At 66.3% G+C, this 55,156-nt stretch carries 57 protein-coding genes and 1 riboswitch (2 of these 58 running past the window's edge); of the genes, 20 read left to right on the top strand and 37 right to left on the bottom strand.

Annotation, left to right across the window (positions count from 1 at the left end):
• Window positions 1-449 carry the 5' portion of a class II glutamine amidotransferase gene (locus tag DNK34_RS09745; RefSeq protein WP_131173772.1) on the bottom strand. It extends 328 nt beyond the left edge of the window, so only the first 449 of its 777 coding nucleotides appear in the window; it begins with the start codon at window positions 447-449; its stop codon lies off the left edge, out of view.
• A gap of 15 nt (window positions 450-464) precedes the next feature.
• Window positions 465-932, bottom strand: a complete 468-nt coding sequence (locus DNK34_RS09740; RefSeq protein WP_131173773.1) for an MFS transporter — start codon at window positions 930-932, stop codon at window positions 465-467.
• A gap of 131 nt (window positions 933-1,063) precedes the next feature.
• Here DNK34_RS09740 and DNK34_RS09735 point away from each other — a divergent pair, with 131 nt between their 5' ends.
• The gene (locus DNK34_RS09735; protein WP_131173774.1) at window positions 1,064-3,094 is read left to right on the top strand and encodes a S9 family peptidase; all 2,031 of its coding nucleotides are present in this window, start codon (window positions 1,064-1,066) and stop codon (window positions 3,092-3,094) included.
• A 27-nt stretch (window positions 3,095-3,121) separates the two neighbouring features.
• On the opposite strand, the gene DNK34_RS09730 is transcribed toward DNK34_RS09735, so the two are convergent.
• The gene (locus DNK34_RS09730) at window positions 3,122-3,394 is read right to left on the bottom strand and encodes a hypothetical protein (RefSeq protein ID WP_131173775.1); all 273 of its coding nucleotides are present in this window, start codon (window positions 3,392-3,394) and stop codon (window positions 3,122-3,124) included.
• A 327-nt stretch (window positions 3,395-3,721) separates the two neighbouring features.
• Here DNK34_RS09730 and DNK34_RS09725 point away from each other — a divergent pair, with 327 nt between their 5' ends.
• Complete coding sequence (locus tag DNK34_RS09725; protein WP_131173776.1) at window positions 3,722-4,093, top strand: YajD family HNH nuclease; 372 nt, start codon at window positions 3,722-3,724, stop codon at window positions 4,091-4,093.
• A gap of 208 nt (window positions 4,094-4,301) precedes the next feature.
• A complete protein-coding gene (locus tag DNK34_RS09720; protein WP_131173777.1) occupies window positions 4,302-4,769 on the top strand; it encodes an RNA methyltransferase in 468 nt (155 codons plus the stop codon).
• A 157-nt stretch (window positions 4,770-4,926) separates the two neighbouring features.
• On the opposite strand, the gene DNK34_RS09715 is transcribed toward DNK34_RS09720, so the two are convergent.
• From DNK34_RS09715 to DNK34_RS09670, 10 genes are all read right to left on the bottom strand, one after another.
• Complete coding sequence (locus tag DNK34_RS09715) at window positions 4,927-5,559, bottom strand: LysE family translocator (protein WP_131173778.1); 633 nt, start codon at window positions 5,557-5,559, stop codon at window positions 4,927-4,929.
• A gap of 320 nt (window positions 5,560-5,879) precedes the next feature.
• A complete protein-coding gene (locus DNK34_RS09710) occupies window positions 5,880-8,378 on the bottom strand; it encodes a TonB-dependent receptor (protein WP_131173779.1) in 2,499 nt (832 codons plus the stop codon).
• Between the two features lie 125 nt (window positions 8,379-8,503).
• The gene (locus DNK34_RS09705) at window positions 8,504-9,463 is read right to left on the bottom strand and encodes a FecR family protein (RefSeq protein ID WP_131173780.1); all 960 of its coding nucleotides are present in this window, start codon (window positions 9,461-9,463) and stop codon (window positions 8,504-8,506) included.
• Entirely contained in the window at window positions 9,460-9,990 is a 531-nt protein-coding gene (locus DNK34_RS09700; protein ID WP_131173888.1) for an RNA polymerase sigma factor, read from the bottom strand. Before DNK34_RS09700 ends, DNK34_RS09705 begins: the two co-directional genes overlap by 4 nt.
• A gap of 174 nt (window positions 9,991-10,164) precedes the next feature.
• Window positions 10,165-11,391, bottom strand: a complete 1,227-nt coding sequence (locus tag DNK34_RS09695) for a hypothetical protein (protein WP_131173781.1) — start codon at window positions 11,389-11,391, stop codon at window positions 10,165-10,167.
• Between the two features lie 125 nt (window positions 11,392-11,516).
• A complete protein-coding gene (locus tag DNK34_RS09690) occupies window positions 11,517-11,966 on the bottom strand; it encodes a YcgN family cysteine cluster protein (RefSeq protein WP_131173782.1) in 450 nt (149 codons plus the stop codon).
• Window positions 11,967-12,038: 72 nt separating this feature from the next.
• Complete coding sequence (locus DNK34_RS09685; protein ID WP_131173783.1) at window positions 12,039-12,971, bottom strand: D-2-hydroxyacid dehydrogenase; 933 nt, start codon at window positions 12,969-12,971, stop codon at window positions 12,039-12,041.
• A gap of 20 nt (window positions 12,972-12,991) precedes the next feature.
• Window positions 12,992-13,285: a YcgL domain-containing protein gene (locus DNK34_RS09680; RefSeq protein WP_131173784.1), complete on the bottom strand. Its 294-nt coding sequence runs from the start codon at window positions 13,283-13,285 to the stop codon at window positions 12,992-12,994.
• Window positions 13,282-14,415, bottom strand: coding sequence for a ribonuclease D (rnd, locus tag DNK34_RS09675; protein WP_131173785.1), 1,134 nt, complete (start codon window positions 14,413-14,415; stop codon window positions 13,282-13,284). Before rnd ends, DNK34_RS09680 begins: the two co-directional genes overlap by 4 nt.
• A gap of 230 nt (window positions 14,416-14,645) precedes the next feature.
• The gene (locus DNK34_RS09670) at window positions 14,646-15,329 is read right to left on the bottom strand and encodes a spermidine synthase (RefSeq protein WP_131173786.1); all 684 of its coding nucleotides are present in this window, start codon (window positions 15,327-15,329) and stop codon (window positions 14,646-14,648) included.
• 310 nt (window positions 15,330-15,639) lie between these two features.
• On the opposite strand from DNK34_RS09670, the gene DNK34_RS09665 reads away from it, so the two are divergent.
• The 3 genes from DNK34_RS09665 (at window position 15,640) to DNK34_RS09655 (ending at window position 18,989) form a co-directional block, all read left to right on the top strand.
• Window positions 15,640-16,497: a sulfurtransferase gene (locus DNK34_RS09665; RefSeq protein WP_131173787.1), complete on the top strand. Its 858-nt coding sequence runs from the start codon at window positions 15,640-15,642 to the stop codon at window positions 16,495-16,497.
• Between the two features lie 572 nt (window positions 16,498-17,069).
• The gene (locus tag DNK34_RS09660) at window positions 17,070-17,549 is read left to right on the top strand and encodes a hypothetical protein (RefSeq protein ID WP_131173788.1); all 480 of its coding nucleotides are present in this window, start codon (window positions 17,070-17,072) and stop codon (window positions 17,547-17,549) included.
• Between the two features lie 150 nt (window positions 17,550-17,699).
• Window positions 17,700-18,989: an OmpP1/FadL family transporter gene (locus DNK34_RS09655; protein ID WP_131173789.1), complete on the top strand. Its 1,290-nt coding sequence runs from the start codon at window positions 17,700-17,702 to the stop codon at window positions 18,987-18,989.
• A gap of 629 nt (window positions 18,990-19,618) precedes the next feature.
• On the opposite strand, the gene DNK34_RS09650 is transcribed toward DNK34_RS09655, so the two are convergent.
• The 3 genes from DNK34_RS09650 to DNK34_RS09635 all read right to left on the bottom strand — a co-directional run bounded on the left by DNK34_RS09650 (window position 19,619) and on the right by DNK34_RS09635 (window position 22,253).
• Complete coding sequence (locus tag DNK34_RS09650; protein ID WP_131173790.1) at window positions 19,619-20,170, bottom strand: glutathione peroxidase; 552 nt, start codon at window positions 20,168-20,170, stop codon at window positions 19,619-19,621.
• 422 nt (window positions 20,171-20,592) lie between these two features.
• Complete coding sequence (locus tag DNK34_RS09640) at window positions 20,593-21,771, bottom strand: MFS transporter (protein ID WP_411269289.1); 1,179 nt, start codon at window positions 21,769-21,771, stop codon at window positions 20,593-20,595.
• Window positions 21,772-21,848: 77 nt separating this feature from the next.
• The gene (locus tag DNK34_RS09635) at window positions 21,849-22,253 is read right to left on the bottom strand and encodes a MarR family winged helix-turn-helix transcriptional regulator (protein ID WP_131173793.1); all 405 of its coding nucleotides are present in this window, start codon (window positions 22,251-22,253) and stop codon (window positions 21,849-21,851) included.
• A 114-nt stretch (window positions 22,254-22,367) separates the two neighbouring features.
• Between DNK34_RS09635 and DNK34_RS09630 the strand changes: the two genes are divergently transcribed.
• Entirely contained in the window at window positions 22,368-22,697 is a 330-nt protein-coding gene (locus DNK34_RS09630) for a four-helix bundle copper-binding protein (RefSeq protein WP_131173794.1), read from the top strand.
• Window positions 22,698-22,722: 25 nt separating this feature from the next.
• Here DNK34_RS09630 and DNK34_RS09625 read toward each other — a convergent pair whose 3' ends face one another.
• From DNK34_RS09625 to ttcA, 16 genes are all read right to left on the bottom strand, one after another.
• Complete coding sequence (locus DNK34_RS09625) at window positions 22,723-23,445, bottom strand: adenosylcobinamide-GDP ribazoletransferase (protein ID WP_131173795.1); 723 nt, start codon at window positions 23,443-23,445, stop codon at window positions 22,723-22,725.
• Window positions 23,442-24,017, bottom strand: coding sequence for an alpha-ribazole phosphatase family protein (gene cobC, locus DNK34_RS09620; RefSeq protein WP_131173796.1), 576 nt, complete (start codon window positions 24,015-24,017; stop codon window positions 23,442-23,444). Before cobC ends, DNK34_RS09625 begins: the two co-directional genes overlap by 4 nt.
• Window positions 24,014-25,069, bottom strand: coding sequence for a nicotinate-nucleotide--dimethylbenzimidazole phosphoribosyltransferase (gene cobT, locus DNK34_RS09615; protein ID WP_131173797.1), 1,056 nt, complete (start codon window positions 25,067-25,069; stop codon window positions 24,014-24,016). The genes cobC and cobT overlap by 4 nt, the downstream gene beginning before the upstream one ends.
• Window positions 25,066-25,587, bottom strand: a complete 522-nt coding sequence (gene cobU / locus DNK34_RS09610) for a bifunctional adenosylcobinamide kinase/adenosylcobinamide-phosphate guanylyltransferase (RefSeq protein WP_131173798.1) — start codon at window positions 25,585-25,587, stop codon at window positions 25,066-25,068. The genes cobT and cobU overlap by 4 nt, the downstream gene beginning before the upstream one ends.
• A 299-nt stretch (window positions 25,588-25,886) precedes the next feature.
• Window positions 25,887-27,353: a cobyric acid synthase gene (locus tag DNK34_RS09605; protein ID WP_131173799.1), complete on the bottom strand. Its 1,467-nt coding sequence runs from the start codon at window positions 27,351-27,353 to the stop codon at window positions 25,887-25,889.
• Window positions 27,350-28,342, bottom strand: coding sequence for a threonine-phosphate decarboxylase CobD (gene cobD, locus DNK34_RS09600; RefSeq protein ID WP_131173800.1), 993 nt, complete (start codon window positions 28,340-28,342; stop codon window positions 27,350-27,352). Before cobD ends, DNK34_RS09605 begins: the two co-directional genes overlap by 4 nt.
• Window positions 28,335-29,237 (bottom strand): adenosylcobinamide-phosphate synthase CbiB, encoded by a 903-nt coding sequence (gene cbiB / locus DNK34_RS09595; protein WP_411269290.1) that lies wholly within the window; start codon window positions 29,235-29,237, stop codon window positions 28,335-28,337. The genes cobD and cbiB overlap by 8 nt, the downstream gene beginning before the upstream one ends.
• A gap of 46 nt (window positions 29,238-29,283) precedes the next feature.
• Entirely contained in the window at window positions 29,284-29,931 is a 648-nt protein-coding gene (gene bluB, locus DNK34_RS09590) for a 5,6-dimethylbenzimidazole synthase (RefSeq protein WP_131173802.1), read from the bottom strand.
• Window positions 29,928-31,259, bottom strand: coding sequence for a cobyrinic acid a,c-diamide synthase CobB (locus DNK34_RS09585; RefSeq protein ID WP_131173803.1), 1,332 nt, complete (start codon window positions 31,257-31,259; stop codon window positions 29,928-29,930). Before DNK34_RS09585 ends, bluB begins: the two co-directional genes overlap by 4 nt.
• A complete protein-coding gene (gene cobO, locus DNK34_RS09580; protein WP_131173804.1) occupies window positions 31,259-31,882 on the bottom strand; it encodes a cob(I)yrinic acid a,c-diamide adenosyltransferase in 624 nt (207 codons plus the stop codon). The genes DNK34_RS09585 and cobO overlap by 1 nt, the downstream gene beginning before the upstream one ends.
• A gap of 196 nt (window positions 31,883-32,078) precedes the next feature.
• Window positions 32,079-32,299, bottom strand: a riboswitch (cobalamin riboswitch).
• A gap of 60 nt (window positions 32,300-32,359) precedes the next feature.
• Entirely contained in the window at window positions 32,360-32,887 is a 528-nt protein-coding gene (locus tag DNK34_RS09575) for a C40 family peptidase (protein ID WP_131173805.1), read from the bottom strand.
• Between the two features lie 329 nt (window positions 32,888-33,216).
• Complete coding sequence (locus tag DNK34_RS09570; RefSeq protein ID WP_131173806.1) at window positions 33,217-33,846, bottom strand: C40 family peptidase; 630 nt, start codon at window positions 33,844-33,846, stop codon at window positions 33,217-33,219.
• A gap of 44 nt (window positions 33,847-33,890) precedes the next feature.
• Window positions 33,891-34,679, bottom strand: a complete 789-nt coding sequence (locus tag DNK34_RS09565) for an NAD-dependent deacylase (protein ID WP_131173807.1) — start codon at window positions 34,677-34,679, stop codon at window positions 33,891-33,893.
• A 1-nt stretch (window position 34,680) separates the two neighbouring features.
• Window positions 34,681-35,421 carry a DNA-3-methyladenine glycosylase I gene (locus DNK34_RS09560; protein ID WP_131173808.1) on the bottom strand — a complete coding sequence of 247 codons (741 nt, stop codon included), beginning with the start codon at window positions 35,419-35,421 and terminating at the stop codon, window positions 34,681-34,683.
• Between the two features lie 16 nt (window positions 35,422-35,437).
• Window positions 35,438-35,917, bottom strand: a complete 480-nt coding sequence (locus DNK34_RS09555) for a hypothetical protein (protein WP_131173809.1) — start codon at window positions 35,915-35,917, stop codon at window positions 35,438-35,440.
• An 18-nt stretch (window positions 35,918-35,935) separates the two neighbouring features.
• A complete protein-coding gene (gene ttcA, locus DNK34_RS09550) occupies window positions 35,936-36,760 on the bottom strand; it encodes a tRNA 2-thiocytidine(32) synthetase TtcA (RefSeq protein WP_131173810.1) in 825 nt (274 codons plus the stop codon).
• Between the two features lie 162 nt (window positions 36,761-36,922).
• Here ttcA and DNK34_RS09545 point away from each other — a divergent pair, with 162 nt between their 5' ends.
• The 5 genes from DNK34_RS09545 (at window position 36,923) to DNK34_RS09525 (ending at window position 40,418) form a co-directional block, all read left to right on the top strand.
• On the top strand, window positions 36,923-37,516 hold the full coding sequence (locus tag DNK34_RS09545) for a DNA-J related domain-containing protein (RefSeq protein ID WP_131173811.1): 594 nt from the start codon (window positions 36,923-36,925) through the stop codon (window positions 37,514-37,516).
• Window positions 37,517-37,643: 127 nt separating this feature from the next.
• Entirely contained in the window at window positions 37,644-38,243 is a 600-nt protein-coding gene (locus DNK34_RS09540; RefSeq protein WP_131173812.1) for a Yip1 family protein, read from the top strand.
• A gap of 108 nt (window positions 38,244-38,351) precedes the next feature.
• Complete coding sequence (locus DNK34_RS09535; RefSeq protein WP_131173813.1) at window positions 38,352-39,014, top strand: Yip1 family protein; 663 nt, start codon at window positions 38,352-38,354, stop codon at window positions 39,012-39,014.
• 59 nt (window positions 39,015-39,073) lie between these two features.
• Window positions 39,074-39,568, top strand: coding sequence for a SprT family zinc-dependent metalloprotease (locus DNK34_RS09530; protein ID WP_131173814.1), 495 nt, complete (start codon window positions 39,074-39,076; stop codon window positions 39,566-39,568).
• A 127-nt stretch (window positions 39,569-39,695) separates the two neighbouring features.
• A complete protein-coding gene (locus DNK34_RS09525) occupies window positions 39,696-40,418 on the top strand; it encodes a trypsin-like peptidase domain-containing protein (RefSeq protein ID WP_131173815.1) in 723 nt (240 codons plus the stop codon).
• Between the two features lie 221 nt (window positions 40,419-40,639).
• On the opposite strand, the gene DNK34_RS09520 is transcribed toward DNK34_RS09525, so the two are convergent.
• Window positions 40,640-41,569 (bottom strand): AraC family transcriptional regulator, encoded by a 930-nt coding sequence (locus DNK34_RS09520; protein WP_131173816.1) that lies wholly within the window; start codon window positions 41,567-41,569, stop codon window positions 40,640-40,642.
• Between the two features lie 134 nt (window positions 41,570-41,703).
• Here DNK34_RS09520 and DNK34_RS09515 point away from each other — a divergent pair, with 134 nt between their 5' ends.
• Window positions 41,704-42,588, top strand: a complete 885-nt coding sequence (locus DNK34_RS09515) for an NmrA family NAD(P)-binding protein (RefSeq protein ID WP_131173817.1) — start codon at window positions 41,704-41,706, stop codon at window positions 42,586-42,588.
• Between the two features lie 437 nt (window positions 42,589-43,025).
• Complete coding sequence (locus DNK34_RS09505; RefSeq protein ID WP_131173819.1) at window positions 43,026-43,550, top strand: SRPBCC domain-containing protein; 525 nt, start codon at window positions 43,026-43,028, stop codon at window positions 43,548-43,550.
• Between the two features lie 189 nt (window positions 43,551-43,739).
• Here the strand turns inward: DNK34_RS09505 and DNK34_RS09500 are convergent, their stop codons facing one another.
• From DNK34_RS09500 to DNK34_RS09485, 4 genes are all read right to left on the bottom strand, one after another.
• Window positions 43,740-45,071 carry a dicarboxylate/amino acid:cation symporter gene (locus DNK34_RS09500; protein WP_131173820.1) on the bottom strand — a complete coding sequence of 444 codons (1,332 nt, stop codon included), beginning with the start codon at window positions 45,069-45,071 and terminating at the stop codon, window positions 43,740-43,742.
• Window positions 45,072-45,528: 457 nt separating this feature from the next.
• Entirely contained in the window at window positions 45,529-46,908 is a 1,380-nt protein-coding gene (locus tag DNK34_RS09495) for an ATP-binding protein (RefSeq protein ID WP_131173821.1), read from the bottom strand.
• Window positions 46,905-47,582: a response regulator gene (locus DNK34_RS09490; RefSeq protein WP_131173822.1), complete on the bottom strand. Its 678-nt coding sequence runs from the start codon at window positions 47,580-47,582 to the stop codon at window positions 46,905-46,907. Before DNK34_RS09490 ends, DNK34_RS09495 begins: the two co-directional genes overlap by 4 nt.
• A 272-nt stretch (window positions 47,583-47,854) precedes the next feature.
• Window positions 47,855-48,463 carry an outer membrane protein gene (locus tag DNK34_RS09485; RefSeq protein ID WP_131173823.1) on the bottom strand — a complete coding sequence of 203 codons (609 nt, stop codon included), beginning with the start codon at window positions 48,461-48,463 and terminating at the stop codon, window positions 47,855-47,857.
• Between the two features lie 160 nt (window positions 48,464-48,623).
• On the opposite strand from DNK34_RS09485, the gene DNK34_RS09480 reads away from it, so the two are divergent.
• The 6 genes from DNK34_RS09480 to DNK34_RS09455 form a co-directional block, all read left to right on the top strand.
• A complete protein-coding gene (locus DNK34_RS09480) occupies window positions 48,624-49,334 on the top strand; it encodes a 4'-phosphopantetheinyl transferase family protein (protein WP_131173824.1) in 711 nt (236 codons plus the stop codon).
• A gap of 73 nt (window positions 49,335-49,407) precedes the next feature.
• The gene (locus DNK34_RS09475) at window positions 49,408-50,697 is read left to right on the top strand and encodes a M18 family aminopeptidase (protein WP_131173825.1); all 1,290 of its coding nucleotides are present in this window, start codon (window positions 49,408-49,410) and stop codon (window positions 50,695-50,697) included.
• A gap of 7 nt (window positions 50,698-50,704) precedes the next feature.
• Entirely contained in the window at window positions 50,705-51,292 is a 588-nt protein-coding gene (gene lpcA / locus DNK34_RS09470; protein ID WP_131173826.1) for a D-sedoheptulose 7-phosphate isomerase, read from the top strand.
• A gap of 55 nt (window positions 51,293-51,347) precedes the next feature.
• Window positions 51,348-53,519, top strand: a complete 2,172-nt coding sequence (locus DNK34_RS09465; RefSeq protein WP_131173827.1) for a mechanosensitive ion channel family protein — start codon at window positions 51,348-51,350, stop codon at window positions 53,517-53,519.
• 155 nt (window positions 53,520-53,674) lie between these two features.
• Window positions 53,675-54,271: a LemA family protein gene (locus DNK34_RS09460; RefSeq protein ID WP_131173828.1), complete on the top strand. Its 597-nt coding sequence runs from the start codon at window positions 53,675-53,677 to the stop codon at window positions 54,269-54,271.
• A gap of 15 nt (window positions 54,272-54,286) precedes the next feature.
• Window positions 54,287-55,156, top strand: partial view of a M48 family metallopeptidase gene (locus DNK34_RS09455; protein WP_131173829.1) — the start only. It continues 1,032 nt past the right edge of the window; only the first 870 of its 1,902 coding nucleotides appear in the window; the start codon lies at window positions 54,287-54,289; its stop codon lies off the right edge, out of view.

The raw sequence follows: 55,156 nt of genomic DNA, 5'->3' as shown, positions 1-55,156 counted from the left end.
ACCGGCACCGCCTCGGGAAAGGCCGTGCGCAGGCGGTTGAGCAGGTCGCAGAAGGCCGCTTCGCTATCGGTATCGCCGATGGCCCGGTAGAAACCCAGCGGCGGGCGGAAGTCGGCGAGCTGGCCGTTATGGGCGAAACACCAGTTGCGCCCCCACATTTCCCGGACGAAGGGATGGGTGTTGGCCAGGCACACACGGCCGACGTTGGCCTGACGGATATGGCCGATCACCACTTCGCTCTTGATCGGGTAGCGCTGTACCAGCTGTGCCACTTCCGATTCGCTGCTCGCCCGCGGGTCCTGGAACAGGCGCAGGCCACGCCCCTCGTAGAAACCGATGCCCCAGCCGTCACGGTGCGGGCCGGTGCGCCCGCCGCGCTGCATCAGCCCGGTGAAGCTGAAGACGATGTCGGTGGGCACGTTGGCACTCATGCCGAGCAGTTCACACATGATCCGGCTCTCGCTTCACAGACGTGGCTCGACCCGCAGCCCAGGTGAGCGGCGCGGTTCCTGGCGCGTGTCGCGGTCGTCGTGCAGGCGCTCGCGCAGGGTCAGTTCACTGTCCGCGTCGCCCTCTTCCCGGGCCGCCTTGCGCGCCCTCGACGCACGCTCCAGCGGCCAGCGAATGGCCACGAACAGCAGATAGAGCGCGAAAGCGATCAGCCCGTACATGGCCAGATCCGCCACCGCGCGCCAGGCGTTGTTGCCGACATGGAAGATCAGGTCAAGGGCGACGATCGCCAGCGCCGGGGCGAACAGTTCCCTGGCCGGGTCGACGATGGTCGGGCAGAACAGCAGGATGGCCACCAGCAGGCGCAGCGGCTCGCGCAGGTAACGCCACATCCAGCGAGTCAGGCGCAGCCACACCAGCAGGCAGCCCAGCGCGGCGATGGCATAGGCGCCCCAGGCGAGAAGATAGTCGTTTTCGATCATGTGGAGGGTGGTTCCCTTGCTAAACGGGGCCAGCGCGCCGGCGCGGGGCCTGAATTTTCCGGCGGCCAGCTGGCGACAAGGGGCTTATGATAACGGCTTTTTAGCGACCCTGCCGTTCTTGGAGCTCCGCCATGCCCACTGCCCCCATCGCCCGCAAAGACCCCGGCGCCGACCCCTACCGCTGGCTCGAGGCCCGCGACAGCGCCGAGGTGCTCAGCCACCTCGAAGCGGAAAACCGCTACGTGGAAAGCCAGCTGGCCGATCAGGCCGAACTGCGCGAACGCCTGTTCCAGGAAATCAAGGGGCGCATCCGCGAGACCGACCTGTCGCTGCCAACGCCCTGGGGCGATTACCTCTACTACCAGCGCACCACCGCCGGCGACGAGTACCCGCGACATTACCGCTGCCCGCGCCCGGCCAGCGGCAGCCTGGAGATCGACAGCAGCGCCGAGCACCTGCTGCTCGACCCCAACGCCCTGGCAGATGGCGGCTTCCTGGCCCTCGGCGCCTTCAGCATCAGCCCGGATCAACAGCGCCTGGCCTACAGCCTGGATGACAGCGGCGACGAGATCTACCAGTTGTTCGTCAAGGACCTGGTCAGCGACGCCGTCCAGGCACTGCCGTTCGACAACTGCGATGGCAGCATGACCTGGGCCAACGACAGCCGGACCCTGTTCTATGGCGAACTGGACGACAGCCATCGCCCGTACAAGCTGCACCGCTACCGCCTCGGCGATGAGTGCGCCGAAGAAGTGTTCCACGAAAGCGATGGCCGCTTCTTCCTCAGTTGCTACCGGGCCAGTTCGGAACGCCAGTTGATACTGCTGCTGGGCAGCAAGACCACCAGCGAGGCCTGGGTGCTGGACGCCGACACGCCGCGCCAGGCCTTCACCTGCCTGGCGCCACGCGAGGACGGCCACGAGTATTACGCCGATCACGGCAAGCTCGACGGCCAATGGGCCTGGCTGATCCGCAGCAACCAGGCGGGTATCAATTTCGCCCTGTACAGCGCCAGCGAACCGGCCCCGCAACGAGCGCACTGGCAGGAACTGGTGGCCCACGACGAACGGGTCATGCTGGAGGGCGTCAGCCTCAGCGACAGCGCCCTGGTGCTCAGCCTGCGCGAAGGCGGCCTGCCGCTCATCGAGGTTCGCCCCCAGGGCCGGGTCGCCTATCGACTCAGCCTGCCGGATGCCGCGTACAGCCTGTATGCCCAGGACAACCTGGAATTCACCAGCCCGGTGATCCGTCTGCGCTACGAGGCGCTCAACCGCCCGGCACAGATTCGCCAGCTGGAACTGGCCAGCGACACCCAGCAGATTCTCAAGGAAACCCCGGTGCTCGGCCCGTTCGACGCCGACGCCTATATCAGCCAGCGCCTCTGGGCAACCGCGGCCGATGGCACCCAGGTACCGATCAGCCTGGTCGCCAAACGCGGCGTCCTGGATCGCCCCGCGCCCTTGTATCTGTATGGCTACGGTGCCTACGGCGAGAGCCTCGACCCGTGGTTTTCCCATGCCCGCCTGAGCCTGCTCGAGCGCGGCTTCGTCTTCGCCGTGGCCCATGTCCGCGGCGGCGGCGAACTGGGCGAGGCCTGGTACCGCGCCGGCAAGCTGGAGCACAAGCAGAACAGTTTCGACGACTTCATCGCCTGCGCCGAACACCTCATCGATCAGGGCTTCACCCGTGCCGATCGCCTGGTCATCAGCGGTGGCAGCGCCGGTGGCCTGCTGATCGGCGCCACCCTCAACCAGCGCCCGGAGCTGTTCGCCGCGGCCATCGCCGAAGTGCCCTTCGTCGATGTGCTCAACACCATGCTCAATCCGGACCTGCCGCTGACCGTCACCGAATACGACGAATGGGGCGATCCGCGCCAGGCCGAGGTACAGGTGCGGATCAAGGCCTATGCACCCTACGAGAACGTCAGGGCGCAGCGCTATCCGGCCATTCTCGCCGTGGCCGGTTACAACGACAGCCGCGTGCAGTACTGGGAGGCCGCCAAGTGGGTGGCCCGCCTGCGCGAACTGAAGAGCGACGACAACCTGCTCCTGCTCAAGACCGACCTCGGCGCCGGCCATGGCGGCATGAGCGGCCGCTACCAGGCGCTGCGCGATACCGCCCTGGAATATGCCTTCCTGCTCAAGGTGCTTGACCTGGGGTAATCCGCCGCCTGTCGCCAGTCATCCGGTTCAATGATCCTGATGATCCTGATGATCCTGCGGCGCCTGCTCTTGCTGCTCTTGCTGGCGCTGCGATGCGGCGTCGGCAGCCTCGGTCGACCCATCGTTGTCACGGCCATCGCGAATCACCGGCGGAGTATCGGGATCCACGGTCGATGGATCGGGCACTGCGGGGGTCTGCACGGTAGCCGGGGGTTGCGCGGGAGACGGCTGTTCCTGCTGGGCAAGGGCGATGCCGGCGAACGACAGCAGGCTCAACAGCATCAGGGTGGACTTGCGCATACTTGGCACTCCGGTGATCGATGGGCATGCTGCTTTGGGCATCGTGCGGCTGAGCAAGTGCGAACTGATTCGGCAGGAAGGTTTTTGTAGGCGCAAGGGCGCCTACAAAAAGAGCGGCAAACCGCCGCCTGCGTAGGAGCGTCGACCTCGGCGCGATGCGAGGGTGGCCATTCAGCAAAATTGCTGGTGCGCCCAGCAATCGCCGCGGGGTCGCGGCTCCTACAAGAGCCTGGGCAAAACGTCGTTTTGCGGGCCACATGCTTAACTGACTGGTATCAGGCAGCGCCGGCCCCTTTATACTGACGGGCCAACCCCCAAGGAGCGATCATGAGCAGCCCGTCCACGCCTACCTCCAAGCTCGACCGAATCCTCGCCGACGCCCAGCGCGAACGGGAATCCGGCTATCGCGACAAGGCCCTGCGCATGTACCCCCATGTCTGCGGCCGCTGCGCCCGCGAATTCTCCGGCAAGCGCCTGAGCGAGCTGACCGTGCATCACCGTGACCACAACCACGACAACAACCCCCAGGACGGCTCCAACTGGGAGTTGCTGTGCCTCTACTGTCACGACAACGAGCACGCCCGCTACACCGACCAGCAGTATTTCAGCGAAGGCTCCACCGCCAGCCAGCAGGGCCCGAAGTCGACCCACAAGGCCTTCGCCGACCTCGCCGCCCTGCTCAAGGGCAAGCAGCAGTAACCCCCATGCCTTTCAAGATCTGCGAAAGACGACTATCGGCTAACGACAGCCATAAAGCCGCAAAGAGCGCTGAAGGCTGGACGAGAAGAGCAACGCCGCATTTCGTCCAGCCTCAAGCCTCCAGCGCTCTTCTCGAGCCGCCAACATGTTGAAAGGCATGGCAGCAACCCCCGTATAATCCCGCTCCTTTGCGCGCAAGGCCTGCCCCGTGGCGAACAAACGATACAGCTGCATCGGACTCTACAACCCCAAGTCCCCGGAGAACGTCGGCGCCGTCATGCGCGCCGCCGGCTGCTACGGGGTCGCCTCGGTGTTCTATACCGGCAAGCGCTACGAGCGCGCGCGGGATTTCATCACCGATACCAAGCGGGTCCACCTGGATATCCCACTGATCGGCATCGACGACCTGCAGAAGGTCATTCCCCTGGGCTGCACCCCGGTCGCCGTGGAACTGGTGGACGGCGCCCACCCGCTGCCGAGCTACACCCACCCCGACCGTGCCTTCTACATCTTCGGCCCGGAGGACGGTTCGCTGGACAAGCACATTCGCGCCTGGTGCGAAGACGTGGTGTACATCCCGACCCAGGGCTGCATGAACCTGGCGGCCACCGTCAACGTCGTGCTCTACGACCGCATGGCCAAGGGCAACAACACCAAGACCGGGGCCCGCTACTAGGTCCATCCAGTGTCGGCATGAAGGCGGTAGCGGACGGCCGATAGGAGCGCTAGAGGCTGGAGGCTGAACGACAAGCAAACCGCATAGGCTCTTTCGTCCAGCTTTCCAGCCTCAAGCGCTTTTGATCGAAGGCCGAAGGCTGCTTTCGTCGGCGGATTCAGCCGCGCCGTTCGCTGAAGGCCAGGCCGATGCCCATGGCCATGATCACCGCGCCGGCGCCGGTCTGCTGCCAGCGCCGCCAGTGCGGGCGATTGCCCAGGCGGCTGCCGAAGTGTCCGCAGAGCACCGCGACGCCGGCATTGATCAAGGTACCGCACAGGTTGAACAACAGCCCCAGCAGCAGGATTTCCCAGATGAACGCCGGCGATGCCGGATGGGCGAATTGCGGCAGGAACGCCAGGAAGAACAGCGCCACCTTGGGATTGAACACATTGACCAATGCGCCTTGCCAGAAGATCTGCCACAGGCCGGCAGGCTCCAGGCCCACACGCGGGTCGCTGCGCCAGCCCGAGCGGATCAGCTGGATACCCAGCCAGATCAGGTACAGAGCCCCGACCCACTTGACCACACTGAAGGCCAGTGCCGACATCATCAGCAAGGCGGAGAGCCCGAATGCGGCGGCGAAGATGTGCACCAGGCAGCCCGCACCGATGCCGAGGCTGGAGACCAGGCCCGCGGTCGTGCCCTGAGCACTGGAGCGGGAGGCGATATAGAGCATGTCCGGGCCGGGCGTCAGGTTCAGCGCCAGGGTCGCCGCCAGGAAGAATGCGAAATGTTCGATTGCCAGCATGGGCCGCCCTCTGCTTTCGCCCAGAGGTTAGGCCTGTCACGCGCACCTATCAAGGCCATCGGCGCGCCTGGCCCGCCCTTCGGACGAAAAGCGGGATTGCACTGCCTGTCTCAGAACCTGTTCAACGGCTCGCGAGCTAGAGACATGCAAGGCCCAGGAAAACAGACGAGGAAGCGGACTGGGCTCGCACACGAATCTACCAATTGTAATGAGCAGACTCGCCCCTTCGGGGCCGCACTGCAGTGTGTTGGCCGCAAGCGGCCTGCCGAACCTGCTTCTAATGCAGCAGGGCCGACGCGCAGCCAACGTTGCACGGGCTCTCAGAAGAACTGCGACACACTGACCTTGATATTGCGCCCTACCCCGGATACCGATTCACCGAGGTACGGGTAGTACTCGCGATTGAACAGGTTGTCCACGGCCAGGCGGGCCTCGAAACCATCCAGTTGTGTCGGCTGCCAGCTGGCGAACAGGCCATGCAAAGCGTAGCCCTGGCTTTTCGGCAGGCTCCAGCCGGAAGCGAGCGGATCGTCGTCGGTGGGCGAGCGATCCTGGCGGCGCACGAAATGGCCCGTCCAGCCGAACGCCATGTCCGCTTCCGGTACCTTGACGCCGAGCGTGGCGACCGCCTTGCGCGGGGGGATCTCGGCGATCCAGGTCCGCGGCCCCCAGGGATTGCGTGGCGAGGCGTCGCGCTGGCCGCGGATATAGGACAGCGACAGGCTGCCGAACAGACGCGGGCTGTCATAGAAGGACTCCACCTCCACGCCCTCGATGGTGTAGCCCGGCAGGTTGCGCTGGTTGCTCAGCGGTTGCGCGCAGATGCCGTTGCCCGAGCCGGTCTGGATCTGTTCGAGGCAGGAAATGCCGGTGCGTTTGAATATCTCGTCCTTGCCACGGTTCTGGAACAGGGTGGTGCGGATCTGCAGGCTGTCATCGGCGCGCAGCAGGCCGTCGAAACTGGCGATGCTGCCCAGGCGTATGCCACGGATGCGTTCGGGGTCCAGACCCCGGCTGGTCGCCGGCACGCTGCTGACCGCGCTCTGCACCTCGTAGCTCTCGTCGATCAGCGGCGCGCGCCAGGTCTTGCTGAAGTCGGCGAAGAACGCCAGGTTCTCGCTGGCCGTCCAGAAAATGCCCAGGCGTGGCGACCAGCCGGTATAGCTGACGCTGCGGTAGTCGTGGCCATACCGTGGGTCGGGGTTGTTGTAGCGCGGCGCCAGGCTGGCCTCGCCGCGGGTGATCACCTGGTCATAGCGCAATGCCGGGGTGATGGTCAGCGCGCCCAGGGTGATCGCATCCTGGAGGAAAGCGCTGCGGGTTTCCTGCTCGCCGGAGGGCATGTAGTAAGGCTGGTACAGGCCGTGGTTGTAGGTGGCGTCATTGACCTTGCTGCGATCGAACATCAGGGTATCGCGCTCGTGCGCATGCCATTGCACGCCGACAGTCAGCGCGTGCTCGAAGAGCCCGGTGCTGAACAGGCTCTCGTTCTTCAGCTCGCCGAGGCGGTCGCTGTAGTCGACCCAGCTTTCGTTGCCCAGCGATGCGGCGAAGCCGGCGCTGGCGATTTCCGGGCGTTTGTCGTGCTGGCTGGTCTGGGAATAGGCGAAGCTGGCGGTGAGGTTGATCAGCGGATTGTCCAGTGGCGTGTAATTCCATTTCAGCGCGTAGTTCTCGTCATCCTGATCGCGCTTGACCAGCTTGCGCTTCCAGGCGCCATCGAGGCCATAGCGCTCGATCTCGGCGGCGCTCGGTGCCGGCAGATCGTCACGCTTGGCGGCAAAGGGCTCCCAGGCATTGCTGTTGGTCTGCATCACCGACAGGCTGATCAGGTGTTCCTCGCTGGGCCGCAGGTTGCTCTTGAACAGGAATCCCCCGAGGCTGTTGGACGAATACGCGAAACGCGTGCCGTCGGGCCGCTCGATGTCGTCGCCATCACGTCCGCTCATGTACAGCAGGGCATCCAGGCGCCGGTCCTCGGTCTGCCCGAACACCGCGCCGCTGTAGATCTGCTGGCGGTCGTTGCTGTGGTAGCCGTACTTGACGAAGGCACCGCTGTTGCGCCCTTCGCGCAGCATGTCGGCGGGGTCCTTGGTGTCGACACGGATCACCCCGGCGAAACCGCCATTGCCGTACAGGGTGCTGTGCGGGCCCTTGTCCACCTCGATGTGTTTGATCAGTTCAGGCTCGATGAACACCGAACCCTGGCGGTACTTCTCGAAGCCCTTGGGGGCGCCGTCGAGGATCACCTTGACGTCTTCGACATCGCCCATGCCCCAGATATTCAGGGTCTGCCCGCCCGGGCGCGGCGAACCGCTGGCGCTGACGCCCGGCAAGGTATCCAGCAGCGCCGCGATGTTGTCCGCCTGCTGCCGCTCGATGTCCTCCCGCTGCAGGGTCGAACGCCCGGCGCTGTCGCCGTCGATGCGCTGACCGAGGATGCTGGTACCGCCGAGCAGCAGTGCGTTGCCACGTTCGCCGGCGGCACTCGGCACGCCGTTGCTGGCGCTGCGCACGACGAAGCCCTCGCCCGCCTCGAGCAATTCGAATCCGGAGCGGGCCAGCAGGCGCTCCAGCGCCTGACGCGGGGTGAAGCGTCCGGACAGGGCCGGCGCCTCGAGGTCATGCAACTGCGCCTCCTGGAACAGGATCTGCAACTGGCCTTGCCGGGCCAGAGCGGTCAACGCGCTGGCCATGGGCTGCGCGGGCAGGTCGAAGGTGAATTCCTCGGCCAGGGCGGCACTGCCATACAGGCAGCCGGCCAGCGAGATACCGGCGCACAGGTGGCGCAAGGCAAAACGGGTGTCGCGAGCGTTCATCCAAATATCCCCAGATACTGCTGAAAACCGCCCCGGCATGGGCGGACATCTGGGAGACGCAGCATCCGGCAAAACCCGCATATGCGAATGAAAAATATTTTCATCTTATGCGCTCAGCTACGTGCCTAGCGCGGATGGATCAGGGCCCTGCCATCGCGCAGACGCTCGACCTGCACGGGTAGCAGGTGGGGCAAGGCGGCGAGGAAATCATCGGGTTGCTCGATGTTCAGGCTGCCGGACACCTGCAACCCGGCCAGTCGCGCATCGCCCAGTTGCACCGGTGCCTCGCGGTAGGCCGAAAGCTCGTCCAGCAACTGCCCGAGGGGCCTGTTGTGGAAGATCAGCTGGCCCTGGCGCCAGCTGGCGATCTCGTCGGCGCCGCGCCGCGTGCGTTGCAGGGTCGCCGTGCGGTAGTCGTAATCGGCGCTGTCGCCGGCACCGAGCAGGGTCTCCCCGAGGTCATCGGCGTCGGCCTGCAGGGCGACCCGGCCACTTTCCACCGCCACGCCCAGCGACTGCGCGCCACGGCGTACCGTGAAGCGTGTGCCGACGACCCGCACCCGGCCCTCTCCGGCGAGCACGTCGAACGGTCTTCCCGGAGCGGGAGCCACGGCGAAGTAGGCTTCGCCCTGGGTCAGCCGCACCTCCCGGCGGTCGGTGTAGAAACGCACACGGATCCGCGAATCGACGTTCAGCGAAATCCGCGAGCCATCCTGCAACTCGACATCGCGCTGCTCGCCCCTGGCGGTCTGCAGTTCCAGTTCGTAGCCAGGTCTCTCCCATAACCCGCCAGAGGTGCTGAGCAGCAGGCCGCCGACGATCATGGCGCAGGCCGCCAGTTCCCGGAACAGACTCCAGCGACGGGGTCGTACAGGTTCCGCGGGCGGGGTCGCCGGGCGGCGAATCCGATCGCATTCGGCCCAGATCCGCTGCAGCTCGCTGAACGCCCGGGCATGCGCCGGATCGGCGGCCAGCCAGGCCTGCAGCAGCGCGTCCTGCTCGGCGGACAGCGGGTTGCCGGAACAGCGGCTGAACCAGTAGGCGGCCTGCTCGTCGACGGATTGCATCGCCTTGTTGTCGTTCATGATTCGCCGTCCTGGCCGTGCAGGCGTCGTTTGCAGTGCAGCAAGGCACTGGCGATGTGCTTTTCCACCATGCTCAGGGAAATCCCCATGCGCCGGGCGACCTCCGCCTGCGACAGGCCATCGAACTTGTGCAGCACGAAGGCTTCGCGGCGACGCGGCGGCAGATCCTCCAGTGCCTGGGCCAATGAGCACAAGCGTTGCTGTTGCTCGAACTGCTCCTGCGGACTCGTCTGGCGCTCGTCCACCATGCCTCCCAGCAGTTGTTCGGCATCGGCGCCGTCTTCGTTGCGCGGACACACCCGCTGGCGGCGCCAGTGATCACGCAACAGGTTGCGGGCGATCTGGAACAGGAAGGCGCGGGGTTGCTCGACGGGGCGCCCTTCGCGCCAGCCGAGCCACTGAGCGAAGGCGTCCTGGGCGAGATCGGCGGCATCGGCCGAACTGTCCAGGCGCTTGCCGAAAAACCTCAGCAGTTCGGCGTGAAAGGCACGGTACGCACTCGATACCATGCCCCGCCGCTCATCCACGGCAGGCGGCCCCACCACCCTGTGCCTTCGTCATATGCCCTCGCCCCGAGCATCGCTTCAGAACGGAGACGGAATCCCTGAAGCGACGCACCAATGATAATGAATATCATTATATGCCAGGACATCGGGAAAAAGGCAAAGCCGGCTTGCGTACCACGCCAGGCGCGCTGGCGCTCAACGCAGCAGCCTGTTGTCCAGCACCTTGGAGCTGCGCCCCATGACGTTCTCGCTGATCTCGATGAAGTCCTTGGTGCTGACCTTGTCCAGGCGCATCAGGCCACGGGTGACATCGTCCAGCGAGCGCTGCTGGCCATCCTTGGTGGCCTGACGGATCTCGCGGTCGAGTTCCTGCAGCAGCAGTACCGCACGGGCGGTGATCGGCCCGGTCGAGTGCTCGGTGCGCAGCGACTTGACCGGCTTGCTCCACTTGATCAGATGCTCGCGCACCTTCTGGTAGCGATCCTCGCTGAGGCCGCCGGCACGGCGCATCAGCTCGATGGCGTAGTACTCGGCCAGGCCCTCGCTGATCCAGTCGCTGTTATCGGTGTCGCTGATGCGGCTGAACACGTGCACCAGCTCATGCACCAGCGAACTGGTGCCGTTCTCGCTGACCAGCGGGCGGTCGGCGTGCATGAAATAGGAATTGGGCGCCGACAGGCCGCCGCGCCACATCGGATCGCCAGCGCCCACCACCAGCAGCTTGGCCGGGTCACGGGGGAATACCGCCTGCACTTCCGGCCAGACGAAGGTCAGCAGGGTCAGCACGTCCATGCGGCGCATGCCCTCGCCCACCGGGGCGGCGATGGTCACGTCGGTTTCGCCGAGCTTGGCCCGACGGGTGCCGATCTTGCCGGCGAGAATCCAGCCCGTGGGACGGTCGAACTTGCGTTGCTTGTTGTCGATGCGGAAGGTGTTCTTGCCCACCCGCGGCCAGCCGGTTTCCACGCTGCGCCAGCCCTTGGGCAGGTCGAACTGCAGACGCGCCACCAGGTTGGTGCCGTCGACCTGATCGAGCACGGCGCTGGGGATCAGGTCATCGCCGCGCAGCAGCGCCCAGTCAGCGGTCATCCGCGCATCGTAACGGCCCTCGCCGCGCGGATGGCTGATGCGCACCTTGTAGCTCAGCCTGGTCTTGCCCTTGGCCGGCACCCACAGGCCGCGCTGGGCAGACGTCTGCGTCCACTGGCCGTCGGCGCTGAAATCGCTGTAATAACCCTCGTCGCCCAGGTTGAAATTCAGGCTGCGTACCCGCTCGCCCTTTTCCAGGCTGATGCTGACCTCGGCCTGGTCGCTCTCGGGGAGAAACTTGACCCGGTAATCGAGATTGACCCTTTCCGCCGCCCACACAGGTGTACCGGTACTCAGCAGAACGACGGACAGCAGCAGGCAGCGAAGCGACATAGGGGGCAACTCCAGAACAGACGAAGCGGAACGTTCCATGGGTCGGGGCACAGCAACCGCACAGGCACGATGAAGGTATAAGACAGCAACCCGCTTAAGCGATCCTTAATAACTTATTCCAGCTCTCAGCCGGCGCGAAAGATCAGGTGCTCTTCCCAATCCTCTTCGGCCACGCTGTTCTCGCTGAGCATGCGCCCCGCCTGGGAGATACGCTCGAGATGAACCGCCTCGGGGTCGCCGCACACCAGGTGGTGCCAGAGCGGCAGATCCTTGCCCTCGCTGACCAGACGGTAGCCGCAGGTGGGCGGCAGCCACTGGAACTGGTCCGCCTGGGCCGGGGTGAGCTGGATGCAGTCGGGCACGAAGGTGGTGCGGTGCGGGTAGTCGCTGCAGCGACAGGTCTTCAGGTCGAGCAGCTTGCAGGCGATGCGCGTGTAGTAGACCGCGCCGTCATCCTCGTCCTCGAGCTTCTGCAGGCAGCACAGCCCGCACCCATCGCACAGCGACTCCCACTCCTGCTCGTCGAGTTGCCCGAGGGTCTTGCGTTTCCAGAAGGGTTCTACTTTGGCGGCCATGAGCGACATACGGGGATAAGGAGCGACAAGGCCGGCAGTCTAGGACTGCCGGCAGTGCAGTACAAGCGCCGCTCAGTAACCGCGGGTGAAATCCACCTGCCCCTGCAACGCAGTGCCATCGCGGTAACGCTGCAGGTTGCCCAAGAACAGCTCGATCAATCGAGCCGGCGGCGTCGGCGCGGCGCTGTGTCCGGTCAGCAACAGGTTATCGGCCGTCCAGAACGGATGCCCGGCAGGCAGGGGCTCCTCGCGGCAGACATCGATCACCGCGGCGGCCAGACGCCGCTGCGCCAGCGCCGCGACCAGATCCTCGTCGACCACCGCCGTGCCGCGGCCGGCATTGATGAACACCGCCGACGGCTTGAGCCGGGCGAACAAGGCGGCATCGTAGACATCGCAGGTGGCCGGCGTATTGGGCAACAGGTTGACCAGGTAGTCGGCCTCGGCCGCCAGCCGCGGCAGTTCCTGCAGGCCGGCCACCTCGGCGAAAGGCGCCAGGGTTCGCGCGCTGCTGGCGATGCCGCGCAATTCGACGCCGAAGGGCTGCAGGAAACCCGCCACGGCGACACCGATCTCGCCGGCGCCGACGATCACCACCCGGCGCCCGGCCAGGCTGCGCGGCTGACGGTTGTCCCAGCGCTGTTCGCGTTGCGCCTGCAGACGGGAGAGCAGTTGCCGTTCATGGGCCAGCATGTGCCCCAGCACGTACTCGGCCATGACCTGGCCGAACACGCCCACGGCGCGGCTCAGCAGGTAGTCGCGCGGCAGATCGTCGGCCAGCAGCGGCGTGATGCCGGCCCAGGTCGACTGCAGCCACTGCGGCCGCAGTCCGCCACGCAACAGCTCGGCGAACCGATCCGGTTCCCCGAGCCATACCGGGCAGTCGGCCGCCTGTCCGGCGAGTTCGGCCGGCTCGCTGCCGGCCACCAGTTGCAACTGCGGCGCGGCCCGTTGCAGCAACTCGCGGTAGCGGTCGTGGTCGGCTTCGGCGATCAGTACGCGCATGGGACGCTTCCTCGCTTGATTCAGACCGGGTCGTTACGGCGCAACAGCTCTTCCGGCAGGTGCTCGATGTAATCGTCCTCGGGAGGTGGCATCTGCAGGTGGAAGCCCTGCTGGTCGAGGTTGTCGAGTACCTTGTGGATGTCCTCGCGGGCCAGGGCGCGCTCGGGCGTCAGCACCATGTCGAAGGCGTGGATCGGCGGGCCGAAGGCGCTCAGCAGGTTCTCCGGCACGCGCTTGAGCGCATCGGCACGCAGCACGTACAGGTACATTTCGCTCTTGCGCGGGCTTCTGTAGATGGAGCAGATACGCTTCAAGCAGGTTCTCCTTCGGCGGCCAGGCAGTCGAGCAGGGCCTGGCCCATCAATTCACGGCGCCAGCCACGCAGGCTCTCGGGCAGGTGGTAGGGGCCATCCGGATAGCCGCTCTTGAGCAGGGCTTCCAGGGTCTTCTTGCGCAGCATCAGTTCGGGGGCGATACCCAGGCGCTCGCCTTCGCGCTGGCCCACGGCGCGCAGCTTCTTCAGCAACCCCGTGGCTTCCAGCGGCAACGGCTCGGGCAAGGCCGGCGGCCACTCGCTGGCGGGCAATGCCGCAGCATCCCGGATCAGTTGCAGGATGGTCTCGCCGTCCTGCCGCACGGTCTTGGGATGCATGTCCTCGATCCGCGCCAGGCTCACCAGATCGCTCGGCTGGCTGCGCGCCAGCGGCCACAACGCATGCTCGCGCAGGATGCGGTTGCGCGGCTGGTTACGCGCCCGCGCCTGCCGCTCGCGCCAGGCGCACAGCGCGCGCAGCACCGCCAGTTGCGCGCGGGACAGCTTCCAGGCCAGCTTGGCCTCGCGATAAGCGTCCTCGGGGGCGATCTCGCGGCCAAGCGCGGCGACCAGTTCGGCGCCGTCTTCCAGCACCCAGGCGTTCTTCTCGGCGGGCAGGCGTTCCTGCAGGCGCAGATAGAGGTGGGCCAGGTGCAGCACATCTTCGGCGGCGTAGCTGACCTGGGTCTCGGACAAGGGGCGCTGCAGCCAGTCGGAACGGGTTTCGCCCTTGGGCAACTCGATAGCCAGCACCGCCTGCACCAGGCGCGAATAGCCCATGGAGAAACCGAGGTTGAGGTAGCCGGCGGCCAGTTGCGAATCGAACAGCGGCGCCGGCAGGCTGCCGGTCAGGCGCAGCAACACCTCCAGATCCTCGCTGCAGGCATGCAGCACCTTGACCACCGCCGGATCGCGCAGCAGCTCGGCGAAGGCCGACCAGTCGTCGATCAGCAGCGGATCGATCAGGTAGGCCCGCTCGCCCTCGCTGACCTGCAGCAGGCCAGCGATCGGATAGAAAGTGTCGACCCGCATGAACTCGGTGTCCAGGGCCACGAAAGGCAGCTTGCGCCAGGCCGTGCAGTGTTGCGCCAGAGTGGCGTCGTCGCGAATCCAGAGAATGTCGATAGCCACGCGGCTCTCCCATACAGAATGCCGCGCAGTATATCCCGTGCGCCCCCGGATTCCTCGCCCCATTGCATCGGCGGGCGAGCCACCTCAGAACGGTTCGATACGCAGGCGCTCGCGCAGCCCGGCGCAGCTGGGCAACAGGGGTTCGCGCAACTCGTCGGCGAGCAGCCCGCAAAAAAAGGGGCTACCCGGGCGAAGGTCTGCAGCGGATGCGTAGCGTGATCGCCCCGATCTCAGCCCTGCCTCTCGGCGATCCAGATGGTGTGCCGCGTGCCCTTGTTGCCATGGGCATGGACCTGGCGCTCCTGCACCTGGAATCCAACCTTGCGCAGCCGTTCGGCAAACCGCCGGTCGGCACTCGCCGACCACACCGCCAGCACCCCGCCGGGGCGCAGCGCCCGGGCGCAGTTGCGCAGCCCCTCCGCCGAATAGAGCCAGTCGTTGCCACGCTGGGTCAGCCCCTCGGGCCCGTTGTCGACATCCAGCATGATCGCGTCATAGGCGCGCTCGGCCCCGCGCAGGAGATTGGCGACGTCATCCTGCAGCACCCGGGTACGCGGGTCGTCCAACGGCTTGCCGGCTTTTTCGCCCAGTGCGCCGCGGTTCCACTCGATCACCCCCGGCACCAGCTCGGCCACCTGCACTTCGGCGTCGGCGCCCAGGTGCTGCAGGGCCGCCGCCAGGGTGAAGCCCATGCCCAGGCCACCGATCAGCACCCGTACCCCGGTGCGGGCCGCCACCTGCTGGCAGGGAATCGCCGCCAGGGCGTCCTCGGAGCCGTGCATGCGCGTATTCATCAACTGACCGCCGTCGCCGCCGGCGATCTTGATCACGAAATCCTCGCCGTACTGGAACAGACAAAGGGCACCGCTGGTGCCGGGAATCGGTGCGCTATCCAGCAGAATGAAGCGTTTCATGGTGGCTCTCGGCGTGATGGTTGCCTGAAATCGACAGGCGCGGGGACTAATGCCCGTCAGTTAAGCGTTTGGCCTGCAAAACGGCGGTTTGCCCTGGCCCTGTTGGAGCCGCGACCCCGCGGCGAATCGTGGCCATGCCGCGATTGTTGCAGCATGGACGCCAGCGCATCGCGCCGGGTCGACGCTCCTACATGGGCTGTGGTTGCCGCGCCTCAAACCTTATCTGATCGGCATCAGGCGCGGGGCGGTTTTTTCCGCCGCGCGCAGCGGTCTATGATGACGGTCGCCATGCACTGCCAGGAACAAGCCCATGCCCCTCGCTCAACTGATCACCGCCCCCCGACTCGCCGAACGCCTGCAACGGCCCGGCCTGTTGATCCTCGACTGCCGCACCTCGCTGGAAGACCCCGCCTACGGCAGGCGCAGCTATGCCGAGGGGCACATTCCGGGAGCCCGCTTCGCCAGCCTCGACGAGGATTTCTCCGGGCCGGTGACCAAGGGCGTGAGCGGGCGCCATCCACTGCCCGATGCCGGACGCCTCGGCCAGCGCTTGCGGGAATGGGGCCTCGATACCGACAGCGAGGTAGTGCTGTACGACGACGGCCCGGGCGCCTATGCCGCCCGCGCCTGGTGGCTGCTGGCCTGGCTGGGCAAGCGCGATGGCGTGTACCTGCTCGACGGCGGTCTCAAGGCCTGGCGTGAGGCGGACCTGGCGCTTTCCCCGGTCGAACCGCCCGCGGCCCGGCCGGGCAACTTCCAGGAGCGGGCCGACGACAGCCTGGTCATCGATGCCCGACAGCTGCAGCAACGCCTGGACACCCCGGATCTGACGCTGCTCGACGCTCGCGCCCTGCCGCGCTTTCGCGGTGAAGTGGAGCCCCTGGACCCGGTCGCCGGGCATATTCCCGGCGCCCACTGCGCCGCCTTCACCGACAACCTGGACAGCAGCGGCCGCTTCCTGCCGGCGGCGCAACTCAGGCAGCGCTTCGCCGCCTACCTGCAGCAGCGCCCGGCCAGCGAGCTGGTGGCGTACTGTGGCTCCGGGGTCACCGCCTGTCATAATCTGTTCGCCCTGAGCCTGGCCGGCTACCCACTGGCGCCGCTGTATGCCGGCTCCTGGAGCGAATGGGTGACCGACCCGGAACGGCCGGTCGCCAGCGGCGACTGATTAAAGGTGCCCCCGGTGTCGCGTCAACCATGAAATGTCGGACGTAGATATCGTCCCGTCCCGAGACCTTCCCATGTCGTTCGGAGTCAGCGTGCCCATTTGTAGGAGCGTCGCCCCCGGCGCGAATCGATGGTGGCCGCAACGCGATATCGGTGCCGCGCATGCCATTCGCCCCCGGGCGGGGCTCCTACGCTAGCGCGGCAAACCGCCGACCGGGTATAGGAGCGTCAACCTCGGCGCGACACGATTGCGGCCATCCCGCAGAGTCCGCGGCATGGTCGCCATTCGCCGCCCGGCCTGGCGAGATTGCTCGCGGCAACGAGGCTTGCGCTGAAGCGTCAACAGCCCCTAGTAAGCACCAGACGGCATATAGGTCTTTATGCAAATCCTCAAACGATTTAAAAACAGCCCTTTACAGCGACAACTTAACGCTAGACTTCAACTTGAGCGGCCAACCCCGCTCCCGGTGGGGTCAACGCTGGTTTCGCCGCAGTCGTGAGTCGGTCGAAACCACCTCCAGAAGCATAGCTGCCAACGCCCTCCCCCACCGGTCACTTGCTGCCGAGGCCTGTATGGGAATCGCCGCCTGCGAACTGAATCAGCACGTCATCCGCCCCACGCTGCTCTACCTGGGGCGCCAGTCCATCGCCGCCGAAGCGCTGCTGCTGGGCACCGCCGCCTGCCAGTCGGCGCTGGGGGCGGCCCTGGACGGCTACAACGGACACGGCCTTTACCGCATCGCCGAGTCCCGTCACCAGCAGCTCTGGGATCGCCACCTGGCGCACGATCCCGAACTGGCCAGCCGCATCCGTGGCCTGGCCAGCCAGCATGCCTTTCTCAGCGCGCCGCACCTGGAACTGACGTTCAACCTGCGCTATGCCACGGCCATCGCCTGGATGCTGATCGAAACCCAGATGGCCGAACTGCCTGGCGCCGACGACCTGCCGGCACAGGCCCTGATCTGGCAGCAGGTTTTCCGCCCCCACGGCAAACCGGATGAATTCATCGCCGCCTGGCAACGCTGCATTCTCGGTGTGGCCGTGGCGGCGTGAAAAATGACTGCTCGGTCAACGGTGCCATTCGCCGCCAACCTCTATATCCTGCCCTCCCACCTCGAAGGATCGTGTGAACACCTGAACTTTCCGGTTTTGCCAGGAGTCAGCAAGCCGAAGGCTCAATCTCGACCCGCCTAGGAGTAACCCGTGACTACAAGAATCCTAAAGACCGGATTGGCAATCGCTATTGCATCCACCTCCAGCTATGGCCTGGCCAGCGGCTTTGCCCTCAACGAACAGAGCGTGGCAGGCATGGGCATGTCCTTCGCCGGCCGCTCCTCGTCCGCCGAAGATGCCTCCACGGTATTCGGCAATCCGGCCGGCATGGCGCGGATCAAGCGCGAACAGATCAGCCTGGGCGTGGCCGCCATCCATGCCAAGAGCGATATCAGCAACACCAGCAGCAGCACGGCCGCAGGAACGCCCAACGGCGGCAGCAACGATGGCGACATGGTGCCGACCACCGGCGTGCCCATGGGTTACTACGTCAAGCCGCTGGACGACAAGGTCGCCTTCGGCATCGGTGTCTATGCGCCTTTCGGCCTGGCCACCGAGTATGAAAACGGCTTCCAGGGCCGCTACTTCTCGGACAAGAGCTACGTACGGGTCGTTACCCTGCAGCCAACCCTGAGCTACCGCTTCAACGACCAGCTGTCGGTCGGCTTCGGCCCCACCTTCAACCATATCGAAGGTGAACTCACCTCGTCGCTGACCAACCCCATCGGCCCACCCGGCAGCAACGACGGCAAGGTCAAGATCAAGGGCGACGATGTGGCGGTAGGCTTCAACGTCGGCGTGCTGTACGAGTTCACCCCGCAGACCCGGGTCGGCCTGGCCTACCATTCGCGGGTCAAGTACGAGCTCGAGGGCGATACCCGCGTATCCGGCCCAGGCGCGGTGATCGGCACCTCGGCGGGCAAATACGATGCCTCCCTCGACCTGACCACCCCCGAGTCGGTGGACCTGTCCATCACCCATGAGCTGGACGAAGCCTGGACGCTGTATGCCGGCAGTACCTGGACCCGCTGGAGCCGCTTCAAGGAGATCCGCGTGGAGAACGAAGGCGTCGGCGGGCTGCTGGCCCCCGGCCTGAGCACCATCGTCGAAGAACAGGACTGGCACGACACCTGGGCCCATGCCGTCGGCGTGTCCTACAAGCTCAATCAGCAGTGGGTGCTGCGTACGGGCGTGGCCATCGACCAGACGCCGACCAACAATACCCACCGCTCGCCGCGCATCCCCTCGGGCGACCGCACCATCTTCAGCGTTGGCGCCGGCTGGAGTCCCAACGACGACATGACCCTCGACCTGGCTTACTCCTACCTCAAGGAAGAAGACATCGACATCAGCCGCAGCACCGATACCCGCGGCACCTACAATGCCCGCTACAAGAACAGCGCCCACGGCCTGGGCGCGCAACTGACCTACCGTTTCTGAGCCAGCCGCCAGCGTGCATGGCCGACGCCGTGCACGTTGGCAAGCGATCGACTCGGTATCGCGGTCGCCCGGCCCTTCAGGAGCGGATTTTTGCTGAATGGCTGCAATCGCTCCGCCCCGGGGTCGGGGCTCCTACACGCACCTTGGCTTTCCGCAATCCCGGAGGAGCTGCGACCCCGCAGCGAATGGGTGCACGCCGCGAATCTTGCCGGATGGCCACCATCGCTTCGCCCCGGGGTCGGGGCTCCTACACGCACCTAGGCTTTCCGCAATCCCGTAGGAGCTGCGACCTCGCAGCGAATGGGCGCGCGCCGCGAATCTTGCGGGATGGCCACCATCGCTTCGCCCCGGGGTCGGGGCTCCTACACGAACGTTGCCTTTCCGCAATCCCGTAGGAGCTGCGACCTCGCAGCGAATGGTGGTCGCGCCGCGAATTTTTCAGGATGGCCACCCTCGTCTCGCCCCGGGTCGGGGCTCCTACCCGAACGTTGCCTTTCCGCAATCCCGTAGGAGCTGAGACCTCGCAGCGAATGGTGGTCGCGCCGCGAATTTTTCAGGATGGCCACCCTCGTTTCGCCCCGGGGTCGGGGCTCCTGCCATCGAGCCTTTCGATCTTTTCAGGACGGTCTCTATCGCGTCGAGGCGATCGCCTGCTCCACGGCTTCGATCAGTTGCGGATCATCCGGCGTGGTCCTGCTGGAAAAGCGCGCGATCACCTTGCCCTGGCGATCGACCACGTACTTGTAGAAATTCCAGCGCGGTGCAGCCGTCTGCGCGGCCAGTTCCTTGAACAGGGGAATGGCCTGGTCGCCGGTGACCGGCTGCGTCTCGCTCATGGTGAAGGTCACGCCGTAATTCACGTAGCAGACCGTGGCGGTTTCCTCGGCATCCTTGGATTCCTGGCGGAACGAATCCGACGGTACGCCGAGCACTTCCAGCCCCTGCTCCCGATAGCGCTGATAGAGCGCCTCCAGCCCCTTGAATTGGGGCGCGAAGCCACAGAAGCTGGCGGTATTGACCACCACCAGCGGCTTGCCGGCGAACTGCCCGCAGAGGTCGATGCGCTCCTTGCCGCGCAGCTTGGGCAATTCGCCCTGCAACAGCGCCGGGCATTCGGCGGCCAGCACGGGTGTGCTCAAGGCCAGCAGGGTCAGGGGAACGGCAAGCAGGCGCAGCGACATGGTGGTTTCTCTCCAGCATCGGATAGGGTCTGTTGACGTTTCAGCGCAAGCCGCGTTGCTGCGCAAAATCTCGCCAGGCTAGGCGGAGGACGCCGGGAATAGTGTTCCCTTGCCAAGTCCTCCAACAACGCATGGCGAGATTTTTCGCGCAACCCGCAGGGCCGGGCCCGTTTTGCCGCGATGCTGCGTTTCTCGCCGGCTCATTTAGCTTGCTAAACTTCGCGGCTCGTGCCTTGCCTCGCGGCAAAACGGGCTCCGGCGCGGTCGTGCTGAAACGTCAACAGACCCTAAGAGCTTAGCTCAACAAAGGCTCATGCCCAGTTGTAAAAGGGCCAGCCCGCCCTGGCGCCACCCCCATAGAATCACGGCCAGCAGTAAGGCGGCGCCCAGCCCCAGGGCGGCGGCAAGCCAGGCGGACGCCTTCACGCCTGCGCGCCAACGCCCTGCAGGCGCGCGACCGGTTGCTCGCGAACCGGCCAGTTCAGGGCCGCGGCCAGCACGCTGAGGAGGATGGATATCTGCCAGACCAGGTCGTAGCTGCCGGTATGGTCATACAGATAGCCACCCAGCCAGCCGCCGAGAAACGAGCCCAACTGGTGGAACAGGAAGACGATGCCGCCGAGCATCGACAGGTTGCGCACGCCGAACAGCGTCGCCACGGTGCCGTTGGTCAATGGCACCGTGGACAACCACAGCAGGCCCATGGCGACACCGAAGGCATAGGCCGTCCAGGTACTCAAGGGAATGCTGATGAACAGCGCGATGACCACCCCGCGCGCCAGGTACAGGACGCTGAGCAGGCGCGGCTTGGACAGGCGGCCGCCGAGCCAGCCGGCGATGTAGGTGCCGAACACGTTGAACAGCCCCACCAGCGCCAGCACCGTGGTGCCGACCAGCGCCGGCAGATGCTGGTCGACCAGGTAGGCCGGCAGGTGCACGCCAATGAACACCACCTGGAAACCGCAGACGAAGAAGCCCAGCGCCAGCAGCCAGAAGCCGGAGTGCGAGCAGGCTTCGCGCAGCGCCTCGCCCAGGCTCTGCTCATGCCCGGCGGCCACCGGCAGCGGCCGATCCTCGATCATCGCGGCCAGCGGCACGATCAGCGCCACCAGCAGGCCGAGCACGATCAACGCGACCGACCAGCCCAGCCAGCTGAGCAGGCCCAGGCTGCCCGGCAGCATGGCGAATTGGCCGAAGGAACCCGCCGCCGCGGCGATACCCATGGCCATGCTGCGCTTCTCCACCGCGACGGCACGACCGACCACGCCGAGAATCACCGAGAACGAAGTGCCGGACAGGCCGATGCCGATCAACAGGCCCGCGCTCAGCGACAGCGACCAGGGCGAGTCCGCCAGGCCCATCAGCACCAGGCCCAGGGCATACAGCAGGCCGCCGGCGACGATCGCCCGGCGCGCGCCGAAACGGTCGGCCAGCGCGCCGGTGAATGGCTGGGTAATGCCCCAGATCAGGTTCTGCAAGGCGATGGCGAAGGCGAATACCCCGCGCCCCCAACCGAACTCGTCGCTCATCGGCGACAGGAACAGCCCGAAGCCATGCCGTGTTCCCAGCGACAGGGCGAGAATCAGGGAAGCCCCCAGCATCAGCCAGAGACTGGTACGCCTTGCGCGGCTCATTGCATGTCCTTTTTCGTTGGGAATTTATCGACGCTCACAACCGTTCACTCGAGACTGGCCAGCAGTTCGGCCAGCGCCTCCCTGTGCCGCGGCTGCAGGCGCTGGTTCAACTGTGTCTGCACCGCCTCCCAGGCGTTCAAGGCCTGTCCCAGGGCCTGCTCGCCCGCCCCGGTCAGGCCGACCAGGCGATTGCGCTGGTCGCTGCCGCCCTGCAGGGCCACCAGGCCCTTGCCTTCGAGCACGCGCAGGTTACGCCCCAGGGTGCTGCGCTCCAGGCCCATGGCCTGGGCCAGGTCGGTGATGCTCGGTCGCTCGAGGCGCTGCAGGTGCCTGAGCAGGGAATACTGGGCACCGCTCAGCCCGATATCCCTGAGGGCATCGTCATACAGTTTGCTGACGCCACGACTGGCGCGACGCAGGCGGGTGCACAGGCATTCGGTAGGCAACATGGATTACATGTATATACCCGCTTTATCCGACTGGCAACCGCACGCGGGCAAAAACAGCCGAACGGAGCCAGCCGTCTCCGGTCAACCGCAGGAACCCCACACGGAGCAACGATCATGCTGTCCAACCGCTATGCATCCTGCATCCAGGCCTGCAGCGCCTGTGCCATTGCCTGTGAAACCTGCGCGGCGGCCTGCCTCGAAGAAGAGGATGTGGCGATGATGCGCACCTGTATCCAGCTCGACCGCGATTGTGCCGACATGTGCCGCCTGGCCGAGGCTCTGATGCTGCGCGACAGCGCCCTGGTCGACGCGTTCTGCCGACTCTGCGCGGTGGCCTGCCAGGCCTGCGCCGAGGAATGCGCCAAGCACGATCATTCGCACTGCCAGCAATGCGCCCAGGCCTGCCAGCACTGCGTGGACGAATGCGAGGCGCTGGCCGCCTGACTGCGCCCAACCGCTTTCTTGCCGCTTAAACCAGCACCAAGGCAACCAGGGCCGTGCACTCCAGCACTTCCAGCAGCGCGCCGGCGGTATCGCCCGTGGTACCGCCGAGGCGCTGCAGCAGCAGCCGACGCAGCAGCCAGAATGCCACCAGCACCACGAGCACGACCCCGAATCCGCCGAACAGCAGGCCGACCAGCACCAGCAGGATCAGCAGCGCCTTCGCCCCCGGCCTGGGCAAATGCTGGGCGAGCGCCTCGCCGAGGCCGCCGGAGCGCACATAGGGGGTGCACAGGAACAAGCCCAGCAGCGCGCCCCGGCCGATCACCGGCACCAGCAGCAACGCCAGGTATTCACCGCGTTCGAGCAACGCCAGCAACGCCGCGAACTTGAGCAGCAGCAGCAGGACCAGCACCACCACGGCCACGGGCCCGCTGCGCGGGTCCTGCATGATCGCCAGGGTACGCTCGCGGTCGCCGAAGCCGCCGACCCAGGCGTCGGCACTGTCGGCCAGACCGTCCAGGTGCAGCGCCCCCGTCAACCCGACCCAGAGAGCGAGCAGCAACGCCGCCTGCAGGGGCAATGGCGCGGATGCCGTCACAGCCTGGAGAAGCAGCAGCAACAGCCCGATCACCACGCCCACCAGGGGATAGCAGAGCAGCGACTGGCCCAGCTGTTGCGGCGTCGGCCTGGCGGCCAGACGCACCGGCAGGCGGGTGAGAAACTGCAGGGCGATCCAGAATGGTGTCATGGCAACTCCAGCAGGGAGCCGTCGGCGCCCAGGCGCAGACGGAACGACTCGGCGTAACCGACACTTACCTGCAGCAGGTCCTGACGCGGCAGGCCCCGGGCCCGCGCCAGCAGCAGACGCATCACGCCGCCATGGGTGATCAGCAGCAGGCGCTCGCCCGCATGCGCGGCCTGCAGGCGTTGCAAGGCGCCCAGCACCCGCGCTTCGAAGGCTGCCAGCGGCTCGCCGTCGGGCGGCGTGAAGGCATAGGGATCGGCCCAGAAGCGGCCCAGCGCCTCGGCGTCGGTGGCCATCAATTGCGCCGCACTGCGGCCTTCCCAGGCGCCGAAATGCAACTCCTGCAGATCCGCCTCGTAGCGCAATGGCAGTCGCCGCTGCCCGGCCACTTCCTCGGCGAAGCGCGCGCAGCGCTGCAAGGGTGAACTGACCAGCCGATCCCAGCGCTCATGCTCGCCCACGGCGGCCCGCAACTGGGCCCAGCCGACGGCGGTCAGGGCATCGTCGAGGCTGCCGCGCAGGCCACCGCCCTGTTCGGTCTCGCCATGCCGCAGCAGGTGCAGTTGCACGGTCACGACGGGCGATCCGCTACCGCGGCCTCGGCGAAGGTCGCCATGTCGTTGTGCAGGGCACAGGCCAGACGCAGTATCGGCACGGCCATGGCGGCGCCACTGCCCTCGCCCAGGCGCAACCCCAGTTGCAGCAAAGGCCGCGCCTGCAGCTCGGCCAGTACCCGCCGATGGCCGGGCTCGGCGCTCTGGTGGGCGAACAGCAGCCAGTCGCGGCAAGCCGGGTTCAACTGCACGGCCAGCAACGCCGCCACACTGCAGATGAAGCCGTCGACCAGCGCCGCCACGCCTTGCTGGGCGCACGCCAAGTAGGCGCCGGTCAACGACGCAATCTCGAAACCACCGAGGCGCCGGAGGATTTCCACGGGTTGCCCGGCGGCCTCGCGGTGCAAGGCCAGCGCCGCCTCGATCACCTCGCTCTTGCGTTGCACGCCACGGGCATCGAGACCGGTACCCGGCCCCACCAGATCGGCCACCGGGCAGCCCAGCAGGGCGCAGGCCAGGGCCGTCGCCGAGGTGGTATTGCCGATGCCCATTTCCCCGCCGATGAACAACTCGGCGCCCTCGCCAGCCGCGCGGATCACGCTGTCGCGCCCGGCCTGCAAGGCGATCAGCGCCTGGGCCGGGGTCATCGCCGGGCCGCGTAGGAAATTCTGCGTGCCGGCGCCGACCTGCAGGTGACGCACGCCCGGCAGCGGCTCCAGCGGTAGCGCCGTGCCCAGGTCGGTGACCTCCAGGGTCGCGCCCAACTGCCGCGCCAACACACTGATCGCCGCGCCACCACCGACGAAATTGCGCAGCATCTGCCCGGTCACGGCTTGGGGATAGGCCGACACGCCCTCGGCGACCACCCCATGGTCGGCCGCGAAGATGGCGATCCACAGCCGCTCGACGCCGGGGCGCTCACGCCCCTGCAAGGCGGCGAGCTGAATCGCCAGTTGCTCCAGCTGGGCGAGCGAACCGCTCGGTTTGGTCAACTGCCGCTGGCGGGCTTCGGCCTTGCGCCGGGCGACCGGGTCCAGCGGCTGGCAGGCGTTGTGCCACCAATCGAGGGTCATAGCGCCGCTCCCTTGAGCACCATGGGCAAGCCGGCCACGCAGAACACCACCCGCGGGCAGCGAGCGGCCAGGGCCTGATGCAGCCAGCCGGCTTCGTCCACATAGCGGCGGCTCAGCTCGCCCAGCGGCACCACGCCGAGGCCGCTCTCATTGCTCACCAGGATCAGGCGTCCCGGCAGCTCGTCGAGACAGGCCAGCAAGGCATCACGCTCCTGCTGCAGACGCTCGGTATCGTCCAGCAGCAGCAGGTTGGTCAGCCACAGGGTCAGGCAGTCGACCAGCAGGCAGCGCTGCGCCGTGGCCCGCTCGCGCAGCACCCGGGCCAGTTGCAGCGGCTCCTCGACCAGCCCCCATTGCGGCGGGCGGCGCTGGCGGTGCTGCAGGATGCGGCTGCTCATTTCGCCATCCAGCGCCTGGCTGGTGGCGATATAGGTCACCTCCAGCCCCGACGCCTCGGCCAGCCGCTCGGCCAACCGGCTCTTGCCGGAGCGGGCGCCACCGAGAATCAATTCATGCATGTCGCTCAACCTCGATTCGCAAAAAGCCACTGGTTCCACATCACAGATCAAATGTCGTATCCGAGCGAACGGGCTGAGTGGCGCAAGCGGCCATTGAGCTGCAAGCTGCAAGCTGCAAGCTGCAAGCTCGTAGGGTGGACGACGCTTCATCCGTCCACCGCTCTGCAATCGCAATGGTGGATGAAAAGAGCATCATCCACCCTACGTCCGCTTTCGCCTTATAGCTGCCATCCCTCATTACGATTGCCCCGTTCGCCGCCTCGGGCACATCGACCACCCTGGCCGACACATGACCGTTGCTAGGCCAGACCACAGAGCCCGCGCAATGCCGCCTCGTCCATATGCGTCTCGACCAGATCGGCCAGACGCTCGATATCGCGTTCGCGCAGGGCGTGGTAATCCACCGTCTGCACCGCCCGCAGTCCCGCCCAGCGCAGCAGCGCCGCACAGGCCTCGGTGGATTCGAACAGGCCGTGCAGGTAGGTGCCGAGCACCTGGCCATCGGCGCTCATGGCGCCATCGACACGACCATCGTCGAGACGCGCGGCCGGCGCCCGTAGATCCTCCCCGTGGCTCACCCCGGCGTGGATCTCGTAACCGCTGACCGGCGCATCCTCCAGGCAGAGCCGCCCGCTGACCGTGCGCAACTGCTTGTGCACCTCGAGCCGCGTGTCGATACGCAGCAGGCCCAGCCCCGCGCTGCTGCCCGCCGGCCCTTCCAGCCCGGCCGGATCCTCGATCCGGCGACCGAGCATCTGCAGGCCGCCGCAGATGCCCAGCACCTTGCCGCCATAACGCAGGTGCCGCTCGAGCGCCGCAGGCCAGCCCTGCTCGCGAAGATGGGCCAGGTCGGCGCGCACGCTCTTGGAGCCGGGCAGGATAATCAGATCGGCCGGGGGGATCGCCTGGCCCGCGCCGACGAAGCTCAGCTCGACCTGGGGATGCAGGCGCAGCGGATCGAAGTCGGTGTGGTTGCTGATGCGTGGCAGCACCGGCACCACCACCTTGAGCACCTGTTCGGCCTTGCTCACCTGGCGCCTGTCGATGGCGTCCTCGGCTTCCAGGTGAAAATCCATCAGGTAGGGCAACACGCCGAGCACCGGCTTGCCGGTACGCTGCTCGAGCCAGTCCAGCCCGGGTTGCAGCAGGGCGATGTCGCCGCGGAAACGGTTGATCACGAAACCCTTGAGCCGCGCCTGCTCACTGGGCGCGAGCAGCTCGAGGGTACCGACCAGGTGGGCGAAGACGCCGCCCTTGTCGATGTCGGCGATCAGGATCACCGGACAGTCGACCGCTTCGGCGAAACCCATGTTGGCGATGTCATTGGCGCGCAGGTTGATTTCCGCCGGCGAGCCGGCGCCCTCGACCATCACCACCCGATGCGCCGCACTCAGCCGACGGTGCGAGGCCAGCACCGCCTCGCGCGCCACCTGCTTGTAGTCGTGGTAGGCCACGGCATCCATGTTGCCGATGGCCTGCCCGTGGATGATCACCTGGGCCCCGGTATCGCTGTTGGGCTTGAGCAGCACCGGGTTCATATCGGTATGCGGCGCCAGGCCGGCGGCTTGCGCCTGCACCGCCTGGGCCCGGCCGATCTCGCCGCCATCGGCGGTCACCGCGCTGTTGAGCGCCATGTTCTGCGGCTTGAAGGGCGCCACGCTGACGCCCTGGCGGCGCAACCAGCGGCACAGTGCGGTCACCAGCGTACTCTTGCCGGCATCGGAGGTGGTGCCCTGCACCATCAGGGTCGCGCCCAGCCGGTTCATCGCGAGGCCTCGGCGAATACCTGTAACGCACGCTCCAGGCGCTGCCAGCCGTCTTCGTCCGGCGGCAGGCCGAAACGGATGCTCGGCGGACTGGCGAACAGGCGCGTGAGGATGCCATTGCAGGCCAGGAACTCATGCAGCACGGCCGCCCGCTCGCTGGCGACCCACTGGAACAGGGCGCAACCGCCGGTCGGCGGCAGCCCATGGCCGCTCAGCAGTTCGGCCAGGCGCAGGCCATCGTCGTTCAGGCGCTGACGCTGCCCCTGCTGCCCCGCGCGGTCACCGAGCAGATGGCTGGCCACTGCCCGGGTCGGCCCGCTCACCGCCCAGGGCCCGAGCAGCGCGGCCATCTCGTCGAGCAGCGCGGGACTGGCCAGCACGAACCCCAGCCGCGCGCCGGCCAGGCCGAAGAACTTGCCGAACGAACGCAGCACGATGAGGCCGGGCAGATGGCTGTGGGCCGCCAGACTCTGCTCGGGCGTGCAGTCGATGAAGGCCTCGTCGACCACCAGCCAGCCGCCCCGCGCCGCCAGCCGCGCATGCCAGGCGAACAGTTGCTCGGGGGAAAAGCGCCGCCCGGTGGGGTTGTTCGGATTGACCAGCAGCAGCACGTCCAGACGTTCCAGCGCCCGGTTGACGCTGGCCTCGCTGATTTCCAGGACGCGGTGCCCCTCGCGCTGCCAGGCCGCGGCATGTTCGGCATAGGCCGGCGAGACGATGCCCACCCGGGCCTCGCGCCGCAGCCGTGGCAAACACTGGATCGCCGCCTGCGAGCCGGCCACCGGCAACAGCCGGGCGACGCCGTAATAGGCGCAGGCGGCGGCCTCCAGGCCATCGTCCGGTTCCGGCAGACGCATCCAGGCCTGGGCCGGGATCGCCGGCAGCAGCCAGCCATAGGGAGCGACACCGGTGGACAGATCCAGCCAGTCGGACAAGGGAATGCCATGCTGCTGCGCAGCCAGGCGCAGGCGCCCTCCATGCTCAAGCAACGCACACCTCCCAGAGCAGCATCAGCGACAACCACAGCAGCACCCCGGCCCACACCCGGTTCATCGCCCGTTCGATATCCCGCGCCTTGGGCGCCGGGCCCTCCCCCAGCAGCGGACGCTGGTGCAATTCACCGTGATACACCGCGGCACCACCGAGGCTGATCCCCAGCGACCCGGCGCCGGCCGCCATCACCGGCCCGGCATTGGGGCTGTCCCATTGCAGCGCCTGACGCCGCCAGCAGCGCAGCGCCAGCCAGGTGCGGCCGAGCAACGCGTAGGTCAGCGCGACCAGCCGCGCGGGCACATAGTTGAGCACATCGTCAATCTTCGCCGCCGCCCAGCCGAACCGCTCGAAGCGTTCGTTGCGGTAGCCCCACATGGCATCCAGGGTATTGCTCAGGCGGTACAGCACCACCCCCGGCGCACCGACCAGCAGGAACCAGAACAGCGCGGCGAACACCGCGTCGCTGCCATTCTCCAGCACCGATTCGGTGCCGGCCCGGGCCACCCCCGTGGCGTCCAGCCCGGCGGTGTTGCGGCTGACCATATGGCCCACCCGCACGCGCGCCTCGGGCAGGTCGCCCAGGCGCAGGGCCTGGGCCACCGGCTGGGCGTGTTGGTCGAGGCTGCGCAGACCGAGCGCGGCATACAGGGCGATGATCTGCACCAGCCAGCCGATCCAGGGCAATTGTGCCAGCAGGCCGGTCAGCAGGGTCAGGGGCAACACCGCCAGGCACCAGGCACTGACGCCGTGGCTGCGCCAGCCGCCACCGGACGGATTGAAACGCTGCTCCAGGCGAGCGGCCAGCCGGCCAAAGCCCACCAACGGGTGCCAGCGCCTGGGCTCACCCAGGGCTGCGTCCAGTGCGACGCCGGCCAGCGCAGCGATGACCAGGCTCACGCGCGCCTCCACGAAGCGGGCGCCAGCCCCCGCGCATCGTTCATTTTCGTCCCCACTGATCCTGGAACAGCAATTCGTTCAAGGGCCGCGCCTCGGCCCAGCCCTCCTGTACCAGCATCGGCACCGGGTAGAACGCCTGCACCGGCCCCAGGCACAGCACCGCCAGCGGCTTGCTGCCGCTCGGCATGGCCAGCAGCTCGGCCAGGGCCCGGGGATCGAACAAGGATACCCAGCCCATGCCCAGGCCCTCGGCGCGGGCGGCCAGCCAGAGATTCTGAATGGCGCAGGCCAGCGATGCCATATCCATTTCCGGCAAGGTGCGTCGGCCGAAGACATGCGCCTCACGGCCGTCCATCAGCGCCGCCACCAGCAGTTCGGCACAGTCGCGGATACCTTCGACCTTGAGCCGCATGAAGGCGTCGGAACGCTCGCCCAGCGCCTCGGCGGTCAGCTGCCGCTCGGCCTCGACCAGTTGGTAGATATCCTCGCGCAGGGCCGGGCGGGTGATGCGGATGAACCGCCAGGGCTGCATCAGCCCTACGCTCGGCGCCTGATGCGCGGCCTCGAGCAAACGGGCGAGCAACTCGGGCGCCACCTCGCCACCGCAGAAGTGGCGCATGTCCCGTCGTTCGGCGATGGCCCGGTATACCGCTGCGCGTTCCTCGGCGCTGAAGGCGTGCTCGTTCATGGGCGCAACAACGCCGCCGCGGCCACGGCATTGGACGGCAGGTAGAAGTGGATATAGGACGCGGTCAGGCGGCCGATACGGAACACCGCCTCATTCACCGGCTTGTCGTTGGGGCAGTCGCCAACGGCCAGCGGACTCAGCGCGGACTGCAGCCGCGAATGGTGATAGCTGTGCCCGCGCAGCCGCCCCTCGGGCAGATCGACCGCCTGCAGCGCCAGGGCCACCAGGCGTTTCTGCATCTGCGCGTGGCCCGGCACCAGGCCCGCCAGTTCGGCGCGCTCGCCGGCCACATCGCTGAGCGAGTCGAGCAGGTAGAGCATGCCGCCGCACTCCGCCAGGATCGGCTTGCCGGCATGCTGGTGCGCCGCGATCGCCGCGATCATCGAGCGATTCGCCGCCAGCGCCCGCAGGTGCAACTCGGGATAGCCGCCAGGCAGATAGAGGCTGTCCACCGGCGGCAGGCGCTCGTCCGTCAGCGGGCTGAAGTACCGCAAGTGCGCACCCAGGCCTTGCAGCAGGTCGAGATTGGCCTGGTAGGTAAAGGCGAACGCGGCATCGCGGGCCACGCCGATGCGCACGCCCTCGAGCAGCGCGGCCAGGGGCTGCGGCGGCGGCGCGCTGAAACTCACCGCGGGCGGCAGGGTGCTGCCCGCGGTCTGCGCCAGGGCGTCGGCGGCGCTGTCCAGGCGCGCCTCCAGGTCGGCCAGCTCGCCGGCCTGCACCAGACCCAGGTGGCGGCTGGGCAACTCGATGGCGGCACTGCGCGGCAACGAGCCGTACCAGCCAATGGACGCCGGCAGGCTGTCGCGGATCAGGTCATTGTGCCGCCCCGGGTTGACCCGGTTGCCCAGCACCCCGGCAAACGGCAGGTCGGGCTGATAGCTGGCCAGGCCCACCGCCAGGGCGCCGAAGGTCTGGGCCATGGCCGACCCGTCGATCACCCCCAACACCGGCACGCCGAAGCGCCGGGCCAGATCGGCCGCGGACGGCGCGCCGTCGAACAGCCCCATCACCCCCTCGATCAGGATCAAGTCGGCCTCCGCGGCGGCTTCCCAGAGCAGGCGCCGGCTCTCGGCCTCGCCGACCATCCACAGATCCAGCTGGTACACCGGATTGGCGCTGGCGCGGGAGAGGATCATCGGATCGAGAAAATCCGGGCCGCACTTGAACACCCGCACCCGCTTGCCCTGCCGGGTGTGCAGGCGTGCCAGGGCGGCGGTGACGGTGGTCTTGCCCTGGCCCGAAGCCGGCGCGGCGATCAGCAGGGCGGGACACCGACGCGCCGCTGCCACGTCTCCATCGCGGTTGCAGCCGCTGCTGGCATTCATCAGAATTCGACACCCTTCTGCGCTTTGACCCCGGCCTTGAAGGCATGCTTGACCAGGTTCATCTCGGTGACGGTATCCGCCGCCTCGATCAATGCCGGCGGCGCCCCCCGCCCGGTGACGACCACGTGCTGCAGCTCGGGCCGCGATTCGATGTCGCGCAACACCGTGTCGACATCCAGGTAATGGTGCTTGAGGGCGATGTTCAGCTCATCCAGCACCACCAGGGCGACCTGTGGATCGCTCAGCAGTTGCCGGGCCGCGGCCCAGGCCTGACGGGCCTTCTCGATATCGCGCTGGCGATCCTGGGTATCCCAGGTGTAGCCCTCGCCCATCACGTGGTAGCTGACCTCATCGGGGAAACGGCGGAAGAACTGCTCCTCGCCCGTGGCCATGCCGCCCTTGATGAACTGCACCACACCGACCTTCAGGCCATGGCCCAGGGCTCGGGCGACCATGCCGAACGCCGAACTGCTCTTGCCCTTGCCGTTGCCGCTGTGCACCAGCAGCAGGCCGTACTCGTCCCGGGCCTGGGCGATCTTCTCGTCGACCAGCGCCTTCTTGCGCGCCATGCGCGCCTTGTGGCGGGCATCGCGTTCGGCGGATTCGGTGTTGGGCGTAATCATGGAGTTTCCTCATGGCAGTACGGGAACCTGGAGGATTCGCCCCGAGCCACGCCCTGCTCGGCACTGCCAGCGGGCGGGATCGGCAAACGCTGATCAGCCACCGGCACGCCTCCATCCCGTGCCGGTGGGCGGGCACGACCGTGGAGGCGAGGATACGCAGGATCGAACCTGCACACCCGGCAGCGCCCACCGCGCAACCCTTGGAAAGCGACAGGCCGGTCTCCGGGCTTGCGAGCGCGATGCCGAGCGGGCATCGCAACCCGCGCGTCCGAGCCTGCCGGGGGCAGGCTGGCGCAGTACGCGGGCTTCACTCGTTTACCGTTGCGGGGGCAGCGCCGGCCTTGTCGATCAGACGCACCGGCTTCCCAGTTTCACCCCGCGGCCGTGGCCGGGGACACCTGAAGCAAGCGGCGAAGGGTAGAGACTGGCCACGCCAGCGTCAATGCGCAAGACGCGGCGAGTGCAGATCCGGCCGGATCAGGGGTAACGCGCCAGCTCCGCGGGGAACACCCGCTTGGCCTCGAGATAGGTACGCTGCCAGTAGCTGTTGCTGAGGCTGTCCAGGCGCACGGTGCCGCCCGAGGACGGCGCATGCACGAAGCGCCCCTCACCGACATAGATGCCGGCATGGCTGACCTGACGCCCGCCGTTGGTGGCGAAGAACACCAGGTCGCCGCTGCGCAGGGCGTCACGGCCCACCGCCGGGGCGCGCATGCCGATCAGCTCACGGGTCGAGCGCGGCAGCTGGATACCGGCGGCGTCACGGTAGACGTAGCCGATCAGGCCACTGCAGTCGAAACCGCTGTCCGGGGTATTGCCGCCATAGCGGTACGGCGTACCGACCAGCCCCAGCGCGCGGAACAGCACATCGTCGGCGCCCCCCTGCATGACCCCGGGCGCGGGCATGGTCACGACGGGCTGCGGGGCCGGAACCGGGGCACGACTGGAGCAGGCGCTGAGCAGCGCGGCGAGGAACAACAGGGCGATACGGGCGGTGGCAGTCATGGACGGAGGATCCTGAGCCTGGATACGCCCTACTCTGCCGGCTTCGGCAACCTAGTGCAAGCTTTAGCTTTGCAGCGCAGATCGTTGAAAACTATCAAGATGTATCGGAGGGCTGACAAGTTCACGTCGCACCAGGCGTCCCGCAGGGCAACCGCGCCATGGCGTTATTGTGTGAAAGACACTCGATGAAAAGCGCTGGAGGCTGGAGGGCTGAACGAGAAACCGCTGTTTTCCTGTGTGCTCGGGCTCCTGCTTCGCTCTACCTCCTGCCTCCATGCAGTCGTCGGCTCTTCGCGCGCGTAGTGCAATTGCCCTGGGGCGTCCCGCCATCAGGGATGACGGGCCAGTTGCTCGGTCGGCGCCAGGGCCAGCACGCGCTTGGCTTCGATAAAGGTGCGTTTCCAGTAGCGGTCATCCAGGCTGTCGACCCGCACGCCGCCGCTGCGGCTGCTGGAAGAATGGATGAACTGGTCATCGCCCAGGTAGATGCCGGCATGACTGACACGCCCGCGGCCATTGGTGCTGAAGAACACCAGATCGCCCGGCTCGAGCGCTTTGCGCTCGACCAGCGGCGCATCGATATTGATCATTTCCCGGGTCGAGCGCGGCAGCTGCATGCCCAGCTCTTCGCGGAACAGGTAGCCGATGAAACCGCTGCAGTCGAAGCCGGACTTCACCGAGCTGCCACCGAAACGGTAGCGGGTACCGACCAGGGACAGCCCCTTCTCGAGGATGCTGTCCGCCAGTTGCGGCAGTTCGTAGGGCTCGTGCTCGGCGAATTGCGCGACGGCATCTTCGGCGGGGTCGGCCTTGTCCAGAACCGGCGCGGCGACCACCGGCCTGGCCGGCAAGGATGCCTGGGCCGGGGCGTCGATCTGGGGCTGTGGAGCATGGTTGGCGCAGGCAGCGAGAACCAGGATGAGTGCGGAGGGCACGAGGGGTGCGAAGCGTTTGCGCATGGGCACGGCCGTGTCTGGAAATTGAGCAGCCGCGACTATGCCTGCTAACGAGGCGATTTGCAAATTCTATGACGCTGGATGTGACTCAGGAGTTCCGGGAAAACATCTAAGGCCCTTCCCGGCAAGCGGATGTCGACCACATCGCTCAGATCGGTATGCGACGGATTGACCTCCACCGTCAGCCCGCCGCGGCGCCGGGTGCGCAGCACCGGCTCGACGATATAGGGGAAGCTGGCGCTGGTGCCGACGCTCAGCACCAGGTCGAAGCCTTGCTCCAGTTGCGCATACAGCGCGTCGATCGCCGCCTCCGGCAGCCTCTCCTCGAACAGGGTCACAGGCGGACGCAACACACCGCCGCAGCGTGCGCACAGCGGCGGCAGGGGCCGCTGCAGATGCTCGAGCAGTTGCGCGTCCTCGGCCGCGCAGGACAGGCAGTACAACGGCGCCAGCTGGCCATGGATCTCGATCAGGCGCTGCGCCGGGCTGCCGGCGGCACGGTGATAGCCGTCGATGTTCTGCGTCAGCACCCAGCAACCGGGCTTGAGCCCTTGCAGTTCGGCAATCGCCCGATGAGCGGCGTTGGGCTGCGCGCCCAGGCAGGCCTTGCCCAGTTCCGCCAGGTACTTCCAGCACAGCGCCGGATCGCGCTGCAGCATGGGGCCGGACAAGGCCGCCTCGATGGGCAGGCCCTCCGCCGTGTGCCCGTTGTACAGGCCGCCGAGGCCGCGGTAGGTCGGCAACCCGGAGTCGGCGGACAGCCCGGCCCCGGTGATGATCAGCAGGCGCTCGGCCTCGGCGACGGCCCGCGCGATACGCTCGATGGCCTGCCGCATGTCAGTGGTTGACCGTATGGGCGAGCATCACCGACAGCTGACACAAGGGCCGCCCGCTCTGCGCGTGCCACTGGTTGAAGGCGGCCTGCACCGCGGCACGGTCGCGCTGGCTGTTCGGCGCCTTGTCGATGATCTTCTGCGCCTTGAGCGCCGCCACAAGGTCGTCGGTGGGGATGAAGGTGTCCTTGCCGACCATGCGCAGAAAACGCGGCGCCGACAGGCCGCCCAATTGGCTGCCCTGCCTGGCCAGCCAGTGCCACAGCGCGACGATCTCGGTCACCGGCCAGTCGGCGATCAATGCGCCAAAGGCGAAGCCGGGCGCGGGGGGTTCGGCACCGGGGAGCCGGTGCCGCGCGGCGACGGATGGGGGCAGGCCCGTGGCGGCGCCACGGGCCACGTCGAGCATGAACTGCGCATTGCGCGGCACGCTCTTGAGCTTGCCCAGGTGACGGATCAGACGCGTATCCTGCATCAGCCGCTCCAGGCGCTCGGCCCCCATCAGCACGACCTTTTCCGGGTCGAAGCCGAAGAACACCTCCTCGAAGGCCGGCCACTTGGCATCCACCAGGCTGTGCGTGAGGCCGGCGCGGAAGATGCGCAGGCTCATGGTCGACAGATAGCGGTCATCGCTCAGGGCGCGCAACTGCTGCGCCGAACTCGGCTGCGGCAGGCATGCCTCCAGGGCCTCGAGCGAACCGAAGCGGTTCACGCAGTATTCATGCAGCCATCGATAGTCGCGCATCGCTTGCCCGTGGACCTCAGGGATTCTGTAGTGTGAAAGGCGCGGCAAAACTGCCGTCGCTGACGTCGATGAAGCCTTCGCCACCGAGGCGCTTGATACGGCCATGAAAACTGCCCCGCACGCCCCAGTCATCGATGGCGTCGATCTTCAGCTCGAACGAGGCACCGTCGGTGTGGCCGAGCGCCGACCAGACCTCGGTCCCCTGCTCGTGCTGCACCGCGTAGCGGCTGATCAGCTGCGAGTCGGACAGGCTGTAGGTACCCGGCTTGATCTCCCCGCCGAGCGCCCAGAGCTCGAAATCATAGCTATCGCTCATGGCCGAGCCCGGCAGGCGACCGCCGACGACCAGATGCTCGCGGCTGTCGGACAACTGGGCCAGCAGGCGCGAATCGAAACGCATCGCCTTGCCATCCAGCTCGAGCGACAGGTGCCCTGGTTCGCCAGCGCCGCATGCCGCCAGCGCCAGGCAGAGCGTCACCAGCATTGCCTTGTACATGCCCACGTTCCCGCCTCCTTACAGATTCATCACGTTGAGAAAGCGTGGCGTGGCGTCTTCGTCGATCTTCAGGCTGGTGAAATCGAACAGCTTGCGGTCGGCCAGTTGCGAAGGCACCACGTTCTGCAGGGCGCGGAACATGATCTCGGTGCGTCCCGGCGTCTTGCGCTCCCATTCCTGCAGCATCTCCTTGACCACCTGGCGCTGCAGGTTCTCCTGGGAGCCGCACAGGTTGCAGGGAATGATCGGGAACTGCTTGAGGACGCTGTAGGCCTCGATATCGGCCTCGCTGCAATAGGCCAGCGGGCGGATCACCACGTTGCGCCCGTCGTCGGCGCGCAGCTTGGGCGGCATGGCCTTGAGCGTGCCGCCGTAGAACAGGTTGAGGAAGAAGGTTTCCAGGATGTCATCGCGATGATGCCCCAGCGCCATCTTGGTCGCGCCGATCTCGTCGGCGAAGGTGTACAGCGTGCCGCGGCGCAGGCGCGAGCACAGCGAACAGGTGGTCTTGCCCTCCGGGATCTTCTCCTTGACCACCGAATAGGTGTCCTTCTCGACGATGTGGTAATCCACCCCGATGGACTGCAGATACGCCGGCAGCACGTGCTCGGGGAAGCCGGGCTGCTTCTGATCCATGTTCACCGCGACGATCTCGAAGCGGATCGGCGCCACCTTCTGCAGATACAGCAGCACATCGAGCATGGTGTAGCTGTCCTTGCCGCCGGACAGGCAGACCATGACCTTGTCGCCCTCCTCGATCATGTTGAAATCGGCAATGGCTTCGCCGGCCTGGCGGCGCAGGCGTTTTTGCAGTTTGTTCTGATTGACCGAGAGGGTGCCCATGGCGCGCTGAAATCCGGTAGAGGTACTGAAGGCGCGCATTTTACCCGGAAAGCGCGACGCGCCCCACCCGCAAAACGGTGAACGGCGAACACGGTGTCGAAAATGCCCGGCCCAGGCGCCGCGCGACCATCGAGCGCCGCCGATCGCTGTTAAGGTATGGCCATGAACAACGACCTCGATCCCGCCCAGGACCTGTCCGACCAACTGCTCGAACTGTTGCGGGCGGCGCCGGACGGCCTGGGCGAATACGAACTGATCCAGCAACTCAAGCAGCGGCGCAGCAGCCATATCCCGCACCTGCCGCTGAGTGACCGGCTGGTGCTGTTTCGCACCCATTTCCTGCTGTTCAACGCCCTGTATGTGCTGCGCGACCGCTTGCACGCGCGGCAGGCGGCGCTGCTGCAGATCAGCCCGTTGAACATCCGCCTGCTGCCCTATCAGGCCGGGACCGCCGCCCTCGGCGAACACGACCCCCTGCGCGATTACTACCTGGACATGCGCCAGTTGCGGGAAACCGACGAGCAGGATGTGGCCAGGCTGCTCGCCAGCTTCTGGACGCGTATGCAGGGCGGCGAGGAAAGACAGGCGGCTCTCGCCCTGTTCGAGCTGGAGCAGAGCCGCAGCCTGGACCTGGCCACCATCAAGCAGCGTTACCGGCAACTGGTCAGCCTGCACCACCCCGACCGCGGCGGCAGCACCGAACGCCTGCAGACGATCAACCACGCCATGGAAATTCTGCAGCGCTATTACCGCTGAAAGCGAAAGCGCCTTTCACTCTAAGGCGCGGGTCACCGGCTCCTATACTGCGACATAGGGTCGCACCCCGGATTCTCCGGCCTGCGCTCGCGATCCATCGCTTCTCTCGAACATGGAGATGACCGGCATGATCACTCACGTATGGGGCCTGCTGGCCCACCCCGATCAGGAATGGCAGCAGATCCGTGGCGAACGGCAAAGCGCCACCCGCCTGTATTTCACCCACGTGCTGTTTCTCGCGGCCATCCCGGCCATCTCCGCGTACATCGGCACGACCCAGGTCGGCTGGGCCATCGGTGACCGGGAGCCGACCCTGCTCACCGAGGCCAGCGCCCTGCAACTGACCGGCATGGCCTACCTGGCGATGCTGGCCGGCGTGGCCGTCATGGGCGCCTTCATCCACTGGATGGCGCGCACCTACGATGCCAGCCCGAGCCTGAGCCAGTGCGTGGTCTTCGCCGCCTATACCGCCACGCCGCTGTTCATCGGCGGCCTGGCGGCGCTGTACCCGCACATGTGGCTGGCCATGACCGTCGGCACCGTGGCCATCTGCTACACGGTGTACCTGCTGTACGTGGGCATCCCGGCGTTCATGGGCATTCCCGAGGACGAAGGCTTCATGTTCTCCAGCTCGGTGCTCGCCGTCGGCCTGGTGGTGCTGGTGGCGATGATCGCCAGCTCGGTGATCGTCTGGAGCCTCGGCATCGGCCCGGTGTATATCCGCTGAAGCCGTATCGGCGGCTGACAATAGGTTGAACCTCCTGCGAGGCGTCGAACCCAATAACCATACGATAAAAATGGTTATAGACCCGAAACCACGCAGGAGTTCACCGTCATGTTCAACCACTTCACGCACTTGATGACACGCCCGGACCAGGCCTGGCTGGAGATCCGCCGGAACCAGCAGGACGATGGCAACGGCTACCTCGCCTACCTGCTCGTCCTGACATTGCTGCCAGCCGTCTGCCTGTTCATCGGCACCCACCTGGTCGGCTGGAGTCTGGTGGACCAGGAGCGCATCCGCCTGGCCACCGGCAGCGCCCTGCTACTCAGCACCCTGCTGTACCTGAGCATTCTCCTGGGTGTGCTGATCATGGCCGGCTTTCTGCGCTGGATGTCGCGAAGCTTCGAGGCGCACCCCACCTTTGCCCAGTGCATCGCGTTCGTCGCCTATACCTGCACGCCCTTCTTCATCGCCGGCCTGGGCGCGCTCTACCCCACCCGTGCAGTGGCCATCGTGGTGCTGCTCCTGGCCGGCCTGCATGCCACCTACCTGCTCTATGTCGGCTTGCCCACCTTCATGCGCATCGACAGCTCCCGGGGTCTGCTGTACGGCTCGGCCGCCCTGGGCGTCGGCCTGCTGGTGCTGGTCAACGTCAAGGTCGGCATGATCCTGTTGTGGCTGGCCATGGGGCCGACCTACGAGCGCGACATCAGCGCCGACCAGAGCGCGCCCACCCTGCAGGAACAACCCCGGGAAGCACCCGTCGAGCGGTGACTGCGCAACGGCCCAGGTTGCGGCATAATCCCCCATTATCGCCGTCGCCTGCCGTCGCCATGCCCGAACTGATCCACGCCCGCGTCGAAGCCTGCTACCAGCAGGCCGAAGCCTTCTTCAAGCAGCGTTTCGCCCGCCCCCAGGTGAGCTTCAAGCTGCGCGGCCAGAAAGCCGGCGTCGCCCACCTCACGGAAAACAAGCTGCGCTTCAACCCGCAGCTGTATCGCGACAACCAGGAAGACTTCCTCCTGCAGACGGTCGCCCATGAGGTCGCCCACCTGATCGCCCACCAGTTGTTCGGCCCGAGCATCCAGCCCCACGGCGAGGAATGGCAGCTGATCATGCGAGGCGTCTACGAACTGCCGCCCCATCGCTGCCACAGCTACGCCGTCGAACGGCGCAAGGTCAGCCGCTTCATCTACCGTTGCCAGTGCGCCGAAGGCGACTTCCCGTTTTCCGCACAGCGTCATGCCCTGGTCGCCAAGGGTCGGCGCTACTACTGCCGGCGCTGCAAGGTGACCCTGCGGTTCAGCGGCGAACAGCGCGTGGAGTGAAGCGCGAGCGGCGCGCAGGATTGCTTGGACGCGGCAGCTGAATCGGGCGCACCATCACAGGCCCACCAGGGTCTGTTGACTCGACCGCGCCGGAGCCCGTTTTGCCGCGAGCCCCAAGGACATACCGATGATCGAACCCATCCTGCTCACCGCTGCCCGCATCGCCACCTTCGACCAGCAGCGTCTGCTGACCTACGCCAGCAGCTTCTTCTTCGAACGCGACGGCCGCCTGTTCCTGATCACCAGCCGCCACGTGATGATCGATGCGCCGAGCGAGCATTTCCCCAACCGCCTGGAAATCGAGCTGCACACCAATGCCTGCAACATGGCCGAATCCATCGGCTTCTCCATCCCGCTGTACGCCGAGGGGCGGCCATTGTGGCGCCAGGCCACGGACAGCGGAGGCGATATCGATGTGGCGGCGATCGAACTGGATCGCGGGGCGCTGCCGGCCACGCTGGCCTATTGCGCCTTCACCCCGCAGCACCTGACCAGCGCGCAGCACCGGGTCGAGGTCGGCAGCTCCCTGCTGATCGTCGGCTTTCCCATGGGCTTCCACGACACCCTGCACCACATGCCGGTGGTGCGCCAGGCCCTGATCGCCTCGTCATTCGGGCTGCGCTTTCAGGGCGAGGGCTATTTCCTCACCGACGCCCGCACCCACCGAGGCACCAGCGGCGCGCCGGTGGTCATGCGCGCGCCGGCCGGCGTACCGCAGAACCTGCCCTGGCTGCTGCTCGGCGTGCACTCGGCGCGCCTGGATGTGGGCAGCCGCGACCTGGAACAGGACGAGGTACTGGGGCTCAACGCCACCTGGTATGCCGATATCCTGATGACGCTGACCGCCTGACGGCAGCTGCAAGCAGCAGACTGCAAGCGAGAGCAGGTGCCAGGGAGGGTGATTCCACAAGACTGGCCGGCATCCAGCCCCCTGGCTTCGGCTCGCTTTGCGGGGCAACGGCGTTGTGCGCCAGGCGCCACATGAGCGTGTCACGATGAGGTCGCAGCGCATTCGATGCACCGCTTTGCGCTGCCGCCAGCGTGCGGGACCTGCGATGAGGTCGCACACCGCTAATCGGCATGGTGCCGCGGCTTTTCCAAGGCCATCCTGTAGCGCTGCGGGGACTGGCCCAGAACACGCTTGAACGCGGTGGAAAACGCGCTGACCGATTCGTAGCCCAGGGACGACGACAGTCGTGTGATCGATTCCGCCGAATGTTCGAGCCGATCGCATGCCAGCATCATGCGCCAGCGCGTCAGGTACTGCATGGGCGTCTCGCCCATGATTGCGCGGAAGCGGGTGGCAAAGACCGTTCGGGACATCCCCGCTTGCGAGCCCAGTTCCTGCAATGTCCAGCGCCGTGCCGGTTCGGCGTGCATGCTCTGGAGCGCACGGCGTAGACGCCGATCCGAGAGCACGGCCAGCCAGCCCGTGACACTGTCCGCAGTGGCCAGATGAGCCCGCAGTGCCTGCACCAGCATCATGTGGGCCAGATTCTGCGCCAGCAGGCCTGCGCCGGGCAGCGCTTCGCGCATCTCCTGCATCATCCGTTCGACGGCCCAGCGCAACGCGGCCTGCTCCGCCTGCCCGCTGATGTGCAGCACGGGTGGCAGAAGACCGAGAAGCAAGTCCGCATGGCCACCGTGGACGGCAAAACGGGCGCCTGCCAGCGAAAAACTCTCTCCCGCTCCCAGCACCACCGTACCGCCCCGGCGGGCCGGAGGAAACAGCGTGGCGGCATGCGTAGCGGGCAACGACAGGTCGCTGGCAAGCCGAAATGGCCGGCCGCGAGGAAGTACGAAGGCATCGCCCTGTTCAAGGCGCACCGGTTCTGCCACGCCATGGACCGCCATCCAGCAGGCGCCGGAAAGAATGGCATAGCACTTGATCTGCCCATGCTGGTCGGCAAAGTCGACCGACCAGTCGCCTCCGGCCGTGAAACCCGATGATATGGTCGCCGCGGGACGCAGGAGGGAAAGCAGGTCGGAGAGCGGGTCCATGGGAAGAAACGAACGATTGATAAAGTAATCCGCACTATAAAGAATGAATCGTTCGCACCACAAGGATTAAGGTACGGCCAAACCGCGACCAGAACACTCAATCCCCTGGCGCGCACACCCTAAGGAGATCCCTGATGATCGTCGTGACCGCCCCGACCGGCCAGATTGGCAGCCAGTTGCTTGCGCATCTGCTCGCTACGCAGACACCCGTTCGGGTCATCGTGCGCAACGCCTCGAAACTCTCCGCCGAAGTGCGCACGCGCGTCGAAATCGTGGAGGGCAGCCACGCAGATGCAGCGACCGTCGAACGCGCCTTCGACGGCGCAAGAGCCCTGTTCTGGCTCGTTCCTGCCGACCCGAAGGCGGCCAGCGTTGCCCAGGCGTATGTGGATTTCAGTCGTCCCGCCGCCGCGGCGATCGAGGCCAGCAGCATCACCCACGTGGTGGAGATCACGGCCCTGGGCCGCGGCACCGCCCAGGCCAAGGACGCCGGCTACGTGACCGGTTCGCTGGCCATGGACGATCTCATCGCCGCCACGGGCGTGCACCAGCGTGCGCTCGCCATGCCTTCGTTCATGGACAATATCCTGATGCAACTGCGCGCATTGCGTGAGAAAGGGGCGTTCTTTCTGCCGATTCCAGGCGACCTGGAACTGCCCTCCTGCTCGACGGGCGACATCGCCGCCGTGGCGGCGCGCTGGCTGCTGGATGAGACCTGGGTGGGACAGCAGGAGGTGCCGGTACTCGGCCCGGAGAACATCTCCTTCAACCAGATGGCGCGGATCATGAGCGAAGTGCTGGGCCGCGATATCGCCTACCGGCAGATTCCCAGCGATGCCTACAAGGCGCAGTTCCTCGGTTTCGGCTTCTCCGAAGCCATGGCCGAGGGCATGACCGCCATGGCCCGCGCCAAGGGCGAAGGGCTCGATCTGGGCGTGACGAGAACGCCCGAGAAGACCACGCCCACCCACTTTCACCAGTGGTGCGAGGCAGTCCTCAAGCCGGCATTCCTGGCCTGAACAGCACTGCATGCTGCTCTTACAGTACGGGCCGACCCGCATTCTTCGTATATCCGCGCAGCCTCTCACCATCCGCACTCATCCACGCCGCGGCGACTGCCCCCTGCGCCCGCCTGAACAGCGGGCCCGATTGACAGGCAAATGTTTACTTGCCTAACGTTGAGACGTGAGCGACGTGTACAAAGCGCTGGCCGATGGGACTCGGCGGACCATCCTCGACGAACGCCTTGCGCGGGATCGGCAGACCCTGTTCGAACTGTGCGGCCGACTGGCGACGAGGCACGGACTCACCTCCTCCCGTCAGGCCGTCTCGCAGCACCTTGAGGTGTTGCAGGCGGCCGGACTGGTGATCGCGGTCAAGGAGGGGCGGTACAAGCTCCACTCCATCGACACGGATCATCGACCGTTGGCCATATCGAGAGAAAGCAGGAACAACGATGTCCGAACCCAAGGCGTATGGAACTTTGGAGACCGTCGACGGCCGGCCGGCGCTGCGTTTCGAGCGCTCGCTCGGCTATCCGATTGAGCGCGTGTGGCAGGCGGTCAGCACGCCGTCCGAACTGGAGCGCTTCTTTCCGGGTGCCGCAGACTGGACACCCGTCGCAGGCGAGATCATCGACGCTGGCGGTATGTCCGTGGAGGTGACGCAGGTCGAGGCACCGCATCTGTTGACCTGGATCTTTGCCGGTCAGCCGCAGAGCTTCGAGCTGACTCGGGAGGGGGACGAGTGCCGATTGGTCTTCACGCACACCATCGACGACCTCCCCGCCGCCCAGACCGCGACCGGATGGGAAATTTACCTTTCCCGGCTCGAACCTCATCTCGCAGGCGGACACCTCTCCGAGGAGGAAGCACACGGGCCTTGGGCGGAGATCCACGAACTCTACGCCGAGCGCTTCGGCGTCGACCCGGAGCCGGGGCGCCGGTGGGCGGCACAGAACCTTCCTGCCGGTGGGGCCTGACGACATGAGGGAAGAGGATTCGTCTTGCTCGCCGCTACCGCACGGCTTCGGCACGCAAGGCCGCCGTAGCGTGCCCCGGGTCATGTCCAGGGTCGTGGGATGACGGCAGGCCATAAAAAACCCGTCAGTGCGACGGGTCAAGGGTGTCTCCTCCCACGGCTGGCGGGAGGAGACAAGCACAAGCGGCGATCAGACGGTCGGCTTGCTCACCGTGGTATCGCTAGCGCCAACCAGTTCCGGCTTGCCGCCGGAGGCCAGCTCGCGTTGCAGCGCCTCTTCGTCCAGCTCCTTGCACCACTTGGCGACCACGATGGTGGCCACGCCATTGCCGACCAGGTTGGTCAGCGCGCGGGCTTCGGACATGAAACGGTCGATACCGAGGATCAGCGCCAGACCGGCGACCGGCAGGTGGCCAACGGCCGAAAGCGTGGCGGCCAGCACGATGAAACCGCTACCGGTGACCCCTGCCGCGCCCTTCGAGGCGACCAGCAGCACCAGCAACAGGGTGATCTGGTGGGTGATGTCCATCGGCGTATCGGTGGCCTGGGCGATGAACACCGCGGCCATGGTCAGGTAGATCGAGGTGCCGTCGAGGTTGAACGAGTAACCGGTGGGAATCACCAGGCCGACCACCGGCTTGCTGGCACCCAGTTTCTCCATCTTGGTCAGCATGCGCGGCAGCGCCGACTCGGAGGACGAAGTGCCGAGCACGATCATCAGCTCTTCGCGGATGTAGCGGATCAGCCGCAACACGCTGAAACCATGGGCGCGGGCGATACCGCCGAGCACCACCAGGACGAACAGCAGGCAGGTGATATAGAAGCAGATCATCAACTGGCCGAGCTGCACCAGCGAACCGACACCGTACTGGCCGATGGTGAAGGCCATGGCGCCGAACGCACCGATGGGCGCGACCTTCATGATCATGTTGATGATGCCGAACATCACGTGGGCGATACGGTCGATGAACTCCAGCACCGGCTTGCCGAACTCGCCCATGCGCTGCAGGGCGAAGGCGAAGATCACCGAGAAGAACAGCACCTGCAGGATATCGCCGTTGGCGAACGCGCCGACCACGGTGGACGGGATCACGTTGAGCAGGAAGGCCACGGTGCTCTGCTGTTCGCCGGCCTGGGCGTAGGCGGCGATCTTGCTGGTGTCCAGCGTGCTCGGGTCGATGTGCATGCCGACACCCGGCTGGGCGACGTTGACCACCACCAGGCCGATGATCAGGGCAATGGTGGAAACCACCTCGAAGTACAGCAGGGCGTAGCCACCGGTCTTGCCGACCGCCTTCATGTCCTGCATGCCGGCGATGCCGCTGACCACGGTACAGAAGATGATGGGGGCGATGACCATTTTGATCAGCTTGACGAAACCATCGCCAAGCGGTTTGAGGGCAACACCGGTTTCCGGATAGAAGTGGCCGAGGAGAATACCGATGGTGATGGCGAACAACACCTGGACATAGAGCATCTTGTAGAACGGTTGACGGACAACGTCATTCGTTGTGGCAGTCATGGTGAATCCTCATGGGGCGCGGCAAGACATCCAGCGATGTCCGCACCACCTTTCTTGTTTAGGCGCCAACCCCCCTGACCTGGAGGGATTTGTTAATAGGTGCGCGCACGCACCCTTGGCAGCGCTATCGCAAGGGCCATGCCAGCCATGAGTAAACTCAATAATAATGTTTAAAATCAAACAATTACGATAATAAAAAGAGGAAAAACACCTTGCCGATGGCGGTTTTCCGCACGCTTTCGCCAACCGTGATGGCGGATTCCCCCCTAGGGAAGCCGGCGGTAAGCTTCAAGCTTCAAGCCAGAAGTGTGCATAACGGGGGATGGTAGCCATAAGGCAGAAGCGGCCTTCGATCAAAAGCGCTTGAGGCTGGAAAGCTGGACGAAAGAGCCCATGGGGTTTGCTTGTCGTTCAGCTTCCAGCCTCCAGCGCTCCTATCGGCCACTTGCGGCTCCCTCTAGCCAATGGCGATACGAATGCGAAACGCCGCGCCACCCAGCTCGGACTCGTCGAGAAACAGCTCGCCCTCATAGCTCTCGATGATGTCCTTGACCACCGCGGTGCCGATGCCCTGCCCCGGATGCTGGGCATCCAGCCGCTCGCCGCGCCGCAGGATGCGCGCCCGCTGGTCTACCGGAACGCCGGGGCCATCGTCCTCGACGCACAGTTCGCAGATGCCGTCTGCGATGCTGGCGGAAATCCGCACACGGCCCAGGCACAGGCGGTAAGCGTTCTCCAGCAGGTTGCCGAGCAGCTCCAGCAGCGCCGCACGCTCCATGGGGATTTCCAGCCAGGCATCGAAATGCCGCTGCACCTCCACCCGCTTGCCGCGGTAGACCTTGTCCAGCGCATCGCACAGGTTGTCCAGCACCAGCGTCAGACGTACCCGATGGCGAACCAGGCCGCTCTTGCGCAGGCTGGCGCGCTGCAACTGGTAGCCGATCTGCTGGCTCATCCTTTCCACCTGCCCCTGCAACACCCGCGACTGTTCGCGATTCTCCGGCTGGGCGGCGATCACTTCGGCCACGCTCTGCAACACCGAGAGCGGGGTTTTCAGGCTGTGCGCCAGGTCGTCCAGGGAATGGCGGTAGCGCTCGCGCTGCTGACGCTCGCTATCGAGCAGGCGGTTCAGCGAGCCGGTCAGGCGCAGCAGTTCGCGCGGGTGCTCATCGCTGAGACGGGCGCGGGTGCCGCTCTCCACCTCGTCCAGTTCCTCGCGCAGGCCGCGCAGGCTGCGAAAGCCCCAGGTCAGGCCGAACCAGAGCAGGCCGAGCAGCAACAGCAAGGCGCCACCGAGCCAGAGATAGAGCTGGCCCATGAAATCGGCGTACAACGCCTGGGTATCGCTGGCAGGCTGCATGGTGACGATGCTGAAGGCCGCGCTCTGTCCGCGCAGCAGCTTGATCTCGACGTCATAGATGTAGAACTCGCGGCCCTGGCGATCGGTGGCACGCAGCAGCTCGTCGCCGCGCCCGTCGTAGCGCGGCAGGTAGGAAACCGAGATGTCGCGCGCCGAACGCGATTGCCAGACCATGTGGCCCTCGCGGTCATAGATGAAACCCAGCAACTGGGCATCGGGGATGTCGAATTCCTCGTCGGGCAGTTTGTCCGGCATCTGCAGCTTGCCGTTATCGGTGCGCGCCGCGGAAATCAGCGTACCGGCATCGGCGGCCAGGCGTTTTTCCACGGATTGCTCGAGGGCAATGAGAAAGGCCCCGCGCAACGCCGGCAGCAGCGCCAGCATGAACAATACGGCCAGCACCGCGCTGCCCAGCATCAGGCGCAGACGCAGAGAGGAGATCCAGTGCCGGCGCAGCCGCCTGACGCCTGACCTCATCGGCAGCGCTCGGTGAACAGGTAGCCCTGGCCGCGCACGGTCTCGATGGGTTTGAAGCCGTTGCAGCTTTCCAGCTTGCGCCGCAGACGCCCGACCAGTACCTCAATCACGTTCGGATCGCGCTCTTCGTCGTCGGGGTACAGCTGTTCGATCAGCCGCTCCTTGGGCACCACCTGCTGATGATGGCGCATGAGGTATTCGAGGATGCGGTACTCATAGGCGGTGAGACCCATGCCGGTGCCATCGATCAGCGCCTGCTTGCGGTTCAGGTCCAACTGCAGGGGGCCGGCTTCGATGGTCGACTGGATGAAACCCGAAGAGCGCCGCAGCAGCGCATTGAGACGTGCCTCCAGCTCTTCGAACTGGAAGGGTTTGACCACGTAGTCGTCGGCGCCCGAGGCCAGGCCCTCGACCTTGTCCTGCCAGTTGCCGCGGGCGGTGAGAATCAGAATGGGGAAGGTCTTGTCGCGACTGCGCAACTGGCGGATCAGATCCAGGCCGCTGATCCCCGGCAGGCCGAGATCGATCACCGCCAGGTCGTGGTGGTATTGATCGACACGGTACAGCGCCTCCTCGGCATCGGCCACCGCGTCCACCACATGGCCCTGTTCGCCGAGGCGGGTATAGAGATGATGGCGCAGCAGCGCTTCATCCTCCACGACCAGCAATTTCATCGTTGCATGTCCTCCCTCCATAAGCGTCAAGCCGCAAGCTTCAAGCGACAAGACAGAACAGCGGCTCGACCGCCCAGGACGACCGCGCCATACGCTTGACGAGCCGACACGAGTCGAAAACGGCGCTGGAAAGCTGGAGGCTGAACGAAAAGCCATCCGCGCGCGACGCCACACCGCGGTGTCTCGTTCAGCTTTCCAGCCTCCAGCGCTTTTCATCGAATCAGCATAACGCCATGGCGCGATCGACCTGTCTGCAGCGCCTCAACCACCCATTAAAATTTGTAGTTGGCACCCAGGTACCACTGACCGCTGCTATGCAGGTCGAGGGAGCCGACCTTGCCCTGATCGTGCGGGGCGAACTCGGTGCTGGCGTTGGTGCGCAGGTAACGATAGCCGCCTTCGACGGAGGCATTCTCGTTGACGTCCTGCAGCAGGCCAGCCTGCAGACCGGCAGCATACCCGACATTGGTGTCACGCGAGACGCCCGGGCTGTTCTGCTCAAGCTTGACCAGACCCAGGGTGCCGCCACCGAACAGCTTGGTGCCGTTCTCGTTCAGCGGCAGGAAGGCATCGTAGCTGCCGAGCAGGTTCTGCTGACGCAGCTTGTAGCCGTTGTTGCTGCCGGAGATGTACTCGTAGGTCGCGTAGTAACGGCCGGCATCGTTCTGCTGGCCGGCACGTATGCCCCAGGTACTGGTGTTGTTGATGACGCTGTCGAAGTTCGGGTTGCCCAGGTTGGCGTTCAGCGCCGAAGACTTCTGGATGTTGTTGCTGGTCTGGCCCCAGGTGAGGCCGGCGAAGTTGTTGTCGGCATGGGCGGCGGTGGCCGCGCCGAACAGCAGGGAAGTGGCCAGAGCCAGCTTGGTCAGAGTCGGTTTCATGTGATGCCCTCGAATGGCAGTGGGTGAAGGAAAAACTCGAGAGCGATCTTGCCGAAGCGCCACTGAACCCGACCTGAACCCGTGCTGAACCTCGGCTGAACGAGAAGCGGAAGCACGATCCGACTGGCGGCGTTGCGCCTGCCACGGCAGAATGCCGGCCATGAACCCGACCTACCTGCCCACCTGCTGCAGCCCGCTGAGCGACCATTGGCCCCTGCCCCGGGCCGTTGCCGGGGCGCAGCTGATCAGCACGCGCTTCGATGCGAACCTGCTGCAGGCCGATGATTTCAGCCGCGCCGCCATCCCCGCCGTGCGCGGTGTGGCCAAGCGCCAGGCCGAACACCTCGCCGGCCGGCTCTGTGCCCGTGAAGCGCTGCGCCGGGTCACCGGTACTGCCAGCGTGCCGGCCGTGGGCGAGGATCGCGCCCCGCAATGGCCCGCGCAGGCCTGCGGTTCGATCACCCACGGCCACAGCTGGGCGGCGGCCATCGTCGCGCCGCGGCAGCAGTGGCGCGGCCTCGGCCTGGACGTCGAACGGCCGCTGCCGCCCGAACGGGCCGAGCGCCTGGCCGCGGAAATTCTCACCCCTGACGAACTGCGGCGCATGGCCCGGCTCGAGCCGGAACAACGGGCCTGGCGCATCAGCCTGACTTTCTCGCTCAAGGAAAGCCTGTTCAAGGCGCTTTACCCGCTGGTGCTCACGCGCTTCTATTTCCAGGATGCCGAACTGCTCGAGCTCGACGAGCAGGGCAACGCCCGCCTGCGCCTGCTGCTCGACCTGAGCGCGGACTGGCCGGCGGGCAGCGAACTCAGCGGCATGCACTGCGCGTTCGACGACCATCTGCTCAGCCTGGTGAGCATCGGCGCCTGAGTTGCACGGCGCACAGGCAACCGCCGTCCTGGCAAATCCGATAAACTCGGCGCATTGCCGCCCGGAGTGCCCCATGCGCGAAGAACTGAACCAAGGCCTGATCGACTTCCTCAACGCCTCGCCCACCCCCTTTCACGCCACCGCCAGCCTGGCCATGCGCCTGGAGGCGGCCGGCTATCGTCACCTCGACGAACGCACGCCCTGGCAGACCGAAGCCGGCGGCCGCTACTACGTGACCCGCAACGATTCCTCGATCATCGCCTTCAAGCTGGGCACGCGCCCGGTACTGGAGGGCGGCATCCGCCTGGTCGGTGCGCATACCGACAGCCCCTGCCTGCGCGTCAAGCCGAACCCGGAACTGCAGCGCCAGGGCTTCTTCCAGCTCGGCGTGGAAGTCTACGGCGGCGCCCTGCTGGCGCCCTGGTTCGACCGCGACCTGTCCCTGGCCGGCCGCGTGACCTACCGCCGCGACGGCAAGGTGGAAAGTGACCTGATCGACTTCTACCAGCCCATCGCCGTCATCCCCAGCCTGGCCATCCACCTCAACCGCGAGGCCAACCAGGGCTGGGCGATCAATGCGCAGAACGAACTGCCGCCGATCCTGGCCCAGCTCGCCGGCAGCGAAAGCGCCGACTTCCGCGCCCTGCTCAGCGAACAGCTGGCCATGGAGCACGACTTCAATGCCGATGCCGTGCTGGATTACGAGCTGAGCTTCTACGACACCCAGAGCGCCGCGGTGGTCGGCCTCAACCAGGATTTCATCGCCGGTGCGCGCCTGGACAACCTGCTGTCCTGCTACGCCGGGCTGCAGGCCCTGCTCGACGCCGACGACGAGGAAACCTGCGTGCTGGTGTGCACCGACCACGAGGAAGTGGGTTCCTGCTCGGCCTGTGGCGCCGACGGCCCGATGCTGGAGCAGGTGCTGCGCCGCGTACTGCCGGACGGCGACGGCTTCGTGCGCGCCATCCAGCGCTCGCTGCTGGTGTCGGCCGACAATGCCCACGGCGTGCACCCGAACTACGAAAGCAAGCACGACGGCAACCACGGCCCCAAGCTCAACGCCGGCCCGGTGATCAAGATCAACAGCAACCAGCGCTACGCCACCAACAGCGAAACCGCCGGGTTCTTCCGCCACCTGTGCCTGGAAAACGAAGTGCCGGTGCAGAGCTTCGTCACCCGCAGCGACATGGGCTGTGGCTCGACCATCGGCCCCATCACCGCCAGCCAGCTGGGTGTGCGTACCGTGGACATCGGCCTGCCGACCTTCGCCATGCACTCCATTCGCGAACTGGCCGGCGCCAATGACCTGGCCCACCTGGTGAAGGTGCTCGGCGCCTTCTACAACAGCCATGACCTGCCCTGAGGCCAGCATGATCGAACATATCCGCAACAGCCTGATCGAGGCCCGCAGCGCACTGGATGCCTTCCTCGCCAACGAGCAGACCCTGGCCAATATCGAACGGGCCGCCAGCCTGCTGGTGGCCAGTTTCGAAGCCAGGGGCAAGGCCTTTTCCTGCGGCAACGGCGGCTCCATGTGCGACGCCATGCACTTCGCCGAGGAACTGACCGGACGCTACCGCAACAATCGGCCGGGCATCGCCGCGGTATCGATCAGCGACGCCAGCCATATCAGCTGCGTGGCCAACGACTTCGGCTACGAGCATATCTTCTCGCGCTACGTCGAATCCCACGGCCGCGCCGGCGACGTGCTGCTGGCCATCAGTACCAGCGGCAAGAGCGCCAACGTGGTCAAGGCCGCCGAGGCGGCCAAGGCGCTGGGGGTCAAGGTGATCGCCCTGACCGGCAAGCCCGGCTCGTTGCTGGAGAGCCTGGCCGACGTGTGCATCTGCGCACCGGGCGGCGCCTACGCCGATCGCACCCAGGAGTTGCACATCAAGGTGATCCATATCCTCATCGAGCTGATCGAGCGCTCACTGAGTCCGCAGAACTACGCCTGAGCGCGGATCGGCGCCAGTCAGCCCGGCCCCGCAGCATGATGGAGATTTCGCCCGCGTGATCCGCTCAAGAGCCCTGCTGCCCTGCCTGTTGCTGCTAGTGCTGACGGCGTTGCCGGGTTTCACCGCGCAGGCCGCCGGCCTGTCGGGCCTGTTCGGCAGCGGCAGCAGCAGCGCAAGCCAGCAGGCGCCGGCCGACCAGCCGCTGGATCGCTCCCTGGATGAGGTGATCAAGTCGCTGGAGAACGACCAGCAGCGCGCGCAGTTGCTCAACGACCTGAAGACCCTGCGCGACAGCGCGCAACAGGCACAAGCGCAAAGCCACGACGGCGTGCTGGGCCTGATCGGCAACACCCTGACCAGCATCGAGCAACAGTTCTCCGGCGAGCACAGCCCGCTGATTCGCTGGCAGTTGGAGCTGGCCCGCAGCCAGGACGAACTGATAGCGCTGATGCCCGCGCCCGGCGAGCGCCTGGCGCTGGTCAGCAACTTCGCCCTGATCCTGGCCGTGTGGAGCCTGCTGGCCATCGCCCTGCGCGCCCTCGGCCATCAAGTGCGCATGCGCTTCGGCCTGGCCGAGGAACTGCCGCAGAACCCACGGCCAACCGACCTGCTGCGCTTCGCCCTGCGCAAGCTCGGGCCGTGGCTCGCCGCCCTGCTGATCACCGGTTACCTGAGCTACGTGCTGCCGCTCTCCCTGGGCCGGGATCTGGCCATGGTGCTGGCCTATGCGCTGGTGGTGGGCACCTGTTTCTCGGCCATCTGCGTGATCGCCTTTTCCCTGCTCGACGGCCCGCACCGGCGTACCGCGCTGCATATACTGCGCCGCCGCGCCTTCCGCCCGCTGTGGCTGATCGGCAGTTTCGCCGCCTTCGGCGAGGCGCTGAGCGATCCACGCCTGGTCGCCAGCCTCGGCGCCAACCTGGCGCACACCACCGCGACCCTGGCCAACGTGCTGGCCGCCTTGTCGACCGGCCTGTTCATCCTGCGCTTCCGTCGCCCCATCGCCCACCTGATGCGCAACCAGCCGCTGGCACGCCGCCTCAAGCAACGCGGCATCAGCGAAACCGTGGAGCTGCTCGGCAGCTTCTGGTACCTGCCCGCCCTGGCGCTGGTGGCGATTTCCCTGGCCGCGACCTTCGTCTCCGCCGGCGACACCAGCACCGCGCTGCGCCAGGCGCTGGTCTGCACCGTGCTGCTGGTGACCTGCATGGTGGTCAACGGCCTGATTCGCCGCCGGCTGTTCAAGCGTCGCCTCAGGCATCGGCGCCACGCCCATTACTTCGAGCGTTTCCAGAGCTTCTTCCATGCCTTGCTGCAGCTCGCCATCTGGCTGCTGTTCATCGAGCTGGGGCTGCGGGTATGGGGCCTTTCGCTGATCCGCTTCGCCGAAGGCGACGGCCATGAGATCAGCCTCAAGCTGGTCGGCCTCGGCGCCACCCTGGCCTGTGGCTGGCTGGTGTGGATTCTCAGCGACAGCGCCGTGCAGCATGCCCTGAGCCGCTCGCGCAAGGGGCAGACCAACACCCGTGCGCAAACCATGATGCCGCTGATCCGCAACGTCCTGTTCGTCTGCATCTTCATCGTCGCCCTGATCGTCGCCCTGGCCAACATGGGCATGAACGTCACCCCGCTGCTGGCCGGCGCCGGCGTCATCGGCCTGGCCATCGGTTTCGGCGCCCAGTCACTGGTGGCCGACCTGATCACCGGCCTGTTCATCATCATCGAGGACTCCCTGGCCATCGGCGATTACGTCGACGTCGGCGGTCACCTGGGCACCGTCGAAGGCCTGACCATCCGCACGGTGCGCCTGCGCGACATCGATGGCATCGTGCACACCATCCCGTTCAGCGAGATCAAGAGCATCAAGAACTACTCGCGCGAATTCGGCTATGCCATCTTCCGCGTCGCCGTGCCCCACGACATGGGCATCGACAACGCCATCAAGCTGCTGCGCGAAGTCGCCCAGGACCTGCGCAGCGATGCCTTGCTGCGGCGCAATATCTGGTCGCCCCTGGAAATCCAGGGCGTGGAGAGCTTCGAGTCGGGCAACGCCATTCTCCGCGCCCGCTTCAAGACCGCGCCGATCAGGCAATGGGAAGTTTCCCGCGCCTTCAACCTGGCGCTGAAACGGCAGCTGGACGCGTCGGGCCTGAGCCTGGCGACACCCCGCCTGAGCATCCAGATGACGGCCAGCAACCCGCCCAGCCACGACCAGGACAGCCGGTAACGCGGCTGGCGCTGCCTCACCTGCAGTGGTTGCCAGCGCCGCCCGGAGCACGCGCCGAAACGGAACCCGTGCACATCCGCACCGGCCCGCACTCACATGCTGGCGGACTTTCCGCTACCATGGCCGCCAACTTTTCCATCGGATAGGGACACGTCATGGATATCTCCACCCTCATCATCATTGCCGTCCTGGTTGTCGCCGTTTTCTATGTGATCAGCATCTACAATCGTCTGGTCAACCTGCGCAACCGCTACCAGAACGGCTTCGCGCAGATCGAGGTGCAGCTCAAGCGCCGCTACGACCTGATCCCCAATCTGGTGGAAACCGCCAAGGCCTATCTGAGCCACGAGCGCGACACCCTGGAAGCGGTGGTCGCCGCGCGCAACGGTGCGGTCGAGAGCCTCAGGCAGGCCTCGGCGCACCCCGGCGACGCGCAGAGCATGAACCTGCTGGCCAGCGCCGAGAACGTGCTGAAGAACGCCATGGGCCGGCTCAACGTCACCGTCGAGGCCTATCCCGACCTCAAGGCGTCGCAGAACATGCAGCAACTCAGCGAGGAACTGAGCAGCACCGAGAACAAGGTCGCCTTCGCCCGCCAGGCGTACAACGATGCCGCCACCGCCTACAACACCTATCGCCAGAGCTTCCCGCCCGTGCTGCTGGCCGGTGCCTTCGGCCACGGCAGCGACGCCGCCCTGCTGGAGTTCGCCGACAGCGCGGCGATCCAGGAAGCGCCCAAGGTGTCGTTCTAAACCGCGGGTAGATCGATGGACTTCTTCGAGCAACAGGATCGGGCGCGGCGCAACAGCACCCGCCTGGTCATACTGCTACTGCTGGCCGTGGCCACGCTGATCGGCACCACCACCCTGGTCATCGCCATTGCCTGGCAGGTCTACCAGGGCGGCAACTACCGCTTCGACGCGCTCAGCGGCGAACTGCTCGGCTCGGTCGCGCTGGCGGTCGGCGGCGTGGTGATACTAGGCTGGCTGTTCAAGGCTCAGCAACTGAGCGCCGGCGGCAAGGTGGTCGCCGAGCGTCTCGGCGGACGCCTGATCAACCTCGAACCCCGTGGCCGGCACGAGCAGCGCGTGCTCAACGTGGTGGAGGAAATGGCCCTGGCCGCGGGCACCCCGGTTCCCCCCGTGTACCTGCTGGAAGAATCGTCGATCAATGCCTTCGCCGCCGGGCTGCGCCCCGAGAATGCGGTGATCGGCGTGACCCGCGGCGCCATCGAAAAGCTCAACCGCGATGAACTGCAGGGTGTCATCGCCCACGAGTTCAGCCATATCCTGCATGGCGACATGCGCCTCAATACCCGCCTGGTGGCCGTGCTGCACGGCATCCTGCTGCTGGGCCTGATCGGCGAGATGCTCCTGCGTGGCGGCGGCCACGCCCGCCACGTGCCGCGCAGCGGCCGTTCCGGCGACAAGAGCCGCGGCAGCGGCATCGCCCTGATCATGGTGCTGGGACTGGCGCTGCTGATCATCGGTTACGCCGGCACCTTCTTCGGCAACCTGATCAAGGCCGCGGTCAGCCGCCAGCGCGAATTCCTCGCCGATGCCTCGGCCGTGCAGTTCACCCGCAACCCCCAGGGCATCGCCGGCGCCCTGAAAAAGCTCGGCGGTCTCCGCGGTTCC

This window comes from Phytopseudomonas dryadis (genome assembly GCF_004327355.1).
Lineage (GTDB): Bacteria > Pseudomonadota > Gammaproteobacteria > Pseudomonadales > Pseudomonadaceae > Aquipseudomonas > Aquipseudomonas dryadis.
Note: the sequence above shows the minus strand (reverse complement) of the source record. Positions and strands in the feature narration are given on the sequence as shown.

Excerpts from the sequence above, each read along its gene's own strand:
- DNK34_RS09650 (WP_131173790.1), bottom strand. The coding sequence starts at position 20,170 with ATGTCGCTGCGCCTGCTTGCCGTTCCCCTGACCCTGCTGGCCTTGAGC.
- DNK34_RS09630 (WP_131173794.1), top strand. The coding sequence starts at position 22,368 with ATGCTGTCCAACCGCTATGCATCCTGCATCCAGGCCTGCAGCGCCTGT.
- bluB (WP_131173802.1), bottom strand. The coding sequence starts at position 29,931 with ATGAACGAGCACGCCTTCAGCGCCGAGGAACGCGCAGCGGTATACCGG.
- DNK34_RS09570 (WP_131173806.1), bottom strand. The coding sequence starts at position 33,846 with ATGCGCAAACGCTTCGCACCCCTCGTGCCCTCCGCACTCATCCTGGTT.
- DNK34_RS09540 (WP_131173812.1), top strand. The coding sequence starts at position 37,644 with ATGATCACTCACGTATGGGGCCTGCTGGCCCACCCCGATCAGGAATGG.
- DNK34_RS09670 (WP_131173786.1), bottom strand. The coding sequence starts at position 15,329 with ATGAAACGCTTCATTCTGCTGGATAGCGCACCGATTCCCGGCACCAGC.
- DNK34_RS09530 (WP_131173814.1), top strand. The coding sequence starts at position 39,074 with ATGCCCGAACTGATCCACGCCCGCGTCGAAGCCTGCTACCAGCAGGCC.
- DNK34_RS09535 (WP_131173813.1), top strand. The coding sequence starts at position 38,352 with ATGTTCAACCACTTCACGCACTTGATGACACGCCCGGACCAGGCCTGG.
- DNK34_RS09625 (WP_131173795.1), bottom strand. The coding sequence starts at position 23,445 with ATGACACCATTCTGGATCGCCCTGCAGTTTCTCACCCGCCTGCCGGTG.
- DNK34_RS09495 (WP_131173821.1), bottom strand. The coding sequence starts at position 46,908 with ATGAGGTCAGGCGTCAGGCGGCTGCGCCGGCACTGGATCTCCTCTCTG.
- DNK34_RS09660 (WP_131173788.1), top strand. The coding sequence starts at position 17,070 with ATGGGAATCGCCGCCTGCGAACTGAATCAGCACGTCATCCGCCCCACG.
- DNK34_RS09490 (WP_131173822.1), bottom strand. The coding sequence starts at position 47,582 with ATGAAATTGCTGGTCGTGGAGGATGAAGCGCTGCTGCGCCATCATCTC.
- DNK34_RS09690 (WP_131173782.1), bottom strand. The coding sequence starts at position 11,966 with ATGGCCGCCAAAGTAGAACCCTTCTGGAAACGCAAGACCCTCGGGCAA.
- lpcA (WP_131173826.1), top strand. The coding sequence starts at position 50,705 with ATGATCGAACATATCCGCAACAGCCTGATCGAGGCCCGCAGCGCACTG.
- DNK34_RS09505 (WP_131173819.1), top strand. The coding sequence starts at position 43,026 with ATGTCCGAACCCAAGGCGTATGGAACTTTGGAGACCGTCGACGGCCGG.
- DNK34_RS09460 (WP_131173828.1), top strand. The coding sequence starts at position 53,675 with ATGGATATCTCCACCCTCATCATCATTGCCGTCCTGGTTGTCGCCGTT.
- DNK34_RS09545 (WP_131173811.1), top strand. The coding sequence starts at position 36,923 with ATGAACAACGACCTCGATCCCGCCCAGGACCTGTCCGACCAACTGCTC.
- DNK34_RS09685 (WP_131173783.1), bottom strand. The coding sequence starts at position 12,971 with ATGCGCGTACTGATCGCCGAAGCCGACCACGACCGCTACCGCGAGTTG.
- DNK34_RS09730 (WP_131173775.1), bottom strand. The coding sequence starts at position 3,394 with ATGCGCAAGTCCACCCTGATGCTGTTGAGCCTGCTGTCGTTCGCCGGC.
- DNK34_RS09705 (WP_131173780.1), bottom strand. The coding sequence starts at position 9,463 with ATGAACGACAACAAGGCGATGCAATCCGTCGACGAGCAGGCCGCCTAC.
- cobT (WP_131173797.1), bottom strand. The coding sequence starts at position 25,069 with ATGACCCTCGATTGGTGGCACAACGCCTGCCAGCCGCTGGACCCGGTC.
- ttcA (WP_131173810.1), bottom strand. The coding sequence starts at position 36,760 with ATGGGCACCCTCTCGGTCAATCAGAACAAACTGCAAAAACGCCTGCGC.
- DNK34_RS09560 (WP_131173808.1), bottom strand. The coding sequence starts at position 35,421 with ATGCGCGACTATCGATGGCTGCATGAATACTGCGTGAACCGCTTCGGT.
- DNK34_RS09640 (WP_411269289.1), bottom strand. The coding sequence starts at position 21,771 with ATGCTGGGGGCTTCCCTGATTCTCGCCCTGTCGCTGGGAACACGGCAT.
- DNK34_RS09695 (WP_131173781.1), bottom strand. The coding sequence starts at position 11,391 with ATGTCGCTTCGCTGCCTGCTGCTGTCCGTCGTTCTGCTGAGTACCGGT.
- DNK34_RS09565 (WP_131173807.1), bottom strand. The coding sequence starts at position 34,679 with ATGCGGCAGGCCATCGAGCGTATCGCGCGGGCCGTCGCCGAGGCCGAG.
- DNK34_RS09710 (WP_131173779.1), bottom strand. The coding sequence starts at position 8,378 with ATGAACGCTCGCGACACCCGTTTTGCCTTGCGCCACCTGTGCGCCGGT.
- DNK34_RS09480 (WP_131173824.1), top strand. The coding sequence starts at position 48,624 with ATGAACCCGACCTACCTGCCCACCTGCTGCAGCCCGCTGAGCGACCAT.
- DNK34_RS09715 (WP_131173778.1), bottom strand. The coding sequence starts at position 5,559 with ATGCTGGCAATCGAACATTTCGCATTCTTCCTGGCGGCGACCCTGGCG.
- DNK34_RS09735 (WP_131173774.1), top strand. The coding sequence starts at position 1,064 with ATGCCCACTGCCCCCATCGCCCGCAAAGACCCCGGCGCCGACCCCTAC.
- DNK34_RS09520 (WP_131173816.1), bottom strand. The coding sequence starts at position 41,569 with ATGGACCCGCTCTCCGACCTGCTTTCCCTCCTGCGTCCCGCGGCGACC.
- DNK34_RS09665 (WP_131173787.1), top strand. The coding sequence starts at position 15,640 with ATGCCCCTCGCTCAACTGATCACCGCCCCCCGACTCGCCGAACGCCTG.
- cobU (WP_131173798.1), bottom strand. The coding sequence starts at position 25,587 with ATGCATGAATTGATTCTCGGTGGCGCCCGCTCCGGCAAGAGCCGGTTG.
- DNK34_RS09605 (WP_131173799.1), bottom strand. The coding sequence starts at position 27,353 with ATGAACCGGCTGGGCGCGACCCTGATGGTGCAGGGCACCACCTCCGAT.
- DNK34_RS09725 (WP_131173776.1), top strand. The coding sequence starts at position 3,722 with ATGAGCAGCCCGTCCACGCCTACCTCCAAGCTCGACCGAATCCTCGCC.
- DNK34_RS09575 (WP_131173805.1), bottom strand. The coding sequence starts at position 32,887 with ATGACTGCCACCGCCCGTATCGCCCTGTTGTTCCTCGCCGCGCTGCTC.
- DNK34_RS09740 (WP_131173773.1), bottom strand. The coding sequence starts at position 932 with ATGATCGAAAACGACTATCTTCTCGCCTGGGGCGCCTATGCCATCGCC.
- DNK34_RS09485 (WP_131173823.1), bottom strand. The coding sequence starts at position 48,463 with ATGAAACCGACTCTGACCAAGCTGGCTCTGGCCACTTCCCTGCTGTTC.
- DNK34_RS09525 (WP_131173815.1), top strand. The coding sequence starts at position 39,696 with ATGATCGAACCCATCCTGCTCACCGCTGCCCGCATCGCCACCTTCGAC.
- DNK34_RS09475 (WP_131173825.1), top strand. The coding sequence starts at position 49,408 with ATGCGCGAAGAACTGAACCAAGGCCTGATCGACTTCCTCAACGCCTCG.
- DNK34_RS09500 (WP_131173820.1), bottom strand. The coding sequence starts at position 45,071 with ATGACTGCCACAACGAATGACGTTGTCCGTCAACCGTTCTACAAGATG.
- DNK34_RS09555 (WP_131173809.1), bottom strand. The coding sequence starts at position 35,917 with ATGTACAAGGCAATGCTGGTGACGCTCTGCCTGGCGCTGGCGGCATGC.
- DNK34_RS09585 (WP_131173803.1), bottom strand. The coding sequence starts at position 31,259 with ATGAATGCCAGCAGCGGCTGCAACCGCGATGGAGACGTGGCAGCGGCG.
- DNK34_RS09515 (WP_131173817.1), top strand. The coding sequence starts at position 41,704 with ATGATCGTCGTGACCGCCCCGACCGGCCAGATTGGCAGCCAGTTGCTT.
- cobO (WP_131173804.1), bottom strand. The coding sequence starts at position 31,882 with ATGATTACGCCCAACACCGAATCCGCCGAACGCGATGCCCGCCACAAG.
- DNK34_RS09635 (WP_131173793.1), bottom strand. The coding sequence starts at position 22,253 with ATGTTGCCTACCGAATGCCTGTGCACCCGCCTGCGTCGCGCCAGTCGT.